Here is a 56,093-nt window from a genome sequence, read left to right on the forward strand (position 1 = left end):
TCCACAGCCACAGGCCGGCGAACTGCGGATCCTCGGTCGTCTTCGCATCGGTGTAGGCCAGCGCGGCGATGCCCTGCCAGTGCTTCGCGAATTCGCCGGCGATGTCGAACTCGATGCCGCGCGAGCGCGCCGCGCCGTTGGTGCGCCAGTCCGTGAGCTTGGTGACGTCGTTGAACTGGGAGACCAGCACGTTCCGCTTCTTGATCTCGTAGACGGCCAGCGTGCTGGTCACGCGGCCCGGCAGGTCGAGCTTCACGCCGGCCTCCCAGGACTTGCCCTCTTCCGGATTCACGTTCGAATCGATCACGACGCCGGACGACAGCGGCGCGATCGTCGATTGCGGCTTCAGCGAGGTCGAGTAGTTGCCGTACAGCGAGACCGTGTCGGTCAGGTTGTAGATGAGGCCGACCCGCGGCAGCCACTTGTCGCCGCTCGTGTCGGTGTTGGCCTTGAACGGGCGGCCGCGGCCCGCCTCCTGCGTCCAGTGCTGGTAGCGCAGGCCGCCGACGACGGTCCAGCGCTCGCCCAGGCGCAGCGAGTCCTGCAGGAACACCGACTGGTTGTGCAGCTTGTCGGTCTGGTCGCTGTCGCTGGCGGAGATGGTCTGCGACGGCAGTTCGGTGCCGTAGACGGGGTTCAGGTAGCTGAAGACCGTCTTCGTCGCCTGGCGCAGCAGGTCGCGGCGGTAGATGAGCCGGTACTCGGCGTCCGCGCCGACCTGCACCTCGTGCGTGATGCCGCCGGTCGCGAACTTGCCGTCGACATAGGCGGTGCCGTAGCTGTCGGTGCTGAGCGCGCCCTGCGTGCCGTCGTTGTTGCGCAGCAGCGTGCCGGTCTTCGTGTTGATGCCGTTCACGCGCAGCTGGTTCGCGTCGTAGGTCTCGCGGTTGTAGCTCGCGTTCACGTGCGCGGCCCAGGTGCCGCCGAGCTTGTGGTCCACCGAGAGCTGCGCCAGGTGCGTCTCGCCGTCCATCTGGTTGAAGGGCTCGTCCAGACGACGCGTCTTGGGCACGGGCAGCGGCTGCTTGGTGGCCGGGTCGAAGGCCGTGCCGCGGTCGAAGGGTGTCAGGTAGTTGCGGTACTCGTACCAGAGCACCGCTTGCGTGTCGCGCCCGTACCAGGCGACCGAGGGCGCGATCAGCGTCTCGCGGTGGGTGCCGGAGTTGCGCCAGTAGTCCTCGTTGATCTGATCGACGACCAGGCGGTAGGCCAGGCCCGTCTTGTCGGCCGGGTCGGGCGTACCGATGGGGCCGGTGGTGTCGAGCGTCTCGCCGATGCCGGTGCGGCCGCCCGCGTAGCCGGAGCCGACGATGGCCACGCTGGTGCGCGCGTTCAGCCGCGGCTTCTTGGAGACGACGTTGATCACGCCGCCCGGATCCATGATCCCGTACAGCAGCGAGGACGGGCCCTTCAGCACCTCGACGCTCTCGGCGGCGGCGTTCATGCCGCGGCCCTGCACCAGCGGCATGCCGTTGTGCATCACGGAGCCGTCGCGGTTGCCGCCGAAGCCGCGCTTCATGATCGTGTCCTGCGTGCTCGCGAGCGTGTTGCCCTGCGTGATGCCGCTGACGTTGTAGAGCGCGTCGTCGAGGTAGCGCGGGCGCTGGTCGCGGATCACCTGCGCGGAGACGACGTTGACGACCTGCGGGATGTCCAGCATCGAGTCGGTCGTGCGCAGCGTCGAGGCGTCGGGCGTGGGCTGGTAGCGGCGGTCGGCTTCCTCCGGCGCGGGCGCGGCGCGCGCAACCACGCGGACCTGCGGCAGCGTGATGTCCGCTTCAGGCGCGGCGCCCGCCGTGCCCGCGGCCGTCGCGTCGGTGGCGCTGATAGCCGTCACTTCCTTGCGCAACGTGTAGACGCCTTGCGCATTCGGCACGGCCTGCAGCCCGGTGCCGCTCAGCAGCGCGGCGAATCCGGCGCTCACCGTGTGGCGCCCCTGCAGGCCGCGCGAGGCGATGTCCTTCGTCAAGGCGGGATCGAAAGCCAGCGTCACGCCGCTGGCAGCGGCGAAGCGGCCGAGCGTCGTCGACAGCGCGCCGGGCTCGATGCGGTACTCGCGCTCGCCGGCCGCGGCGTTCGCGGCGGGCGTCGCCGTCTGCGCGCTCACGGCGAGGGGCATCGCGACGCCTGCGTACAGCAGCATGGACACCGCCAGCCCGACGGGCGTCGGACGGCGCGCATGGCGCGCGGAAGCGTTGAGCGGACGAGGAATCGAGCGGGACGTCATGGAGTCAGTCTTTCCAGGGAAGGTGCGGAGCGCTTTCGAAGGTTCTCGAAGCTCTCTTCCCTGTTGCCGGACGAGCCGGAAAAACATGAAGCGCGCCGACGCAGCCGTGTGCGCTATGCGCGCCGCGCGCCACGTGGCCGCACCGTGGCCCAGTACGCGTTCGCACGATCGACACTGACCGGCAGCGTCGCCTCCAGCGCGGCCAGCGCGCGCTCGACATCGAGGACCGGGAACGCGCCGGACACGCGCAGCTCCGACACACGAGGATCGCACCCGAGGCGACCGCGCCGGTATCGATCGAGCTCGGCGACGACGTCGGCGAGGCGCGCGTTGTCGACGATGAGGCTCCCGGTGGTCCAAGCCGACATGTCGCCCGCGATCGCCTCGGTGCGGCCGATGCTCGTGTCGTCGACGCCCACCTGCTGCCCCGCGTCGAGCCGACGCATGGCGCCGCCTGCGCTGCGGATTTCGACGGCACTCTCCGTGACGGCAACATTCAGGTGGCGGTCTTCGAGGCGCAGCAGGAAGCGCGTCCCGAGCGCGCGAACGCGGCCGAAACGGGTCTCCACGATGAGCGGACGCGGATCACGCGCGCCGGCAGTGCCTAGCGCGCTGGCTGTCTCGATGAACACTTCGCCTTCGTGCAGGCGCAGCATGCGCGACTGCGCATCGAATCGCACGTCGAGCGCGGTCGCGGTGTTCATCACGACGACGCTGCCGTCGTCGAGGGCCAGTCGATGCTGCTCGCCGGTGGCGGTGCGATGGTCGGCAAACCATGCGGCGGTGAAGGGGGCATCGCTTCCTCGCCAGAGGCCGTAGCCGAGCACGCCGGCCGTGCCGGCGATCGCCGCCGACTTCAGCAGTTGCCGACGCCGGGGCGCGGGGCGACGCAAGGTCGATGAAGCGAGGTCCGCGGGCACGCCGGACATCATCCGCTGCACGCGTTCGACGCGGTCCCACTCGGCTTGATGCGCCGGATCCGCCGCATGCCAGGCGGCCCACTCACGGCGTTCCTGCGGCGTCGCGTTCCCCGACGCGAGCAGGACGAACCACTCGACGGCGCGGGTGCGTGCGTCCGAGTCGTTCACGCGGCCAATTCGACGCAGCGGGACATCGCCGCCGCCATGTAGCTCGCGACCGTGCGCTCGCTGACGCCCAGGCCTTGCGCGATCTCGCGGTATGTCTGCCCGTCGAGTTGCGACAGCAGGAAGGCCTCGCGCACCGGCCGGGCCAGCCCGTCGAGCATGTCGTCGATCGCCTGCAGCGTCTCCAGCAGGACGCTGCGGTCCTCGGGGCTCATCGCCCAGGCTTCAGGCCGGGCGGCCATCGCCTCGACCAACGCGCGCTCCAGATCGCGGCGTCGATAGAGATCGACGACGAGGCCACGAGCGATGGTGGTGAGGAACGCGCGCGGCTCACGCCACGCGCCGAGCTCCCGGCGGGTCAGCAAACGCTCGAAGGTGTCGTGGGCCAGGTCGGCGGCGTCGACGGCGCAGCCCAGTTGCCTGCGCAACAGGGACTGCAACCAGCTGTGATGCTCGACATACAGCGAGCCCACCAGTTGCGGCGACACGGACGGCGCGGACGTAGCGGACATGGACCGGGACGGGAGGCGGAAGGTTCGATCGCGGCGGAGATCGCCGCGAAACGCGCTGGAACACGCGAAGGCCGCAATGATAAATGCGAACCATTATCAACGGCAAATGTGCGAGAACAGTTGGGGCGATTGGTGCGCAGGAGCGGTGGATGGGGTTCGTTGTTGCCGCTCGCTTGTCCCGCCCCGCCTACATCGGAGAAACCTTGCGGACTTTCCAAGCACCGGCGATGCGCAATCTTTAGACCCCTCACTTCGACATCAAAGGTGCGGAGATCCTCGAAGCGATTCCGGGTCTGAGCGCAATCTGGTTGCCGCTGCCCACGTCATGCAGCCTTGCTCGTGCACTCGGTAACCGCTGTTGCTCAAGATTTTCCCTCTCTTCTCCTACGGCCTACTCAGGCTACATTGCCCTCACAACATCATGGGAGGGCATATGGCATTTCACAAGACTCAGAGCTTGGACGACTGGGTGATTATGTTGGAGGCGATCTACGGTGGCTCTCAAAACTATGCAAAGAGTCCATACGAAATCCACTCCCATTTGACTGAGGTTTGCGGTGGCTTTGCCAAGCACCTCTTCAAAAAGAAAGATATTGAACAAGCACGAGTATTCCTTCCAAAAATTTTCGCTTGGATGACTGCTCTAATCTGCAAGATCAGACCAGATCATGGCGGCTTGGAAAAGCTCATACTGCGGAAATTCCCAACAGTTTGCCCATACTGTCTGAAGAAACCGTGCGCTTGCTGGAAGGGTGAGAAGCCGACGTTGAACGACGGTCAACTGGGTTCCGCCTTTTACAAATTTGCACCCGGGATGACCAATCATCGGCGAGTCAATGACTTTCAGATGATGTTTCGCGAAATATACGAAATATCTTGGCACAGAGACTTTGATCCCAATACGCAAGCGGAAGAGATCTGCAGACGCATCTTCATTCGGATGATCGAGGAAGTTGCGGAAGTTGGCGAAGCAATCCGCTTCCATCATCTCTATCCTGAGAACTTCACCAATGAGCTTTCAGATCTGATTGCTTGGTGGTTTGCATTGGTTTCCTGCCTTCCTACCAAATCAGACGAACAAGCCAAATTTGCGGAAGATTTTCTGTGGGACGCTTATCCGGGACATTGTCCAGACTGCCAAATGGTCCCTTGCCTTTGCAGGCCAGGGCCAGTTCGCGAATTGATGTCGCGACCCGTTCCCGGGCATGGGCATAGATTCGACAGCCTCACGTCGCTATTAAACCAGAGTGCCTATCAAGAAGACGTGAAACGCATCAAAGTCGGGGACTTCAAAATATCTTATCCGAGCGCCTGCGTGCGTCTTGACGTCGACCATTTCAAAGGTGTGAACGATAAATACGGACACGCTGCTGGCGATCAAGCGCTTCGGCATATCGCCTCCATTCTTCGAAAATCTGTTCGCGAACAAGACAAAGTCTATCGAATCAGCGGCGATGAATTCGGCGTTATTTGCGCAAATTACACGGAGGAAGAGGCAGCAGGCACAATGCGGCGCATTTGTTCAGCCTTGGAGGCGACGCCTGTTCGTTGGACTGACACAGAAGGAATTGCAACGGTATTTTCCGTCTCGGTCAGTATTGGTGTCGCAGAATTTTCGCTTGCGGAGTCGATTGAATCTGCATTCCAGCGCGCAGACGACGCGTCATATGAGGTCAAGAGGTCGGGGCGCGCAAGTGTGAAACGCGCGTCTGAACTCCCCCGGGAAGAGGAGAAAGCCAAATCGAACGGACCGCGAAAGAAGTCGCCAGCAAAGGGCGTGGACGCCAGCCGCTCGAGCGCAGCCACGGAAGTCAAGAAAGTCGCTCGTGTGGCCAAGGCCCCGACTGCCGCCTCCTCGCGTGTCGCTACACCTTCATCGCGCAGCCCGAGACGTAAGTAAATCTGGCTCATAAATCTCCTTCGATCTGATTCACGCCTCGAACCTCGATTGCTCGAGGTTCGAGGCGTCGCATCCCCTCAAAACTCGCCCAAACGCTGACGCCCCGCTCGGCTAGTTAACGTCCGAGCGACTAACGCGCTGTCATCGAGGACTATCAATTCGGTCAAATCCTCGCATTTGCTGCCGACGCCATAGGCAAGCGATTGCTACGCCGAAGTTCTGTTGCAGTCCAGAACACCAGTGCCAGCAGGCTGCCCCCCGCACCGAGCAAACACACCGCCGTCCAGGCACCCCACGCATAGACCATCGTCGACGCCATCGCCCCAGCCCCGCTGCCGACCGCATAGAACAGCATGTAGCCGGCGATGGGCCGGCCGTGTGAATCCGCTGGCCCGCGCAGGATCAGCGCCTGATTGGTGACATGCAGCGCCTGGCATCCCAGGTCGAGCACGACGACGCCCACCACCACCCACCACAGCGACGATTGCAGTCCCGCCAACGGGACCCACGCGAGCACCATCAGCAGCAATGCGGCGGCGCTCGCCTGCCGGCTCCGACCGCGGTCAACCCAGCGCCCTGCCCTGCCTGCGGCCATCGCCCCGACCGCCCCCAGCAATCCAAACGCGCCCACCGCCGAATGCGAGAGCGAATACGGCGCCGCGGTCAGCGGCAACGACAGCGCGCTCCAGAAGACATTGAACGCGGCGAAGAGCAGCAGGCCGAGGATGCCGCGTCGCAGGAGCACGCGGTCCGAACCCAGCAGCGCAAGCGTGGAGCCCACCAACGCCGGATAGCGCAGGCTCGATCGGCTTGTGGGCAACGCCGGAAACCGCCGCCAAGCCACGAAGGCAACACCTGCCACCACGACCGCGGACGCCAGATAGACGCCTCGCCATCCGAGCAGATCGGCGATGCCGCCAGCCCAGACTCGCGCCAGCAGCAACCCGATGACCACGCCGCCCTGCGTGGCGCCGACCACCCGCCCGCGTTCGTGTTCGGCCGCGGCGTTGGCTGCGTACGCGAGGATGCCTTGTGTCATCGCGGTACCGAGCGCTCCGACCAGCACCATCGCCCCCATCAGCAGCAGATAGTTGCCCGTCATCGCGACCGCCAACAGGGAGAGCACGAGGCCGATCAGTTGCAGCCGCATCAGGCGGTCTCTCGCATACCGATCGCCCAGCGGCACGACCAGCAGCAGCGCCAGCGCCGAGCCGACCTGCGTCGCCGTCACGATCGAGCCGATCGCGGCGGGCCGCACGTTGAAGTCGGCAGCCATGCTGTCGAGCAGCGGCTGAGCGAGATAGACATTGGAGACGCACACCGCGCCAGTGACTGCAAACAGCACGAGCTGACGCGTGGGCATGGCGCCCGATAACGAAGATTCCGGCATGACATCGATGGTTTTGTTTTGAAACCAGATCAGCATATCAGCTGGTTTTAAAATGCAACCTGATGGCACGAGCGCCAAGTGGAGATCGAGATGGCTGAACGCAAGCGGATGAACGACGCGACATGCCCGGTGGCCCGCGCGGTGGACATCGTGGGCGACCGGTGGTCGTTGCTGATCGTGCGGGACGCCTTCGACGGCATCACCCGCTTCGGCGACTTCCAGACCAGCCTCGGCGTGGCGAAGAACATCCTGGCGACGCGGCTGAAAACGCTGGTCGCAGAAGGCGTGCTGAAGGTTCAGCCTGCGACGGACGGCTCGGCCTACCAGCAGTACGTGCTGACGGGCAAGGGTGAGACGCTGTTCCCGGTCGTGGTGGCCCTGCGCCAGTGGGGCGAAGACAACCTGTTCGCTCGAGGCGAACGTCATTCGCGTCTGGTCGAGAATGCAACGGGACAGACCGTTGGAAGGCTCGCAGTCATCAGCAAACGCGGTGACGCGCTGGACTTCCGCGACCTCAAGGTCGTCGGCAAGACCTAGCCCCCCATCCATCCACCGCCCATGGTTCTCGATCCTTTCACCCTGCTCGTCCTCACCGCGGCCATGGCGGCAGCCTCGGCGCTGTGCCTGGCCGCGGAATGGAGCAGCGTGCGCGAACGCTCGCTGCTGCTCTGGAGCGCCGGGTTCACCATCATCGCCGTGGGCAGCGTGCTGGCCCTGCTGCGCTCCAGCGGCCATGTGCTGCTCGGCATCTGGTTCCCCAATGGCTTGCTGATAGTCGCCCACTGGTTGTTCCTGGCCGGCGTCGCAGGATTCACGCGTGCCCGGCTGCCGCGCGCCTGGTGGCTGGTGGCCGTCGTCTGGCTGGCGATGCTGTTCCTGCCCGATGGGCCGTGGTGGTCCAAGGTGATGCTGGGCACCCAGTCGCTGCTGATCGCCGTCATCACCCTGCGCGCCGGCCTGCTGCTGCGCCCGCAAGGCGGCGTGTTGAGCCTGGGGGCGGCGCAGTTGCGCTTCGTCCTGCTGGCCCACGGCCTGTTCTACCTCGCCAAGGCCGGGTCGACCCTGGCGCCCGACGCCGTCGTCAACCTGGCCGGTTTCCGCGGCGCGGTGATCCTGGTCTCACTGGTGGAAGGTGCGATGGCGATCATGCTGCTCGCCATCTCGATGACCGGCACCGAGCGTCATCGCCGCGAGGAACGCATTGCGGAGATTGCCGCACGCGACCCGCTCACCGGCCTGGACAACCGCCGCGCGCTCTACATGCGCGCACCGGCGCTGCTGGCGCAGGCCTCCCCGACCCGCCCCTGCGCCCTCCTGCTGATCGACATCGACCACTTCAAGCAGGTCAACGACCTGCACGGCCACGACGCCGGCGATCGCCTGCTGGTGACTCTGAGCGACCTCATCCGCAACGCGTTGCCTCACGGTGCGCTGGCCGCGCGTCTGGGCGGGGACGAATTCGTGATCCTGCTGCGCGGCGTCTCCGACGCCGCCGCGCAGGCGCTGGGCCAGGACTTGCGCGAGGCATTCGCGGAGCAAGCGCGCGCGATGTTCGTGACGCCGGAGCCGGTCTCCCTGAGCATCGGCGCGACCTTGTCCGATCGACCGGACGCGGAGCTGTCGCACTGGCTCAAGCAGGCCGATGAAGCCCTCTATGCATCGAAGCGCAAGGGGCGGGACCGGATGGAACTGGTCTCGCTGCTGCGTTGAGCGGTAGCGGCCTTCAGCACCGCCTCGGTTCGAATCACCGGAATCCGGTTCTGCCGCAGCGCCGCCTCAACAGTCTCCGACCGATGACGATCCAAACCTTCCGCATCTACTACCACTCTCGCAACGAGCGCCTGGAGCGTTATCTCACGGCGACCCACTGGGCTTTCGCCGAGTGGTTCCACCGCCGGCTCAAGCCGATCCGCGAGCAGTTGCGCGGTCCAGAAGCCAAGGGGGTCGCCATCGTCAATCTGATGCTCCACGACGCGCCGGAGCATGCCTGGCGGCCGAACGAATGGGCGAATCGCGTCCACAGTTTCGAGTTCAGCTTCGTCTGCGACCTGTCCCCGCTGCGTGACCATCCGCCGATCGAGAACATCGCGAAGCTGATGCGGTTCGCGGCGGCGATGACGGCGCAAGCGCCTTGGCCGCAAGTGCGGGCGCTCAGCGATGTCCTCGCTCAGCCCCTCAGCGAAGAAGATCGCCGAACCCTGGCGCCCTATCTCACATGGCCGCGCGAATCCTTCTTCCGCGCCTTGTCCTATGACGGAGAACGTCTCGCGGACGTGATGCAGAAAGCACATCGCGAGGCGCACCAGCTCTACAAGGAAGCGCGTTATCCGGGTGCCAAGCCGGGCGCCATCACCGTCGGAGACGAGCTTCTGTAGCGACCGACAGCGAAGGCCCGCAGCGTATCCCAACGCCTACCTGGTCATCTCCCCACCAGCTTGAAGTCGAAGCTGATGGACAGCCTGTTGTCCCCGGCCTTCACCGAGTCGATCTTCAGCGCCTGCACTTCGCCTTGCATGCGGCTCCCTGAGCCCTTGAGCATCTCCTCGACCGCCTTCTTCACATCGAATTCGACGGCACCGGGCAACGCTGGCGCGAGGCCCAGGTTCAGCAGGTTGCGCGTGTTGGGATCCTCCACCTCGTCCACGCGGATCTCGGTCAGGCGCACGACGTGACCCTGCGCGACCGGCGCCGCTGACACGGTGGCCCAGCTCGCCAACGCGACGCCGAGGCACTCGCGCCCCGAGGGCACTCCCAGCCGACTGCTGAGGTGGACCCGGATGATCACGCGCCCGTTCTGGAGCGACACCTTGGGATCTTCGAGATAGGCGTAGCAGGCGCCCTTCTGCAGATAGAGCCGCCCTTCTTCCTTGAACAGTCCTTCGAGCAGCAGCGACTGGACCGCGGACTGCTCCAGGACGATCTCCGCGCACCGACCGATACCGGGCACGCCGAGCAACGCGGCGGCGAAGCTTCCACAGGTGAGGAGTTTCTTCATGGTCTCCCCAGTCTGCCACGGCACACCGAAGCGGCGTCCCAACGAAAAAAGGCCGTGGCATCAGCCACGGCCTTCGTCCTGATGAACCGGCGCGCGAGGCGCCCGTTCCTTCAAGGTTTCATCACAGCGTCTTCAGCCACGCCAGCAGCGCGTCCCGATCCGCCTTGGACAGCTGCTCGAAGCGCTGACGCGACTTCTCGCCTTCGCCGCCGTGCCACAGGATGGCTTCGGTCAGGTTGCGGGCGCGGCCGTCATGCAGGTAGCCGACCGGTTGACCCTGGGCGACCTTCTCCGTGTAGCCGATGCCCCACAGAGCCGTCGTACGCCACATCGCGCCCTGCGCCTGGCCTTCCGGCAGGTTGTCCGCCAGGGCCGAACCCATGTCGTGCAGCAGCAGGTCGGTGAACGGACGGATCGTCTGGTCGCGCAGTTCCGCGAACGGATGGTTCTTGCCCGTCTTCATCTCCGCCGTGTGGCAGGCCGCGCAACGCAGCGCGTCGAACACCTTGCGGCCGTTGGCCACCTGGACCGCATCCACGCGATGCTCGTCCGTCGGCGCCACACCCCTCGGGAATCCGCTCGGGATGCTCCGTTGGGCCGGCACCGCCAGCAGCTGCATGTACTGCGTCAGCGCGGTCAGGTCGGCTTCCTGGATGCCCTTCTGCGCCGGCGCCGTGCGGCAACCCTGCGGGTCGGTCGCGCAGCTGCGGTTCGGGTACACCGGCGAAGTCACCGACATGTCGTTCAGCAGCGCGTTGGCCACCTGGTGACGGATGCTGGCCTTGGACGCCTTCCAGCCGAAGCGGCCCAGACGCGTGGCGCCGGTTTCCGGATCGAAGGTGAAGTTGGCCTTGCCCACCACGCCGTCCTGGTCCGGCGACGTGCGCGCACGGGCCAGGATGTCCGCTTCAGGCACCGCTTCCAGCAGACCGACACCCAGCAGCGGCAGGGCGGCGCGAGCCGACCACAGCTGCGGCGTGGGACCGTCGAAGGCGAACTTCGGCTTGCGCAGCTCGACCTTCGTGCCGTCTGCCAGCGTGACGCTGCTGGTATCGAAGCCCGCGACCTTCACCGCGTTGCCCCAATCCTGCGGCGCACCCGTGGCCGAGGTCGAGTTCATCTGGATCGCCGAGCCGTAGCGCGGGTCCGGACGGATCGAACCGTCAGCCGCCTTCACCGCGACGTGGAAGGCCATCTTGTCCATGCGCTGATCCACCGTGAACGGCGCAGGGCTGCGACCGTTGTTGGTGTGGCACTGCACACAGGCCGTGGCGTTGAAACGCGTCCCCGCCAGGTTCTGGATCGAGGTCATCGGATCGTTGCCCGGCTCGATGTGCTGCCCGGTCACGAAGCTGCTGTGCACCGCGCGGCGGCCTTCAACGAAGCGCTGCAGGTTCTGCATGCCGGCGTTGCTGAAAGGCTGCTGGAACATGCGCCAGCCTTCGTCCGAGTAGTTGTACGAGACGGACCCGATACCGCCCGACAGGACGGAATCCGGCAGCGGCACGCTGTTCAGGCGCGGCTGGACGCCGTACCAAGGACGCAGGCCGGTACCCATGACGTAGATGACTTCGCTGGTGTAGTAGCGGATGTCACCCTTGTCACCGATCGCGTCCATCGCGGCGCGGCTGGAGAAGAACGAGCCCGTGAACTCGATCGCCTGGCCCGCCTTGAGGGGGCTGGCCGGGATGTTGACGCCGTTGGGCACCAGCACGCCGTTCGCGTTGGCCGACAGGTCCTGGTGACCCGGCATGTTGTCCAGCACCACGGAGCAGCCGTCGTTCGCGCCGATGATGCCGTTGTAGCCCGAGTTGGGCTTGGCCAGGGCATTCTGCGGCGGCTTGGGCACGACCGGGCAGGAGGTCTTGTCGACGAATCCGTCCGTGTAGGTGGTCGGATCCAGCAGCTGACCCGGCGACATCCAGCCGTAGCCGGTGACGCCCACGTCGTCGGTGCGGCGGAAGAAGGAATGGCCGCCGCCGCGCTGCGCCTGCGGGAAGTACTGGTTGACGATCAGACGCGGCTTGGTGACGCCGGCCACGTTCGAGTTGTCGATGAACTCCACGCCCCACGTGCGATTCTTGAAGTAGTTCGCGACGAAGTTCATGTAGTTGCCCGGGCCCTTGTCCACCGGGTTGCCGTTGGCATCCACGGTTTCATTGGGACCGAAGCCGATCTCGTTCCAGTCCTCGCCGCGCTCGCGACCGTGACGGCCGACGCCGCGTTGGCCGAAGCGCGTGACCAGCGTGCCGTCCGGCAGCGTGAACTGGATCTGCTCGATCGGCGCCTGCGGGTTGAACAGCGGAGTCGCGGCCGCGCCGTTCGCCGGGAAGGAGAACGGCGTCGTGGTCGTGGTCGGGATGCTGTTGTCGCTGCCGACGGTCTTGAACTCGACCTCGAACAGCGAGTAGCCGTAGTTCGTCGCACGGGTCACGCCCTGGATGCGGACGAAACGCGTCTTCACGCCGAGGTTGAAGTACTCCTCGGTGCCGCCCTTGCCGGCCGGCTGGTTGCGCAGACGGGTCCAGGTCTTGCCGTCGTCCGAGATCTGGATCTCGTAGGCCTTGCCGTAGGCGTTCTCCCAGACGAGCTTCATGTAGCCCAGCGGTTGAGCCGTGCCGAAGTCGTACTGGATCCAGGCGCCGTCTTCGGCCTTGGAGGCCCAGCGCGTGCTCAGGTTGCCGTCGATCGAGTTCTTCGCGGACAGACCGTCGTTCTCGGTCGCCGAGGAGATCGCCAGCACCGGCTTGATCGCCACGCCCGGCTTGCTCGTGTCACCCACGGGGTCCGTCGGCTGCGTGGGCGTCGTCGGATCGGTGGGGTTGGTCGGCGTCGTCGGATCGGTCGGATTCGTCGGGTTGGTCGGCGTGGTCGGGTCCGTCGGGTTGGTCGGCGGGACCGGCGTGCCGGTGAAGGCCTGGATCTCGAAGATCGAGTAGCCGTAGCCCGTCGAGCGGGTCACGCCCTGCACGCGCAGATAGCGGCCCTGGCCGCCCAGGCCCTTCAGGTCCTCGACGCCGCCGGGGCTGTTCTCGACCGTCTTGATCGTGGTCCAGGTCTTGTTGTCCTCGGACGTCTGCAGCAGGTACTTCTTCGCGTGGGCGTTTTCCCAGTTGATGCGCACCCGCGTGATGGTGACGCTGCTGCCGTAGTCCAGCGTCAGCCATTCGTTGTCGGTGAACGCCGAGCCCCAGCGGCTGTTGTCGTCCTTGTCGATGGCCTTGGCGCCGTTCAGGTCGCCGCGCTCCATCGAGCTGCCGGTGGCGGAGACGGGCGTGAGCGCCGTCTCGGTGCCGTTGTCGCCGGCCATGCGCTTGGCGCGCGCGGCGGAATCGGCGCTGCCGCCGCTGTCATCCGAAGCGATCTGGACGCCGCCGTCCTGCTGGCCGTTGCCGCCGCCGCATGCGGCGAGCAGCGCACTGCCCAGCAAGGCAGGGACAAACGCCCTGCCCATCAAGATCCCGAGTTGCTTGAACTCCATGGTGGTTCCCTCCCGTGCCTGTGGGTGCGATCGGTGCCGCGGGGGGTGGTGTCCGCGGCCGTCTCCTGTGGACCTGGTTTGGTCCGGCGCACGTACCGCCCATCGGCACGCGTCGCTCACTGCTTGTCCCTCCTGAGAGGGGCAGGCGGCGGCAGTGTCCGCGTTTGTTTTGCCGCGCGGCAAGTTTTAATGTGTGTCGAATTGATGCCCGTCTTGATGCCGATGCAACGGTATCGATACCAACGCACCAAGACGGGCAACACGGGCGATAAGCAATTGAAATTCAAGCTCAAAAACTACCTCCGCCGAGGTAGGGGCGGCGCGTGACGAAGGCATGATGTCGGACATGAGCACTTCGGATACTTCCACTCCCCGCCGGCGCGAGCAGCAGCGCTCGGCCGACACGAAGCAGACGATCCTGAAGACGGCGCTGAAGGAATTCGCCGAGCGCGGTTTCGAGGCGGCGAGCATGCGTGCGATCGCGGAGCAGAGCGGGCTGACGCATCAGCTGATCACCTACCACTTCCAATCGAAAGAGGTACTGTGGCAGGCCGTGGCGACGCTCGTCTACGAGGAGCTCGCCCGTGCACGCGAAGGATTGATCCGGCAAGCGAAGCCGGCGACGGCGATCGGGCAGCTGCGCCAGGAGTTCATCGCGTATTTCCAGTTCACGCTGGACCAGCCGCACCTGCACCGCTTCATGATGCAGCGGCGCGAGGGCACGCACAGCGAGGACCGGCAGGAGTGGCTGGCGCAGCACTTCCTGCGGCCGCACTTCGAGCTCGCCAAGCCGCTGATCAAGGCCGCGCAGAAGGCCGGCGACCTGCCCAAGGGCGAGCCGGTGCTGCTGTACTACGCGATGGTCTCGCTGGCGAATACGCTGGCGGTGATGGGGCCGGACATCGAGGCCACCACGGGCGTGCATTCCACCGATGGGAAGACGGCCAAGGCCTACATGAAGGTGATGGACGCGGTGCTGTTCAGCCGGGCGGACGAAGCGGACTGACCCGACCGCGGCGGCCCGTGGCGCCCCGCGGCGTTGGTGCCCGCAAGACAACAGACTGATGCTCCCCGCCGCCTATCGGCGAGGGGTGCGCGTCCCTAGCATCGGCAGCGCTGATCCAGCAACTGCCCACTGCCTGAAGGACGCCCATGATTGCCCAACAACACACCGCGCTCGTCAACGGCGTGCGCTTGAACTACGCCGTGGCCGGTCAAGGCGATCCCGTGCTGCTCTGGCACGGCTTCCCGGGCACCTCCCAGTCGTGGCACAAGGTCGTGCCCCTGCTCGCGAAGACCCACACCGTGATCGTTCCCGACATGCGCGGGTTCGGTGACTCCGAGAAGCCCGCCCAGGGCTACGACGCGCACACGCTGGTCGGCGACTTCCGCGCGCTCCTGCGCCATCTCGGCATCGGCCCGCTCCACATCGTGGCCCATGACATGGGTGCCCCGGCGGCGCTGGTCTGGGCCGGCCACCATCCCGACGAGGTGCTTACGCTGGCCTATCTGGACGAGCCCATCATCACCCGCGAGAGCCTCGCGCGACTGATGCAGTTCACGCCGGAAGGCACCGCCCGGGGCGGCCTGTGGTGGTGGCCGCTGGCGTTCGCGCCCGGGCTCGCGGAGACGCTGTTCTCCGGTCACGAACGGGAAGTGCTGTCCTGGTTCTACGACAACTACTGCGCCAACCCTGGCGCGGTCAGCCAGGCCGCGTTCGACGAGACCATGCGCACCTTTGCCGCGCCCGGTGGCGTGAGTGGCGTGCTCGGCGTCTACCGCGCGATCTTCGAGACGCAGGCGCAGACGGAGCGCTTCCTGCACGAGAAGGTCCGTGTCCCGGTGCTCGCCCTGGGCGGCGACGCCAGCTTCGGCGACAAGACCCGCGAGCTGCTGACGACCGTCGCCGAGAACGTCCAGGGCGGCGTGGTCGCCCACTGCGGGCACTTCATCCCCGAAGAGCAACCCGAGGAGCTGGTGCGCCTGCTGTCGGCGTTCTGGGCCGGGGCGGAGAAGCCGTAGTTCATCGCGCAGGTGGACGTCGGCCCGACACGAAGCGGGATCGGCGCTTGCCCTCAAGGCCGGGTCTTTCCTACCTCTTTGGAGTTCCGCATGGCCACCAAGAAGAAGTCCCCGCCCAAGGCGGGTCGTGTCGACGCCGCCCACGCCGCCACGACACCGACGATCAGCAAGTCCGTCAAGAACGACTCGCAGGAGACCCAGCGCTTCGGTGAGGTCATCAAGATGCCGCACGGGCTCGCCGAGGCCGTCGTCAAGAAGAGCGTCGCTTCGCTGAACCAGGTGCTGGCCGACACCATCACGCTGCGCGACATGTACAAGAAGCATCACTGGCAGGTGGTCGGGCCGACCTTCAACCAGCTGCATCTGCTCTTCGACAAACATTTCGAAGCCCAGGTCGAGCTGGTCGACCTGCTGGCCGAGCGCATCCAGATCCTCGGCGGCGTGTCGCTGGCGATGGCCGCGGACATCGCGGAGGAGACGCGCATCCCTCGCCCGCCGCGCGGCCGCGAGCCGGCGACGGTGCAGCTCAGCCGCCTCATCGAGGCGCACACGATGATCCTCACCTACGCGCGCGAGCAGGCGGAGAAGGCCAGCGATGCGGGCGACTCGGGGACGGACGACCTGCTCGTCAGTGACGTTGTGCGGACCAACGAGCTGCAGGTGTGGTTCCTGTCCGAGCATCTGGTGGCGGCTTCGCCGATCTGACGCCGCGGGTCGGCGACGCCAAAGGCAGGCAGGGCCGCCATGCCGAAGCCGATATAGGAACCTCCTCGGCATTCGGATACGCTGCGCCCTGCCCGCCTCCGGGCGAATCGTGTGCAGGGCCATGGTCGGAATCTTCGGCCTGCGCCATTGACGCCACGACTCCACTCCGCTGTCGCTGGCGTTAAACAGCCTCTCTGACCGTCTGAGCGATCAACCGGGAACCACATGCCGAAGAACATGCGGCCGATTGGCGCCATCGCGGGAGCTCTCACTGCCGCGCTCCTCGCGGGCGCACTGAGTGGCTGTCAACTGGCGGCCACCACGACCATCGAAAAGAATCCTGGCCCCGTCATGGCGGCAGGCAATGTCCGAGGTCAATCGGCTTTTCGGTGCTGGCCCAAGGGGCCGTTTTCTTCGGTGGCCTCCAGCTTCGCCAGCAACCCCAGCCGGCAGGACTGCGAGACGTTCTTCATCTCGCCGACAGGGAAACGGTTCGTGCGAGACGATCTGGGCGCGTCCGTCGCCAACTACCTGGTCCCCATCGCCAAGTCCAGGAAGTGGATCGACGATTCGCTGCGCTTCATGATCCTTCCAGGCAGCCTGTACCTCGTCTCCGTCGACCCTGTCGTCGTCCTCTGGGCGCCGCAACGAAATGCGCGCGAGTGCCAGGATCCGACTCATTGCGTCGGCATGGGCCGCATCACGCTGAGCGGCCTGGATTTCACCGGCATGCCTCATGCCTCCCAGGAAGTGTTCTGGTTCTCGCCAGGAAAGACCCAGGATCTGGTGCCGGTCGTGCCGGTCGATGGTGTCTACAAGATCCCGCTTGAGGGGATGAATGCGACGTTGTCGCGGAATGGCAATCTGTGGGTGTTCGATCGGCGCTGAGGGGCCGGGATCTTGAGGCTCTTCGAGCCGCGCAGGCCTTCTACACCCAGCGATTCGAGCAATGGTCCGCGCACAGCGAGCTCAACGCGATTGGCGAGCAACTCTTTGCTGGTCAGGCCCATGTCGATCCCTTTGCGCGCGACCAGGCGCCATCGGCGTAGATGGCGGCTCGAGCCTGCTCTGAAGTGACCGGCTGCGATGGGCGCGCGATGCTCACCATCGTGTTGACCCAATCACAGCAGTCCACGCCACTCATCGAGACGAGGAACGCTCAAACTGGCCTCGTGCACCGCGCGGCCTCACGCATGGGGATGCGTGGCCAGAGGGACCTCTGACGCGGACCCGGTTGAGTGCTACATCGCTTCTGGAACAGCTGATGTGCCGCGATCGGGGCTACATGTGAGAACCGGTGGCCTCATGTCCGGATCCGAGCGGCGCACTGATCTGCCGTTCCTTCAACCTAGGAAAGAGTCCACCCATGAGCACGTCAAGCAACCCCGAGATCCTGGCCTTCATCGATCGCCTGGCCGAGACCGGGAGCCACTACCGGATCGAAGAGATGGAGCCGATGTACACGGACGACCTCGGCTTCCTGTTCTTCACGCCCAACGGAGAGATCCAGCGCTTCTCGAAGACCGAGATGCTGGATGAGTTCCGGAGCCGGCGCGATGCAGGCGAACCACCGCTGTCGACGGAACGCCGAGTGCTGCACGTCGAGGAGTCCGGTCAGGACGCCACGGCCATCCTCTATCGCCGCATGAGTCCCGCGGCGGCAGCGGCGCTGTATGAGCTCCGCTTGCGCAAGGTCGGTCCGGATTGGAAGGTCTGCGGCGAAACGGTCCAGCCGTGGCCTGACCTGAACCAGGCGAAGGGATTCCTGCCTCCGAGGATCAAGAGTCAAGGTTGAAACCTAGGCGAATCGCGCCATCGTCACCTCCGCCGTGGCCACGGGGCATACACTTGGTTGGCCACAGCGGGGCAGCACGATGGATGTGAGATCGCAGGAACGAAACCGATGAACTGGGTGAAGAGCATTGACGATCTCTACGACTTCATTGGCTACGTCGTGCTTCGGGCGCCCGACAGGTTCCCAGTGGAAGACTTCCTCCGTCCGGACAAGCAAATGAATCTTCAGAAGGCGTTCGCCGAACTCAACTCGGGGCTGGCCTTCGTCGAGGAAGAGGTTGTGGGAAGCGACAACAAGCTGAACCTCAAGATTCTTCTCGACGCCGCCCTTGCCGCCTATCAAGTCGGTGATGTCCGCGGAGGGGCGCATAAGCTGCAAGACTTCGAGCAACTCATCTTCAAAAAGTAGCGCTCTGGCCGCCCGGCATAGTCCGCTATCAGCCTGGAGCCGAGGCGCCATCGCAGTGGAACTGGACTTCAGCTCAGCGTCTCGAAGGGCGATTGCAGGCCAGTTGCAACCGGACGCGATGGCTGTTTTCCGGTAGCCCAAGGACGCATGACGTGCCACAACTGGGGGACGCAATAGATGGCGCAGCGCGCAACGCTATTTGAGTTCTACGAAAAGGTATTCATCTCGTCCACCGACGAGGAGCTGGCCAGCATCAATGGCCAGCTTGCAGCGGTGTTGGGTAAGTCGGTCGAAGACGACGGCACGCTCATCGGCTACGCCGTGCACATCTATTCGACGGGCGAGTGCTGGAGCGTCAAGGAGCGAGACCTCATTGCCACTGGCGAGTTCGACAGGCGCGAGACCTTCTACTCCGGTGCATCCATTCGCGTCGACGAAGGCGGGAACATCATCAGATGACTCCGTCTCGACGATCGTTTTGGGGCGCTGATTGCGGCGCCAGCGATGTCCGCAACGGGTCGAGCGCCGCCCCTCCCGGGCCTCAGCAAAAGCGAATAGCCTGAAGCGGCCGACGGCTTTGCAGCGGATGCGGTCCTTCGCTTCAAAGAACTCGACACCGGCAAGTAGTCTTTCAACGCAGATTTAGCCGGCACGGCGGGGCAAGGTGCCCTGGCTGCGCAGAGCATGATGAGCAAGGACGTAGCGCGGCCAAAGCGCCTTGCCTCGCCGTGTCCGGTTGAAAAACTTGTTAGGCTTCACTCGGGCAGCCGCCAGCCTTGCGCTTTGAGTTCGTCCTTAACGAGGCCGACGCTGCTTGCACCCTGCTTGTTCTTGCTATCGGACGCCGTCAGCTTGAGCGGATAGATGTTGTCCTTCGCCTTGTCCAAAGTGAAGCGAGCCCAGCCGGACTTGGACTCCTCGGTCTTCGTCGTGTCTTTAGGACCATAAGTAATTGTCAGCTTATACGGAGGGGAACCTCCGCTGGCGTACGCCACGATGGTCGTGTCTTGAAGTGTCGCGTCAACACCGAGCGCCCCGTCCTTGTTGTCTCCCGCGCCGAAGTAAAAGCCAATGACTGTTCCGAAGACACCGGAGAAGACGAGGAAGATCTCTCGAGCGTGACGGAACCGGTCCTCAAAGGTACCTTCGGACGAGAACAGAGATCCAAGGAGTAGCGCGCCACCAAAGATGATCGTGCTGAGAATCGCTGCCACTGTAAGTAGCGGCCTTGTGCCCTCAATCGTTGCCAACTTGGAATACCCAACGGTACTGGCGTAGGTGAAAAGGAACCAAAGCAGAACCGTAAAGACCAAGCCCAGCACAAGCATGCCAACGTAGGGCCAAGCCTTTTCGGGCTTCGATGGCGGCGAAGGCGAAGGCGAAGGCGAAGGCGAAGGCGAAGGCGGAGGCGGAGGCGGAGGCGGAGGCGGAGGCGGAGGCGGAGGCGGCGGAGGCGGAGGCGGAGGCGGAGGCGGAGGCGGCGAAGACGCTGCCGGAATCTTAGGTTCTGGAGTCGGTAGGGGTGGATCAGGGGGTGGCGGTTCCTGTGCAGTGCCAGTAGACACAGTAGAGACTTCGTCGACCATATCTCCCTCCCGTTGCAAAGCGATAGAACCTACTGAGACTTAGCTGGCCACGCATCCGCAAGGCTGTGGACGGTAATCGCGGGCTGTGAAACCTAATGTGGAAGTGAGGGGCGGCCGGAACGAAGTAGAGGGAGACCCGACTGACTTCAGAGGCAGGCGGGCGCCTGTCGTAGCCTGCGCGAGCCATTAGCCGCCGGCTGCCGCCCTGGCCGCGATGGCTTGTTGCTTGGCGCTTTCGAGCAGTTTCTCGTAGAGCAAGCGGGTCTCGGCAGGCGTGCTGCCGGTCAAGCCGTCAAGATCCTTCTGAGCGTCACGCACTGCCTTGTCAGCGTCGACGACCGCTTTCGCAGCGGCAACGTTGGCGTTCTTCTGAGCGGTCTGGGCGTTGCGGAGGCCCTGGATCCCAGAAGACAGCGCATCGATGGTCGTCGGCGTGCTATCAGTGCTCGCGACCGTCATGGACTTCATGGTGTTGTCCGAGTTCTGGGACACCTTCAAGGTGTTGCTCGCGAAGAGCATGCCGTCATAGTTGATGACGAACAGCTTGGTCGTGTCGGCTAGGCGCTGCTGGCCCTTGGCAACTAGCGTGTAGTTGTCGTCTTCGTCGTTCAGCCTGTAGACCAGGATTTCCTTGTCGGTGGTCATCCGGAAAGGAATGCCTGCGGGTGCTTTGGTCGTGAGCTCGATTTCCGCGATCACGGGCTTGGTAGAGCAGCTTGCCAGGCTGAAGACCAAGGACAGCAACATCAGCACATGGATCCGGGTGATCATGGTCAGTCCTTCTTGATGTCGGTATTGGTGCTTTTCGGCTTCTTAGACGGCACGGGCGGCGCGGTTTGCAACTGGACATCCCCCACCTTCCCAACCGGAGGCTTGTTCTGAAGAGGGGCAACGGCTGGAGCTAACGCCGGCACCAGGTCCACCGAGCCGACCGGAGCCGGTTCGAGGATGACAGGCGGCCCCTCGGCGGGTGCGGGTGCTGCCACCGGCGGTGGCGCCGCACCCGTCTCCGCTTGAGCGTTTCGCACGACGATCACGTATCGTGGCCTGACTCCCAGAAACTCACGGTTCAAGCGATCAGTGACATTCTTTGAACTGAGCGGCTTCGGATCAGGATCGGAGTGCATGTAGACGGCGTTGGACGGCTCGTCCGCGACTGCCGCCTTTGCCTTTTGCTTGGCAGGCTCGGCTGCGGCGATCGTGACGTCGAGTGCATCTCGCTCTTCGCGAATCGCCTTCAGGTCCTTGGCCGTGGTTTCTTGCTCCAACCTCCTGGTCAGCGCCTCGCGACGGTCGTACTCGGGCAGTACCCCCAGAATCGAGGACTTTTTCCTCACAGCTCTTTCGAGATCAGTACGACGCTGGGCTTGGGTCTCGAGGGGCTGATTGGATGCTTCGGCCACGCGCAGTTGTTGATGCTTCTCGGCGATGTCCTTGACGACAGGCGCCACTACGCGCTTCTGCCAGTCGGCCAGCGGCATCTCCGCCAGCTGAGCCAGAAGGACGATTTCGGGCCGTGTGCTCTTGATCGCCACGTTGACGAGCTTCACCTTGGCGACGGTCGCATTCACCTCGTCCTTAGCGCTTTCTGTCTTGCTCGACGCAAACACCATACGCTGAGTTTCCAGGGCTGCGACCTGCTCCGACTTCTTGTCCTTCAGCTTCTTGATGTCGCCGGCGCGGAAGGCCTTTTCGACGTCATCGGAAAATACGTCGCTTTTCTCGCCAGGAAAGTCCTTCTTGAACTGGTCTAGGACTCCGAAGAAATCTTTCGCAGCAGGGTTCTCGGGCATCTGGAACGCGCCATCCTTGGCGGCCACCGAGTACCTCCTCAGGTCAGCGAGGAACCCGCGTAAGAAGTCGAGCTGCACGCTGTCCTCGTAGACGTAGTCACTCTGGATCCGCGTCGCATTCTTGAGCTCCACGAACCTCATCTTGATGCTCCGCCACACTCCGACAGAATTCGTCCTGATGGCGTAGTCGTCGCCCCAATTCAGCAGGGTTGTATACGTCTGCGGCGCCTCCTTTGCGGTGTCGGCGACGGTCAGCAGCGCCACCTTCCCGATCGTGGCGAGCAATGCCCCGCTCTGGTCGGTGGACTTAGCGGATGTCTCCGTCAACGAGCCTCCCGCGTCGAAGGTCATCGTGAAGTCCACGCTCGCCAGCATGCTGGGCTTGATCTGCAGCGTGTAGCGCTGGGAGGAATCGGCCACCCAGTTAAATCCGACCTGATAGGTCTCCTTGCCCGAGTCCGCGGCGATGGTGTGCGTCACGACGGGCACGGGTTTGTTCAGCGTGAACGGAACGCCCTGCAGTGCCTTCTTGCCGTTGTTCGCATAGTCGTACGACCCGCCCACGAGACTGGTGCCGCAGCCGGAGATTGTGAGCAGCGCGCTGGAGGCTGCGGCGCAGATCAGCGCTTTGCCAATGGTGAAAGTGCGTTCCATCCGTCCCTCATTCGGTCAAGGGTTTCAAAGAATTCGGCGTCCTCAGGTCGATCGAAGGCACGCCTCAACGCCTTGGACGGGCCAGGCTTCATCCACCCCGCCTTCAACTCATCCAGCACAAGTCGTCGGCCCGCACGATGGCGAATGGCCGTCGGGACCTCGGCGCCTAGGCATTGGCGTAGAAGCCGCTTGCGCTCCTTGCCCTCGTGCAGAAGCGCCAGCTTGTACCGAGCATGGAAAGCGACGCTGGACTGTGCTTCCAGCTGGTCGAGATGCTGGAATGCGGCCCGATCCGGCAAGGTCGCAGCACCTGTTGCTGCGCCGATGAGTTGAGTCGCGACAGCGACTGGCGTCTGGGCGTCGGCTGATGCATACACTTGAAGCTGGAGCTCCGCCGCAGCCAGCTGAAAACGTGCCTCACCGTCCGAGCCGTTAAGCCTCACCTTCAGGATTTGCTCGCCTTCCTGGCCGAGAAAGTCTTGATCTACTCGCGGGATCAGCGAGAAGCTGCGGTAGACGACCGCACCGGGCAGGATGTGCTGTCTCGCGCTACTACAGCGATAGCTGTCTGGGGCAAAGAAGTGCTCTGCGTCGTCACCTGGCCTCTTGCTGGACACGACGAGATTGCCAAACTCAACACCGATGTGCGCTGGGATGGGCACAGGCTGGATCCCGTTGTTGCGGATCTCGAGCGTGAAGTCGACGCCATGGCCGGCTCTGAGCGGTTGGCCGCGAGCGACATTGCTGATGGCCAGTGACAAAGAGCGATCTCCGTCCTCGACGGCGATGTCGAAGTCCCCGCGGAATGCACTGCGCCACGGCCACCAACTCGGGTCGCCTGAAGCTGCCCTGAGGCAGGCTCGACATTGGGCGCCGAACGGATAGGTCAGCATGGGATTAGGCGCATGGAGCGGAGGCTCGTTGCCGTCGGCGGCGTCTGCGATGGCGGCTCTCCAGGCATCGGCCAGTTGGTGCTGCTGCCGCTCCGACGTCGGCATAAGCGCATCTGAATAGCCACCGGACTTGTAGGCATCGCCGTGCGTCAGGTTCATCAGGTGGCCGACCTCGTGGATGAGGACTTGGGCCACGAGATCGATGCGCTGGAACGGCGTTGGAGTTTGGAAGCTGTATGCGCCGAGAAAGATTGCGCAGACGCCGCGCTCCCGCGTCATCAACTGTCCGTTAATGCTTCGGTCATAGCCCGTGGGTGTTTCGGCGAACACCACATGCGCCGGCGACGGCGGGTTGTGCTGGACGGACTCCTGGGTCAGCGCGTCGATGACCCTGCTCCAACCCTTGTCGTCTTTCGGGTCAAAGCCCAGGACACGCCGCGGTTCCAGGATAAAGTTCACGCCGAATGGCGCGTAGGCCTGCACGAGAAGCGGCAGCACGGACTCCACCAGCGGCCCGTAGCCCTGGAGATGGGCGACTGCAAGCCGAATGTCTGCCATTAGACCCCCCTGCGGTGGTCTCGACGTGGTGAGCCTGCCGCATTCTGTTCACGAGACGGGCGCCAGCGAGACTGACATCCAAGTGAGGGGTCAGCATTTCAGCTTCGAGGTGGGATCACATCCACAGACTTGAGGACATCTGGCACCAATCGGCTCAGGTCTTTCCCGGTTGCTCACCTTCGAGAACCGGGGGGCGACAACGAAAACAGGCGCCCTGCCGGTCATTCTGATTTCGCGACCCCCATGATCTATGCCCATGTATTCAAGGTGGACGGCGGCGCCGTACGGAGCCCCTTGGGTTCCCTGCCTGGTGTCGTACCGCCGCAAAGCGGCCGATGGTGAACTTCCGCGGTCAGTCTGAAGCTACCGGCCGCTTCGCAGCTCCAACCAACCTACTCCTGCCCCCCGCCCGGCGCGAGCCTGCAAGACACCGCCTGCCTCTTCCTCCGATCCGACACCGTGCCATCGAGCCTGCCCGACTGCCCGCGCAGATGCCACCGCCGCCCCTCGATGTCCTTGAAGGTCCAGCCTTTCAGTCCATCGCCGCGGACTTCGACGACGCCAACACGTCGCCCGTGCTCCGTCATCAGCACGCCCTCGGTCATCGGCTCCATGACAAGCCGACAAGCCTCTCCATCGCAGCCCTCCGCTGAACTCACCTGACGCCAGTGCATCAGCATGACCCACCCGGGCGTCTTGCAGTGCCATCTGGACTCAGTCATCCCGGCATTCGGAGCCGCCTCGAGACCATTGGGACAGGTCGCGACCAGAAGCCCGATCACGCCCAGGGAACGAAGCAATGAGTACGCAGTCATGGGAGTTCCTTCATGTCAGTCAGGCGCCGCCCCGTCGAACCATTCGACGAGGAAATCGATGAACCGCCGCACCCGCGCCGGCGTATGCCGCCCGAACGCGTGCAAGGCATGGACTGGCACCGAGGGCATCAGCAGCGCCGGCGCCACCGGCTGCAGACGTCCCTCGCGCAGGTCGTCGCGCACCGACGACGCGAGGATCTGGGCGACACCCAGCCCGCTCAGCGCCGCCATCCGCAGGACGTCGCCCGAGTCGGTGTCGAACACCGGCGTCGGCTCCACCGTCCGGCCATCTCCGAGCACGATCGGTTGCGCGCCCCCGTTCAGCACGTAGCGCAGATGCGCGTGGCGTGAGAGCTCGTCTACCGTCATGGCGCGACCGCGCGCCGACAGGTAGTCCGGCGAGGCGACCAGCACCAGCGACATCCGCGCGAGCAGACGGGCGTTCAGCCGGTCGTCCTCGACCTCGCCCACGCGAATCGCCACATCGATGCCTTCGCGGATCAGGTCGACGGGCCGGTCGGTGACGCTGAAATCCAGGTGCAGCGCGGGATGCCTCGGGGCGAACTCGCGCAGGATCGGCAGCGCCAGGACGCGGCCCAACACCGCCGGCGCCGACACCCGCAGCGCGCCTTGCACGGTGTCGACGGCGCGCACAGCCTCGCCCGCTTCGTCGAGCGCGCGCAGCAAGGGACCGACGCGCTCGAAGAAGGCGCCGCCCTCCTGCGTGGGGATCAATGCGCGCGTCGTGCGCTGCAGCAGACGGACACCCAGTCGCTTCTCCAGGCGCCCCACGGCCTTGGATACCGCCGAGGGCGTGGCCCCGAGCGCGCGCGCCGCCGCGCTGAACGATCCCATCTGCACGCTGCGCACGAAAGCCAGCAAGCCCTGGGTCTGGTCGGGCGTCGCCATCACCATGGATTGCCCCCTTCCAGGAACAACGCTTGTGCCTCTCCACCGGCTAGTGGCCGGGCGCCCTGCTGCCTAGAGTGATCGCCATGCCGCGCGGCTTCGAAACGTCCGCGGTTGTCCTCAAGCAGCACCACACCGGAAAGGAATCCCCCGTGAAGAAACTGGAAGGCAAAGTCGCCGTCGTGACCGGCGGCAACAGCGGCATCGGCCTGGCGACCGCACAGGCGTTCGTCGATGCCGGCGCATCCGTCGTCATCGTGGGTCGCCGCGCGGACGCCGTCGACGCCGCGCTGACCCGGCTCGGCCCGCGCGCGACGGGCGTCGTCGGCGACATCGCCGACCTGGCCACGCACGACCGTCTGGTGGAGCACATCGCCCGGATCCACGGCCGCATCGACATGTACGTCGCCAACGCCGGGATGGCCGTGCTCCAGCCCTCGTCCGCCGTGACGCCGGAAGACTTCGACGCGCACTTCGCCACCAATACGCGCGGCGTGTTCTTCGGCGTCACCAAGGCCATGCCGTTGATGTCCGACGGCGGCGCCATCGTGCTGGTCAGCTCGATCGCCGGCACGAAGTACATGGAGAACCACGTCGTCTACGCCGGCAGCAAGGCCGCCATCGAAGCCTTCGCGCGCAGCTGGTCCATCGAGCTCAAGGACCGCGGCATCCGCGTGAACGTCATCAGCCCCGGTCCCGTCGACACGCCCATCCTCGAGAAGCTCGGCGTGGATCCGAAGAACAAGGCCGAGTTCGAGAAGACCGTGTCCGCGGCCATCCCGCTGGGACGGTTCGGACGTCCCGAGGAACTCGCCCGCGCGGCGCTGTTCCTCGCGAGCGAGGACAGCAGCTTCATCACCGGCGTCAACCTGCTGGTGGACGGCGGCATGAGCCTGCTCTGAGCACCAGCGCCGGCCGGCGTGAATTCGTGCGAGGCCAGGCCGGGCAACCCGATCGATTCGCTCGGGGCGTTCGGCCCGCCGGGCGGCGCGCCACCCACGTGCTGTCCGCGCGTCATGACTGTGTTGCCACGCACACACCAATGCGAGCGTCGCCGATATGGTCCCGACTTCCACAATTCCCGTCATGACAAACCCCTTGCAATTCCCACCTTCTCGCGTGGCCGCCGTTGACAGTGCCAACGGCCTCAACGCCTTCAACGCGAACTCCACCGCCGACGAGGTGCTCGGCGACCTCGACCTGCGCGGTCGCCACGTCCTGCTGACCGGCGCCTCGTCGGGCCTGGGCATAGAGACCGCCCGCGTGCTCGTCGCCCGTGGTGCCCGCGTCGTCGGCGCGGTGCGCTCGCCCGATCAGGCCGCCGCGGCCACCGCCGTCGTGCGGGAGGCCGCGCGCCACGGCGGCGGCCTCGACCTGGTCCCGCTCAACCTCGCCTCGCTGGCCAGCGTGCATGGCTGCGCGCAGGCCTTGCTGCAGCGCGCGCAGCCCTTCGACGTCGTCATCGCCAACGCCGGCGTGATGGCCACGCCGTTCGCCCGCACCGATGACGGCCTCGAGACGCAGTTGGCGACGAACCACCTCGGCCACTTCGTGCTGGTCAACCGCATCGCGTCGCTGATGGGTGCGGGCAGCCGGCTCGTCGTCGTCGCCTCGTCGTCGCACCGCGCGGCCGACGGCGACTTCGACGACCTCAACGTCGAGCGCTCGGACTACCACCCGCAGATCGCCTATGCGCGCTCCAAGCTCGCCAACGTGCTGTTCGCCGTCGAGTTCGACCGGCGCCACCGCGATCGCGGCGTGCGCGCCGCCGCCGTCCATCCCGGCACCATCCGCACCGGCCTGGGCCGCCACATCGGCCAGGACGTCATGGATCAGGCCGTGGCGAACATCAGCGCCACGCTGACGGCGCAAGGCAAGCCGCCCTTCCAGTGGAAGACCGTCGAGCAAGGCGCGGCCACGTCGGTGTGGGCGGGCTTCGTCGCGCCGGCCGACGAAGTCGGCGGCCGGTACTGCGAGAACTGCCACGTCTCCGACATCGTCGACGCGTCCGTCAGTCCTCTCGCCGAAGGCGTCAGCGCGCTCGCCCTGGATCCGGCCGTCGCCGCGTCGATGTGGGTGCGCAGCGAAGCACTCGTCGGCGAACGCTTCTGAGCTCAGGAACGCGCTGCCTGGACGATCAGCTTCGTCACCGTCTCCGGATGGCTCACCATCGGCACATGCGAGGCCGAAGGGATGGACACGGTGCCGCGCGAGTTCGCGCGCTCAGCCATCCACGACAGCGCGGCCGGCGGGATGTTCTTGTCACCCGTGCCGAAGACGAAGTAGGACGGCAGCGTCTTCCACGCCGAGCCGATCTCGCCGGTGGGCTCGTTCAAGGCCGCATCGGTGATCGGGCGTTGGCCGACCGCCATCAGCAGCGCGTCACCCTCCTGCACGTCCGCGGCGAACTGCTGCCAGAAGCGGTCCTGACGGATGTACAGGTCCGAGGCGCCGCCGTCCTGCGGCACGGCCGCGGCCAGCGCACCGCCCAGCGTGCTGCCGGGGAACTTGCCCGACAACGAGGCGCAGCTCTCGCCGACATCCGGCGCGAAGGCGGCCACGTACACCAAAGCCTTCACGTTGGGCTTGCCGACGGCCGCCGCGCTGATCACCGAACCGCCGTAGGAATGACCCACCAGCACCACGGGACCGCTGATGCCGTCGAGCACGCGGGCCGTGTAGCGCGCGTCGCTGGCCACGCCGCGCAGCGGGTTCGCGATCGCCGTCACGGTGTAGCCCTGACCGCGCAGGCGGCGCGCCACGTTGTTCCAGCTGGACGCGTCGGCGAAGGCGCCGTGCACCAGCACGATGGTCGGGCGCGGCTCTGCGGCCTTGCCGGATTGCTCCGGCTTGGCGCCCTTGGCGGTGGCGGCAGCATCGGCGCGCAACGGGACGGCCAGCATCGCGGCGAGCGCCCCCAGCACCAGCAGCGCCGGGATCGAAAAGCCCCGGAGGATTTGAGAAGAGATGTTCATGATCGCAAGGAGATGAGAAGGAGAGGCGGCGCGCGGCGCCGCCCGAAGGAGCCGCCCAGGTCCGGTGACGGCGGGCAGCGGCGGCGCAGGGACCGGCCCCGGCGTGCCACCGCCGCCTGGGCGGTCGGATCCCGATCAGGACTGGATGAAGCTCAGCAGGTCCGCGTTGAGCCGGTCCGCATGCGTCTCCGCCAGGCCGTGCGGCGCGCCTGCGTAGACGATGAACTTCGCGCCCTTGACCAGTTGCGCGGTGCGGCGGCCGCCGACGTCGATCGGCACGACCTGGTCGTCGTCGCCGTGCACCACCAGCGTGGGCTTGTCGAACTTCTTCAGGTCCTCGCGGAAGTCGGTTTCCGAGAACGCCTTGATCGAGTCGTGCACTGCCTTGTGGCTGCCCTGCATGCCCTGCAGCCACCAGTAGTCGATCATTCCCTGCGACGGCTTGGCGCCCGGACGGTTGAAGCCGTAGAACGGGCCCGACGGGACGTCCTTGAAGAACTGCGCGCGGTTCTTCAGCAGCGCGGCGCGGGACTCGTCGAAGGCCGAGATCGGCACGCCGTCCGGATTGGTGGGGCCCTTGGCCATCAGCGGCGGCACGGCCGAGATCAAGGCGATCTTGGCCACGCGCTTCGTGCCATGACGGCCGATGTAGCGCGCCACTTCGCCGCCGCCCGTGGAGAAGCCCACGTGCACCGCGTTGCGCAGGTCCAGCGCCTGCACCACCGCCGCGAGATCGTCGGCGTAGTGGTCCATGTCATGGCCGTCCCACGGCTGGCTCGAACGGCCATGGCCGCGGCGGTCGTGCGCCACGACGCGGAAGCCGCGATCGGCGAAGTACACCATCTGCGCATCCCAGCTGTCCGAGCTCAGCGGCCAGCCGTGGCTGAAGACGATGGGCTGGCCGTTCTTCGGACCCCAGTCCTTGTAGAACAGCTGCACGCCGTCCTTCGTCGTGATGTACGAGGACGGTCCGGCGGCACCGCCGGAGCCGGAGCCGCCCGAGCCCGAGCCGCCCGAGCCGGAGCCCGTGCTGCCGGCCGCGGACGCACCGTGCGTGGCCGCCATCGTCAGCGCCGCCGCGGCCAGCGCCGTCGTGCCGCTGCCGATGAGCAGGTGACGGCGGGACGCGCCGCCGGACAGGTTGATTTCGTTCGTGATCATGGGTGGATTCCTGTGGGTCGATGGAGGGATCGCACATCGCCTGTCCCCGCTCTTCATCCGATGACGAGGTAGCAGGCGTCGATGTGACGTGAGAAATGTAGGAATCCGATCCGATCGCGGCCAGCCCTCGGCGAGTCGTCTCTGTGTTGCCCGACGAACACCAATCGCGTCGCCCGCGTCCCGCATAGTGACCCGGTCCAACGACACTCTGTACACGTCCGAGACGCCATGCCCGCTCCCGCTCCTTCCGCTCCTTCCGCTTCCTCCTCCGCCTCTCCATCGGCCTCGCCGGACGCGCTCGCGTCCAGCTTCGCCACGAGCTACGCCGGCGTCGTGGCCTTCATGACCGTCGTCGCCGAGGGCAGCTTCGCCAAGGCCGGCGACCGGCTCGGCATCGGCCGTTCCGCGGTCAGCCGCGCCATCCAGAAACTCGAGACCCAGCTCGGCGCTCGGCTGTTGAGCCGCACCACGCGCAGCCTCGCGCTGACGCGCGAGGGCGAGCTCTTCCACGGGCGCTGCCAGCCCGGCGTGGCGCAGATCTCGCAGGCGCTCGAGGACCTGCGCGAGCTGCGCGACGGACCGCCCAGCGGGCGGCTGCGCATCTGCGCCGCGGTCGACTTCGGCCGGCGCATCGTTGCGCCGCTGCTGCGCGAATTCAGCGCGCGATATCCCGACGTCACGCTCGATCTGGTGCTCAGCGACGCGCCGGCGGACTTCACCTCGGACCGCGTCGACGTGGCCTTCCGCAACGGCCGCATGGAAGACAGCCAGATCATCGCGCGGCAGATCGTGCCGATGCAGCTGCTGGTCTGCGCCTCGCCGGCCTACGTCCGCGCACGCGGCATGCCGGACTCCATCGAGGCGCTGGCGCAGCACGACTGCGTGAACTTCCGCGCCGCCTCGGGCCGCGTGTTCGAGTGGGAGTTCAAGGTCCAGGGCGAGCTGCGCAAGTTCGCGCCGCAGTCCCGCATCACCTTCAACGATGCCGACCTGGTGCTGCAGGCCGTGCTGCAGGGCCAGGGGCTGGCGCAGCTCGCGGGCTACCAGGTCTGCCAGCTGCTGCGCGAGGGCCGCCTGCTCGCCTGCATGCCGGAGTACGCGCCCGACGACCGCGGCCACTACATCTGCTACCTCAGCCGGCAGCACCTGCCGTCGCGGATCCGGGTCTTCGTCGACCACATGACCGCGGCCATCCGCGCCTCGGAGCTGCAGTGCGCGGACGGATTCCTCGACCGCGCGCCGCTGCCACCGGCGACGTCCGACGCCATTGGTGCGGCGCAGTCAACAGTGTGATGGCCCCGGGGTGGCTGGCGCGGATCTTCCGCCATTCCTAGCATCCATCGCACTCCCCGAGTTCCTCGCACGCCTTGAACTCCTCGCACTCCCGCACCGAGACGACATCGTGACCGATCTTCGCCCCCCGCCAACCAGCCTGCTCGACGCCTACCGCGGCGCCGATTTCCAGGCGCTCTATGTGACCACCGTCCAGGTCGAGGGCGGCGAGGCGCGTCACGCGCGCGCCTCCGGCCGCCTCCGGTCGGACGACGGCGCGCTCGACATCGAGCTGCGCCTGCCCCATGCGATGGGCGGCAACGGCGGCGGCACCAACCCCGAACAGCTCTTCGCCGCCGGCTACGGCGCCTGCTTCCACGGCGCGCTGAACCTGCTCGCCGCGCGGCACGGCATCGCGATCGACGACTGCGCGGTGCACGTGACCGTCGCCTTCGGGCGCGACCCGGTCGACGGACGGCACACCATCACCGCGGACCTCGTCGTGAAGCTGCCCGGCCACGACCGCACCACCGCCGAGCGTCTGGTGCGCGAGACCGAGCGTCTCTGTCCCTACGCCAAGATGGCCCGCCAGGGCATCGCCAGCACCATCCGGGTCGAGACCTGACCCCCGGGTCCGATCCGCGTCCACCCCTGCCCCAGCCCGGAGGCGGCCATGAGCGAACTTCCTGCCAAGCCCGCGCTGCTGCGCTGGATCGACGAACGCGTCCCGCTGACCGCGTTCTACAACAAGCACCTCGGCGAGTACTACGCGCCGAAGAACTTCAACGTCTGGTACATCTTCGGCTCGCTGCTGCTGGTGGTGCTGGCCATCCAGCTGGTGACCGGGATCTTCCTGGTCATGCACTACAAGCCCGATGCCGAGCGGGCCTTCGCCTCCGTCGAGTACATCATGCGCGACGTGCCCTGGGGCTGGCTGATCCGCTACATGCATTCGACGGGCGCGTCGGCCTTCTTCATCTGCGCCTACCTGCACATGTTCCGCGGGCTGATCTACGGCTCCTACCGCGCGCCGCGCGAGCTGGTCTGGCTGCTGGGCTGCACCATCTTCCTGTGCCTGATGGCCGAGGCCTTCATGGGTTACCTGCTGCCCTGGGGCCAGATGAGCTACTGGGGCGCGCAGGTCATCATCAACCTCTTCGCGGCCGTGCCCTTTGTCGGTCCGGACCTGGCGCTGCTGATCCGCGGCGACTACGTCGTCGGCGACGCGACGCTGAACCGCTTCTTCGCGCTGCACGTCATCGCGATCCCGATCGCGCTGCTCGGGCTGGTGACCTTCCACATCCTGGCGCTGCACGAGGTCGGCTCCAACAACCCCGACGGCATCGACATCAAGGCCACCCTGGGGCCGGACGGCCATCCGCTGGACGGCATCCCCTTCCAGCCCTTCTACACGGTGCACGACATCTTCTGGGTCATCGTCTTCCTGACGATCTACAGCGCGGTCGTGTTCCTCGCGCCCGAAGGCGGCGGCTACTTCCTCGAGTACAACAACTTCATCCCCGCCGATCCGCTGAAGACGCCGCCGCACATCGCGCCGGTCTGGTACTTCACGCCCTTCTATTCGATGCTGCGCGCCACGACGGACCCGATGGTCGACGTGCTCTGCGTCATCGTCGCGGCGGCCGCCGTCGCGGCCATCGTCCTCAAGCGGCGCTCCGCGCGCCAGCGGCTGGCGATCGCCCTCGGCGCCATCGCCGCCGCCGCCGCGATGAAGGCGGTCGACGCCAAGTTCATGGGCGTCGTCGTGATGGGCGGCGCGGTGCTGATCCTCTATCTCCTGCCCTGGCTGGACCGCAGCCCGGTGCGCTCGATCCGCTTCCGCCCGGGCTGGCACCGCGGGCTCTACGGCGTGCTCGTCGTGTCCTTCCTCGTGCTGGGCGTGCTCGGCACGAAACCGCCGACCGTCTGGGGCGGCTATCTCTCGCAGGTGCTGACGCTCGTGTACTTCGGCTTCTTCCTGCTGATGCCGGTCTGGTCCCACCGCGGCCGGTTCAAGCCCGTCCCGGCGCGGGTGCGCTTCACGCCGCATTGAGGCGTCTCACGCGCCCGCGCCCTCCCCTTTTCGCCACATCGCTCCACGCAGTTCCGACATGAAGAAACTCACCCACGCCAACGGCGCGCCGGTCGCCGACAACCTCAACATCGCCACGGCCGGTCCGCGCGGTCCCGCGCTGCTGCAGGACCTCTGGCTGATCGAGAAGCTGGCCCACTTCGACCGCGAGGTCATCCCCGAGCGCCGCATGCACGCCAAGGGATCGGGCGCCTATGGCCACTTCACGGTCACGCACGACATCCGGCCCTTCACCAGGGCCAAGCTGTTCTCAGAGATCGGCAAGCGGACCGAGGTCTTCCTGCGTTTCTCGACGGTCGCCGGCGAGCGCGGCGCGGCCGATGCCGAGCGCGACATCCGCGGCTTCGCGATCAAGTTCTACACCGAGGAAGGCAACTGGGACCTGGTGGGCAACAACACGCCGGTCTTCTTCATGCGCGACCCCTTGCGCTTCCCCGACCTGAACCATGCGGTCAAGCGCGACCCGCGCACCAACCTGCGCAGCGCGCAGAACAACTGGGACTTCTGGACGCTGCTGCCCGAGGCCATGCACCAGGTCACCATCGTGATGAGCGACCGCGGCCTGCCCGACGGCCACCGCCACATGCACGGCTTCGGCAGCCACACCTTCAGCCTGATCAACGCGCGGGACGAACGGGTCTGGGTCAAGTTCACGCTCAAGACGCAGCAGGGCATCCGCAACCTGACCGACGCGCAGGCGGCCGAGATCATCGCCAACGACCGGGAAAGCGCGCAGCGCGATCTCTTCGACGCGATCGAGCGCGGCGACTTCCCGCGCTGGACGATGTTCATCCAGGTCATGACGGAAGAGCAGGCGGCGCGTTGCCCCTTCCACCCCTTCGACCTGACCAAGGTGTGGCCGCATGCCGACTACCCGCTGATCGAGGTCGGCGTGCTCGAGCTCAACCGCAACCCCGAGAACTATTTCGCCGAGGTCGAGCAGGCGGCGTTCTCGCCGGCCAACCTGGTGCCGGGGATCGGCGTGTCGCCGGACAAGATGCTGCAGGCGCGGCTCTTCAGCTACGGCGATGCGCAGCGCTACCGCCTGGGCGTCAACGCGCACCAGATCCCGGTCAACGCGCCGCGCTGCCCCTTCCACACCTATCACCGCGACGGCAGCATGCGCGTCGACGGCAACAAGGGCCGCATCCCAGGCTATGTGCCCAACAGCCTGGGCGAGTGGGAGGACAGCCCGCGGCAGTCCGATCCGCCGCTGGCGCTGCATGGCGAGGCCTGGCACTGGGACCACCGCGTCGACGAGGACTACTGGTCGCAGCCGCGGGCGCTGTTCCAGCTGATGTCGGCGGAGGAACGTCAGCGGCTCTTCGACAACACCGCGCGCTCGATCGCCGGTGCGAGCGAGGACGTGCGGCATCGCCACGTCGCCAACTGCACGACGGTGGATCCGGACTACGGCGCCGGCGTCGCCGACGCGCTCGCGCGGATCGGCAAATGAAAGAAGCCCCGCCTAGGCGGGGCTTCTTTCAACGTCGACTGCATTCAAGGTCGGCCGCAACTTCAGCCTCAGCTCAACCTCGGGCGATGAACCGGTCGGCGCGCGCCGCTTCGACCACGGCGGCCGGATCTCTCTCAAGCAGATCGAGCGGCCAGTGGTCGTCCAGCCAGCAATTGGGCTGCACGAACCAGTCGGCGATCTCCCGATCGTCGAAGGCGCCGTTGAGTTCTTCGAGGGCCTGGCGGACCACGGCGAGGACCTCGCCGGTGGCGCCGTCGAACTGGAACAGCGGCACCAGCAGCGCGCCGTGCCCGGCGACGACGACGATGTCGCGGCGCACGATCCAGCGCGCCAGGCGGGAGATGGGCTGGTCGCAGCGCTCGCGCAGGCACAGCGCGAGCGCGTTGGCCTCGATCAGCCCGCCCCCGCGGCGGTAGCTCCTGACGAGGTCGTCGATCCGCTGCGCCTCGATGCGGCGGAAGGCCGTCTCGACGAAGCAGCGCGCGCGCTCGTTCACTGACGCGGACGCGCCAGACGCGAGGTCCGCGGGCGGGCTGAGGAAGAAGGGCCAGGCCAGCATCGGAGGCTCCTGCGTGGGCGGAACCCGGCGATGTCCGCCGGGCCGGCGCGGTTACTTGAGCTTGGCCTTGTCCAGACCGAAGGTCTTGTCCCAGGCACCCGGAGGAATATGGAAGGCAACATTGGCGCGGTTCCAGGCGTTGATCAGCATCACGAGGTAGGTCAGGTCGACGATCTCCTGCTCGTTGAGCTGGGTACGGACGCGTTCATAGACGTCGTCGGGCACGCCGCCGTCGGGCAGGCGGGTGAGGAACTCGGTCCAGGCGAGGCAGGCGCGCTCGCGCGGCGAGAACAGCGAGGACTCGCGCCAGGTCGCGACGTGGTGCAGGCGCAGTTCACGTTCGCCGAGCAGGTGGGCCTGCTTGACGTGCATGTCGACGCAGAAGCCGCAGCCGTTGATCTGCGAGGCGCGCAGGGCGATCAGCTCGTTGATCGCCGGTTCGATCGCGCCGACGTGGGCGGCCTGCGCGAGCTCGACCAGTTTCTTGAACAGCTCGGGCGACTGCTTCATGTAGTTGATGCGTTCGGACATGGTGGGTTCCTTCGATGGAGGGGAAATTCCGGCCCCGCCACCATCGGCGAGACGCAGACGGATGCTAGGAATCACCCTCCCTGCGCGGTAGCCCGCCACGCGTCCCCACAGCGTTGCTCCACCGGAACCAATGCCACCTTGCTCCCTCTCCCGCTTGCGGGAGAGGGCGGGGGGTGAGGGCCAGCGGCCGCGGAAGTACCGAAGCCTTCCTGCACCCGTCCCGCGCGGATGTCACAACCAGATGGGCCACGTCGTCTTGTCTGTAGCGGCGATCTCCAACCCTGCGCCGCCCCACCGCCATGGATGACACATCCGCCCCCGATCCGCTGCCTGCCTCCTTCTCGACCAGCTACGCGAACCTCGTCGCCTTCATGGCCGTCGTGATCGAGGGCAGCTTCGCGAAAGCGGCGACCCGCCTCGGCGTCGACCGTTCCGCGGTCAGCCGCAGCGTGAAGCGGCTGGAGGAGCAGCTCGGCGTGCGACTGTTGCGGCGCACGACGCGCAGCGTGTCCTTGACCTCGGAGGGCGAGCTGCTCCACGACCAGTGCCGGCCCGGGATCGAGCAGATCGGCCAGGCCTTCGAGCTGCTGCGCGAGCTGCGCAACGGACCGCCGCAGGGCACCTTGCGCATCGGCGCGGAGGTCGACTTCGGTCGCCGCGTGATCGCCCCGCTGCTGCCGGCCTTCCAGGCAGCCTACCCGGACATCGGACTGGACGTGGTCCTCGACGACACGCCCGCCAACTTCATCGACGACCGGATCGACGTGCGCTTCCAGCGCGGCGCCTTGGCCGACGGCCACGTGGTGGCGCGCCGCCTGATGCCGCTGGACCTCACCGTCTGCGCCACGCCGGCCTACTTCCACTGGCACGGCGTGCCGTCGACGCCCGAGGACCTGCGGCGCCACCGCTGCGTCGGGCGCCGTCTTCCCAACGGCCGCCTGCAGGAATGGGAGTTCCGCGTCCAGGGCCGCGTGCTGCGCCAGCGCGTGACGCCCCGCCATGTCGTCAACGACGACGAACTGCTGGCGCGCGCCGTCGGCGAGGGCCTGGGCATCGGGCAGCTGCCCGGCCATCTGGTGCGCGACCGGCTGAACGACGGCTCCCTGATCCGCTGCCTGGAGGACCACGCCGCCGAGGACGCCGGCTACGAGCTCTGCTATCCGCGCCGCACGCACATGCCGGCGCGGGTGCGCGTGTTCATCGACCACATCACTGCGGCTATGTCGACACAAGCGGCACAAGCGACACAAGCGGCGCGCAGCGGCGGCTTCCCCCTCATTCGTGAATCGCAGGCAACAGTGCGTTGATGCCTGGCCGGCTACCGGCGCGGGGAGGGTCTCCCTAGCATCCGTCCCGTCGGTCACCGAACCGCGCCGTCCACCGGACCGATTGCCAGCAATCGCCAGCCTCGCCAGCGTTCGCCAGCGTTTGCCAGCAATCGTCCGGATCCACGATTCCATCGGCCCCATCGACCCCCGGTCGCCCGGCCGTCACCAGGACCCATCATGACCCAGCGCATCAACTTCATGCAGCAGTCGCCCGAGCTCTTCAAGAAGTACATCGAGTTCAACAACGCCGTGAAGGCCGGCGCGATCGACGAGACGATCCGCAACCTGGTCACCGTGCGCATCTCCCAGCTCAACGGCTGCGCCTTCTGCCTGGACATGCACGTCAAGCAGGCCCGCATCGCCGGCGAGCGCGAACTGCGCCTGCACCACCTGGCCTCGTGGCGCGAATCCACGCTGTTCGTGCCGCGCGAGCGCGCCTCGCTGGCCTGGGCCGAAGTGCTCACCCGCATTCCGGAGCAAGGCGTCTCCGACGAGATCTACGAACGCGTGCGCACGCAGCTCAACGAACAGGAGATCGTCGACCTCACCTTCCTGATCATGTCCAGCAACGCCTGGAGCCGCCTGAACATCGCCTTCAAGGCGGTGCCCGGCGCGTCCGACGCCGCGCTCGGACTGGACAAGGCCGGTCTGAACTGACTACGTTGAAACAAAGGGGTTCCCACCCCTTTTCACGCGGGCGCCGTCGCGGAAGCCGCCGCCAGCCCCGCCCTTTTCCCCACCAGCAGGAGTCTCAAATGAAAGTTGTCGTCATCGGCGGAACCGGCCTGATCGGTTCGAAGCTCGTCACGCGTCTGAAGGCCGCGGGCCATGAGGTCGTCGTCGGCTCGCCCAACACCGGCGTCAACACGATCACCGGCGAGGGCCTCGATGCCGCGCTGGCCGGGGCGAGCGTCGTGGTCGACGTCGCCAACTCGCCGTCGTTCGCGGACGACGCCGTGATGACCTTCTTCACCACCTCGGGCCGCAACCTGCTGGCCGCCGAAGCCAAGGCCGGCGTCAAGCACCACATCGCGCTGTCGGTCGTCGGCACCGAGCGCCTGCAGGCCAGCGGCTACTTCCGCGGCAAGCAGGTCCAGGAGGACCTGATCAAGGCCGCGAAGATCCCCTACACGATCGTGCACTCGACGCAGTTCTTCGAATTCGCCGGCGGCATCGCCCAGTCGTCGACCGTCGGCGACGAGGTCACGCTGCCCACCGCGAAGATCCAGCCGATCTCCTCGGACGACGTCGCCGACGCGATGTTCGACGCCGCCGTCGGCCAGCCGCTCAACGGCACGCAGGAGATCGCCGGCCCCGAGGCCTTCCGCCTGCACGAGCTCATCGCGCTGTACCTCGACACGAAGAAGGATCCGCGCCACGTCAAGGGCGACTCCGCCGCGCTGTACTTCGGCGCCGCACTCGACGACACGACGCTAGTGCCCACCGCCGGCAAGACGCCGCGCCTGGGCAAGGTGACGTTCCGCGACTGGCTCGCGACACAGTCGGCCTGAGCCCACCCATCAATGCCTCCTGCCCGTCGCGACGAAGATGACGGGTGTCAGTTCGTCGAGGCGGCTGTAACGGGCGTGCACTTTCCATCCGTTCGTGCACGGGACCAACCCACGCTGGCGCGGCGTCCCCGCAAATGCCGGTCAGCCACACGACGAATGCGCGGGCGGGAGGCACCCTCACGGAGTGCCCCATGAAGCTGTACTACTTTCCTGGCGCGTGCTCGCTCGCCGGCCACATCGTGCTCGAGTGGATCGCGCGCCCGTACGAGACCGTGCGCATGAGCCTGGCCAGCATCAAGACGCCGGACTACCTCGCCATCAACCCCGGCGGCACCGTGCCGCTGCTGACGCACGACGACTTCTCGCTGACCGAGAACGTCGCCATCCTCGGTTACCTCGGCGACCTGCATCCCGAGTCCGGCCTGCTGGGCGACGGCAGCGCGCGCGGCCGCGCCGAGGTGATGCGCTGGCTGGCCTTCCTGAACTCCGACGTGCACAAGGCCTTCAAACCCATCTTCCAGCCCGGGCGCTTCCTGGACGACCCCGACGCCGCCGGGCCGCTCGCGGAAAAGGCGCGTGGCCACATACGGCACTACCTGGAGCGCCTGGACGCGCAGCTCGACGACCGCGACTGGCTCACGGGCGAGCGCTCGGTCGCCGATTCCTACCTCTTCGTGCTGATCCGCTGGGCCCTGTCCAAGGGCGTCGACATCTCCGACCTCGGCAACCTGCGCGCTTTCCGCGCCCGCATGCACGAGGACCCGGCGGTGCAGCGCGCCCTGGCGGCCGAGGAAGGCGAGCAGTCTCTGAAGTCGGTCCTCTGACGGGAACGCCGCCATGGACACGCCTCTGCCTGCCCCGCCCGCCGCGCTGCATCCGGTCGAACGTGCCTGCAGCGCCTGGCTGGAAGTGCGCTTCGACGGCAACCGCTGCATCCATGCGCGGCAGTGCGTCACCGGCGCGCCGGCGACCTTCCTCGCCGACGTCGACGGGCCGTGGATCCGGCCGGCAATGACGCCGCTGCACGACCTGATCGCCGTCATCCGCAACTGCCCGTCCGGCGCCTTGAGCTATAGACGCCTGGACGGCGGCACGCCCGAGCAGGCACCGCCGATCAACCTGCTGTCGGTACGCGAGAACGGGCCCTATGCCGTGCGCGCGCGCATCGTCCTCGACCGGGACGAGACCTCGCCCATCGCCCCGATCGCCACGGCGGTGGGCTACCGCGCCACGCTGTGCCGCTGCGGCCATTCCCGGCGCAAGCCCTTCTGCGACAACTCGCACCGGCGCATCGGTTTCGAGGCCACCGGTGAGCCGGCCAGCGGCAACACGGCCGCACTGGCGGTGCGGGACAGTCCGCTGGAGATCTCTCCGCAGACCGACGGACCGCTGGAGATCCGAGGCGCGCTCGAGATCCTCAGCGGCACCGGCCGCACCGTCGAACGCTGCACCTCGGCCACCCTCTGCCGCTGCGGCGGCAGCCGCAACAAACCCTTCTGCGACGACAGCCACCTGCGCATCGGCTTCCGCAGCACCAACGAGGCATCGCCATGAACTCCCCACTCCCCTCTTCCGCTCCTTCATCCCCGTCGTCACCGTCGTCCCTGTCGTCCGCCTCCTCGACGTCCGCTGCCGCGGTACCGCAAGCCACCTTCGGCAGTCCGTACGCGGCGCCCGATGCGGCCGCCGAGCTGCTGCGCTCGACCGGCATCGGCGTGCGCGCGCTGCGTGCCGGCGACACGGCGCCGTACGGCGCGCTACTCGACGCCCACGGCGGGACGGTCTCGCTGACGGAGGCCTGGCGCAACGGCCCGGCGATCGTGCTCTTCATCCGGGGTGGCTGGTGCCGCGCCTGCAGCCTGCTGCTGCGCCACTGGCGCGAGCACGGCGACGAACTGCGCGCACTGAACACGACGCTGATCGCGGTCTCGCCCCAGTCGCCGGAGCTGACGGACCGCACCATCGGCGACAACGGCCTGGACTTCGCCCTGCTGAGCGATCCTGAGCTGAGCGCCGCGAATGGTTTCGGCATCTCGTTCACGTTGTCGCCCGATGCCGTGGACCTGTACGCGGCCAGTGGCATCGATGTCCCGGTGCTCAACGGCAATGGCCTGTGGGTGCTGCCTGTGCCGGCGACCTATGTGATCGGCCCGGACGGCATGATCCGTTATGCCCACATCGAAGGCGATCCCACGCCGGCGCCGAAGCCGGAGGATGTGCTCTTCGAGGTGGAAGAGCGCTTCGGCTGGCAGTGATTTCGTAGCAGTCAGCGACCGCCTGGAGGTAGTGAGCCACTGGTTGGGGACGGGGAGGCTTGGGGTTTTGGCCCTTGCGGCCAAGGCCCCATGCCTCTGCGGCCTACGCCCAAGACTTCGCAGTCGGGTATTTCTCAGCTGTCGATCGTCGGCTCACTGAAGACCGCCCCCGCCTCCAGCGTGCGATGCACCGGGCACCGCTGCGCGACTTCGAGCAATCGCGCGCGCTGTTCGTCATCGAGCTCGCCTTCGATCGTGATGCGCCGCGAAAACTCGTCCGTCGGCACGGCGTCCTTGCGCTTGCGATGGCTCACCCCGGTGCGGATGCGTCCGATCTGCCAGCCTTTGAGCTCGGCGAAATGGCGGATGGTCATCGTCGTGCAGGCCGCCAGCGCCGACGACAGCAAGTTGTACGGCGACGGCCCCGATCCCAATCCACCGACCGACTCCGGCTCATCCGCCAGCCACCGCGACCCGCCCGATTGCAGTGCCAGCTGGAACTTGCCGAGTCCGGTCTCTTCCGCCTCCGCATCGGGCGACGGCGCCGTCATCGGCTGCGGATCCGGCAGATAGCGGATCGCCCACGCGGCGACGCAGGCGCTCGCGTGCACCGCGTCGGCGTGGTCGCGCATCAGGTGGTCCGCCTTGTCCAGCGAAACGAAACTCTTCGAATGGTGCGCCGCCAGGAAGATGCGGCTGGCGTTCTCGATGTCGACAACCTGGTCCATCGGACTGTGCAGGATCATCAGCGGCACCTTCAGCTCGGCCAGACGCCGCCCGGCATCGTGCCGGCGAAGGTCATCGACGAAAGCCCTGCCGATGCGTACCGGGAAGCCGCCGAGCAACACCTCGACCGCGCCGTGTTCATCGATCGCCTGTAAGTCCCGCGCGGTGGCATGACCCAGCAGGTGTGAGGCGTCGAACGGCGCGCCTATCGTCGCCACCGCGCGCACGGGCGGCATCCGTGTCGCGGCCGTCAGCACCGCGGTGCCGCCCAGGCTGTGGCCGATCAGCAGCGCCGCGGGCATGCCCGCTCCGGCCATCGCCTCGCCGGCGGCGACCAAGTCCTCGACGTTGAGCGTGAAGCTGGTGTCGTCGAAGCGACCGTCGCTGCCGCCGACGCCCGAGAAATCGAAGCGCAGCACGCCAATGCCCTGCGCGGCCAGGCCGCGCGCCAGCGCGACCGCCGTGCGGCTGTCCTTGCCGCAACTGAAGCAATGCGCCAGCAGCGCCCAGCCGCGCACCACGCGCTCCGGCATCTCCACCTTGCCGGCCAGGCGCTGGCCGTGCGCGTTCACGAAACTGAAGCCGCGGGTCGGCATGTCGCGCGCGCCTCAGCCGAGGTAGGTATCGATCGAGACACCGCCCAGCAGCGTCAGCGTGACCGGCGTGCGTTCGGCGATCTCGGCAAGGCGCTCGCGCTGCGCCTCGTCCAGGCCCGCGATGCGCAGCGTGCGCACGACGCGGGGGCCGTCCTCCTCCTGCCGCCATTGCAGATCGACCTCGAGCGACTCCAGGGGCCAGGTCTTGCGGTCGGCGTACATGCGCAGCGTGATCGCCGTGCAGGCGCCCAGGCTGGCCAGCAGCAGGTCGTAGGGTGCGGGACCGGCGTACGCGCCGCCGAGCACTTCGGGCTCGTCCGCGACGAGCGTGTGCGCGCCGAGCTCGATGTGGGTGCGATAGCGATCCTGCCCGATGCGGGCGATTCCGTGGGCCATGGCCGTGCTCCGAAAGAGTGGAAGGGAAAGAAGGAGGAAGGAACGGGAAAGAGACAAGGAAGGGGCGAGGGAGGACAAGGAAGGGACCAGGAATGGGCGGAGCGGACCCGCACGGCAGGTCCGCCCGGGTCCGCGGACGATCAGACGCGGATCGCGCCTTCGCCGAGGTAGCGGGTGAAGAGCGCGATCGGCATCGCCGCCTGACCGCGGTACTGCTCGTCGCTCCAGGAGATCACGACGTCGGTCTCGCCGACGGCAACCTCGACCGCGCCGCGGCGGACCTCCTGCGGCATGCCCTCGCCTTCGCGGTACTGGACGACGCCGACGATCTCGGCCAGCAGCGAGCCCATGCCCGGCACAGGCAGGGTGACGTCCGCCCGCGACGGCGCGGGCGCGCCGGCCAGTCGTTCCTCGACCGCCAGCGCGGCGCGCACGCCGCGGTCGTCATGCAGCCGGCGCAGGAAGGCGGCCAGGTCGGGGAACTCCGCCAGCCCGAGCTTGGTCGTCAGCGCCCAGCGCAGCATCACGAACAAATAGGCGTCGGCGATGGAGCGCTCGCCGGTCAGCCAGGACAGGCCCGCCAGTTGCGACTCGATGCGCCCGAGCAGCAAGCGCACGCGAGCACGCGCGGCGGCGGCGATCTCGTCGACGTTCGCGTCGCCGAAGCGAAAGCGCTCCGGATAGAAGATCGGCGAGAAGGACTTGTGCACTTCCGAGTTGAGGAAGGCCAGCCACTGCAGCGTCCTCGCGCGGGCGTTCGAGCCCGTGCCGCCCCACAGGCCGGCGGCCGGGTAGACATCGGCGATGTGCCCCAGGATCGCCACGCTCTCGGTCAGGCACAGGTCCTCGTCCAGCAGCACGGGCACCGTGCCCATCGGGTTCAGCACCAGGAACTCCGGCGAGCGCAGCCGCGAGCGCGTCATGCGCACCGTCTCGTAGCCGCCGCCCGCCCATTCGAGCGCGATGTGGCTCGCCAGCGAGCCGGCGCCGGTCATGTAGTACAGCTTCATCACAGTCTCCTGCCCGGCCGGGGCCGGTCATGGCGTGCCGGGTGCGGCATCAATGCGCTGGCAGCACGGCGTCGACGCCCTGCTTCTTGACCAGGAAGACGGCGAACTTGGCGGGCTTGGTCGTGCTGGCGTTGCGACCCACGGTGTGGATGTCGGCGGGGCCTTCGTAAAAGGTCTCGCCGGGGCGCAGCGTCACTTCCTTGCCGCCCTTCACGCCCATCACGATCGAGCCTTCGAGCACGTAGATGAAGCCGTGCGCATCATGGCGATGGACCGGGTCGGCGCCGCCGGGCGGGTACTCGACCACCAGCATCAGTCCTTCCTGGCCCGGCAGGTTGCCGAGCGGCTTGTTCATCAACGCCGAGACCTTGGGCTCGGGCGGAGCGGCATGGGCATCGTTGACGATCAGTCCGGTGGACAGCGCCGCGCAGAACGCGACGGCGACGACGGACAGCAGCGAGCGCGGCAGCGCGCCGCGAAGGGAGCGGAATCGGAACATGGGCTTCTCCTTGGAATGGATGTCTCCATGCTAGGAATCGCCCCGCCACGGCGGAAGCCATGCGGCGGTTCTCACCGTGTTGCAGGCGCGGCACCAATGTCACGACAGATCCCTTCTCATCGGGGATCGCCGGGGCCTATCATCCGGCGCTCATGAGCTCATCCACCCTCGCCTACAACCCCGCGCTCGACGGCCTGCGTGCGATCTCGATCGTCGTCGTGATCGCGTTCCACTGCATCGTCCCGGGCTTCGGCGGCGGGCACATCGGCGTGGACCTGTTCTTCCTCCTGTCGGGTTACCTGATCACCGCGATGCTCGCGGCGGAGCACGCGGCCGGGGGCATCGCCGTCGGCCGCTTCTACGCCCGCCGCCTGCTGCGGCTGTATCCGGCCCTGCTGCTGCTCGTGCTGACCTACCTCCTGCTCGCGCCGCTGCTGTATCCCAAGGAGCCTCGATGGACGATGGCCGGCCTGGCTCTCACCTACCTGATGGACTACGCGCTGGCCTTCGCCAATCTGCCGGGGACGCTGGGGGTCACCTGGTCCCTGGGCATCGAGGAGAAGTTCTATCTGACGTGGCCGCTGCTGCTGCCGCTGCTGCTGCGTTCTCGACATCCGGTGCGCTGGCTGCTCGGCGCCTTCGTCGTGGTGACGGCCTGGCGCTACACCGTGGCGATCCAGTGGGGATGGCCGCAGGCCTACTTCCGTTTCGACACCCGCGTGACCGGCATCCTGCTGGGCGCCGTCGCGGCGCTGCGGCCGATCCGGATGCCCCGCCTGCTGGTCCTCGCCGCGTGGGCCGCGATGGCCCTCAATCTCGTGCTGCCTTCCCTGCCCTTCCAATGGCTGACCGCGGGCGCCACCGTGCGGGTGACGGCGGCGGAACTCTGCGCCTTCGTCCTGGTCAGCCACGCTGCGGCGAATCCACTCGGCCACTGGCTGGCGCAACCGATGCTGGCCTGGCTGGGCCGCCTGTCCTACGGCCTCTTCCTGTGGCACTTCGGCGCGCTCGACGCCTTCGGCCGCGACCATCCCGTCTGGCAGGTGTTCGCCGTGACCTTCTCGTTCGCCCTGGCCGCCGCCACGCTGAGCCATTACCTCGTGGAACGGCCGCTGATGCGCTGGGGCCGGCGCCGTTTCGCTCCGCGGGCCAGCGCGGCGTCGCCGATCCCCCTCCCTGCGGCCGCGGTCTCCGCCGGGACCGCCCCGATCACCAGCGGTAGCGCGCCGACAGGCTGACGGTCCGCGGGTAGCCGTAGAAGCACCACGCGGCGGCGTGACAGCCCGCGATGTAGGTGCGGTCCGTGGCGTTGCTCACCGTCGCCAGGAAACGCCACTGGTCCACGTCGTAATGCGCCTGCAGATCGAGCACGGTGTAGCCCGGCGTGTCCACGCGCCCGCCGTCGTCGGCCGCGTAGGCATAGGAGCCCCCCACGTAGCGCACGCCGCCGCCGAAGCCCAGGCCCGGGAGGCGGTCCTCGGGAAAGCGGTAGTCGATCCAGGCCTGCGCCTGATGCCGGGGCTGGTGGAACACCGGCCGCTGGGTCTCGAGCACCTTGGCGTCGATGTAGGTGTAGGTGCCGATCACGTCGAGCGTGCCGATCAGGCGCATCCGCGCCTCGAGCTCCAGCCCGCGGGACCGTATCCGTCCCTGCTGCACCTGCGCGAGACCGTGGGACGGATCCGGGTCCAGCGATGGCACGTCCTTCTGCCGCAGGTCGAAGAGCGCGGCGGTCCACAGCGTGCGGCTGTCGGGCGGCTGGTACTTCACGCCGACCTCGACCTGGCGCGCCGTCGTGGGCACGAACGGCTGCTTGAAGTAGTCCGAGCCGACGATGGGCTGGAAGGAGGTCGAATACGCCACGTACGGCGCCAGTCCGTTGTCAGACACGTGGTTGAGGCCGATGCGCGAGGAGCTCTTCCGGTCTTGATGCTCGCTCACCGTCTGCGCGACCCGGTCGACCGTCTTGGTCTTCACCCGGTCGTGGCGCACGGACATCGTCGCGACCCACTTTCCCCACCGGACCTGGTCCTGCAGGTACGCGCCGAGGTTGGGCTGGGTCTGCACGTAGTCGGAGCTGTCCACCGGCATGGTGACCGGACTGCCGTAGACCGGGTCCAGGATGTCGAGCGACGGTGCGGTGTCGAAATTGAAGGCGGCCCGTGACCTCAGGCGCGCGCTGCGGAAATCCACCCCGGCGAGCAGCGTGTGCCGCACGGCCCCGGTGGCGAAGGCGAACTCGGCCTGGTTGTCGACGGCGATCGTGGTGAGGTCGTCCCGCGGCGTCCAGACGTAGCGCGACAGCGTGCGCCGATCGGCCTGGAGCCCGAACGGGAACACGGTGCGGTTGTCGATGCTGAAGTCCATCCAGCGCAAGTGCTGCCGCACGGCGACGGCGTCGTTGAAGCGGTGCGACAGCTCATAGCCGATCGAGGCCCCTTCCTTGCGGTAGCGCTCGAAGCCGGGCTCGCCGTAGTAGCGCGTGGCGGGGATGGTGCCGGCGGGATTCTTGAACAGCGTGCCGTCGGCCGGCAGGTAGCCGCCCCCGGCGCCGCTGGCGGCGCGTTGATACAGGCCCAGCAGCAGCAGGGAGGTGGACGGGCTGAACTGGATCAGCAGCGAGGGCGCGATGGCATAACGATCGTCCTTGTCGAAGTCGACGTAGGCGTCGCTGTTGCGGGCCAGGGCCGCGACGCGGAACAGCATCGAGCCGTCGGCGTCGAGCTTGCCGCCCACGTCCGCCATCAACTGACGCTTGTTGAAGCTGCCCAGCTCCAGGCCGATCTCATTGGCGGGGATGGCCGAGGGGCGCTTGCTCACGCTGTTGATGAAGCCGCTGGGCGGCAAGGCGCCGTACAGGACGGACCCGGGTCCCTTGAGGATCTCGACGCGCTCGAGCAGGTAGGGCTCCGGACGGATCTGCCCGCCCCAGGTGGGTTCCGGCAGGGCCAGTCCGTCGAGGAACAGGAACGGCCTGAATCCGCGCACGAGCACCCAGTCGCTGCGCGGCTCCGCGCCGAAGGCGCCGCCCAGGACGCCGGAGGTGTAGCGCACGGCCTCGTCGATGTTGGACGCGCCCTGCAGCTCGAACTGTTCGCGGGAGATGACCGACAAGGACTGCGGCATCTCCAGGATCGGCGTGTCGGTCTTGCTGCCGGTGGCGCTGCGGCGCGCGACCATGCCGAGGACGGCGCTGGTGGCGGTCTCGCGCGGACCGATGCCGCGCACGTCGACGTCGGGCAGCCGGGCGTCGGCGGTGCGTTTCGCGGAAGACGCGGGCTGCGCCGGCGCCTCGGGCGCGGATTGCGCCCGGGCGATGCCGCAGAGCGACAGCGCGGTGACCGTCAGCGCGGTGACCGTCGGTGCTGTGACGGTCGACGCCGCGGCGCGCCGATCCACCATGACCACGCCCCGGTTGCGGGCGGAAGCTTGCAAGGTTTTCAGCATGCAGGTCCCCTTGATCGTCAGCGCGAGGCGCCCGCCAGCGGATCCGGCCGGCACGGTTGCATCAGCAGCGTGCCGCAGGCCGGACGTTCCGCGGGACCCTGCGCGCCCTCGAGCACGCCCAGCCGCAGCACCGAGTCGTAGCGCGCGTTGTGCAGCACGTGGATGCGCTGGCGCAGCGAGAACGGATCGAAGACCATGCCGCCGGACTGCGCCGGCGTGTCGATCCACAGCCGCAGGCGCGAGCCCTTGCGGAAGTAGTGGCCCATCTTCTGCACCTCGATGCGCGCCAGCACCGGCCGGTTGGGCAGCAGCGGCGCGACGTCGTCGGGCCGCTCGCCGTGCCACGGCAGCAGCCGTGTCGATCGCGCCGGATCCAGCGTCCGGTTGGACAGCCGCAGCCACCCGCGCTGCACATAGGTCTCCTGGCCGTCGGGCCGCAGTTCGGTGACGGTGACCTGCAGGTCCGCGTCGCCGCCGGTGGCCGCGACCCAGAGGTCCGCGCTGCCGGGGCCGTAGACCAGCAGGTCCTCGCCCAGCGGCGCGGAGGTGTAGGCCAGGCTGGTGGACGACCAGTCGGCCGGCAGCGGGCCCCAGAAGGCGTTGCCGCCGATGTCGTTCACCGCGACGCCGGTCCCCGGCGCGTCGAAGCCGTCGGCCGCGCCGCCGCCGGTCTTGTCCGCCAGCATGCCGCCCTCGGCGAGGTGGAAGTCGCGCACCCGCAGATCGGACTCGCGGATGGCATCGCGGTTGATCCGCCAGCCCGCCCGCGCCCACGCGCCGCTCTGCTGACCCTTGCCCTCGCCCCCGGTCGTCTCCATCCACAGGGACAGCCGCGGCGTCTCGCGCTCGAAGCCGTTGTCGACGCCCTTCACGAAGCGGTCGACGAAGCGCAGCGCCGTCGCCTGAAATGCCGGCGCATCGTAGAAATCATGCGCGCCGTTGGACTGCACATGCCACAGCAGTTTCGGGTCCAGCCGCGACTGGTAATGGCTGCCGCGCGGCGTGAGCGCCTGGTCCTGGAAGGCCTCCGTCGACAGCACTGGCACACGAATCCAGCCCATGCCGCGCGACAGGTCGAAGCCGTTCATGTATTCGTCGCGCAGCGGGTGCGCGGTGAAGAACTGCATGATCGAATGCGGCTCCTCGTTCTCGAGGTTGCGGGCCACCTGCCGGATGCAGGCGGCATCGCCCTCTTCCTGCGCGGTGCGCAGCACCACGGCCTGCCACCACGCGCGGAACACGACGCGGAAGCCGGTGATGAAGCCGGGCTGCGGCACGCCGCCGGGGTTGAGCGCCTCGCGGTAGTCGACCAGCGGCGCCCCGGGCACGATCGCGCGCAGGTGCGGCGGCTGGAACTGCGCAGCGGCCAGTTGGGAGGAGCCGCTGTACGAGAAGCCCATCATCCCCACGCGGCCGTTCGACCAGTCCTGCGCCGCCGCGAACTCGACCGCCTCCGCGCCGTGCCGGCCCAGTTGCGGACGGATGTATTCGAGCGTGCCGGTGGAGCAGCCGGTGCCGGCGGGATTCACGCCCATCACGGCGTAGCCGGCCTCGACCAGCTTGCGGTCCAGTGCCAGCCGCTGGGCCGTCTGGCCCTGCCGGTAGGTCAGGCCGCCAATAGAGCCGGCGTCGTAGCCGTTGATGAAGAGGATCACCGGCACGCGTTCGGAACTGGCGCGCCTGGGCAGCAGCACGCTGTAGCGCAGGCGCTCGCCGTCGACGGTGCTGAGGTAACCGGTGCGGCGCTCGGCCCAGAAGGGATCGACCGCGGGCGCGGGAGGGAACTCGAAGGCCGGCGCGGCGGGCAGGCCGGTGTCGGGATCGAGCGCCGGCGCAGATGCGGGTGCCTGTGCCCACAGCGCCGGTGCCGCGAGCAGTCCCGCTGCCATCACGACGGCGTTCGCCATCCTCGTCGTCAGGCGGGCCATCATGCAGCCCGTCGTGGGCTTCGTCGTGCAGTTCGTCATCAGGATCGTCCTCCCTCGGTTGATCGTCGTCATGGTGATGGGGGTGAATCGCAGGACGGGCCACGGCTTGCGGCGTCGAGCAGGTCTTGCGCCCGCGCGGCCTGGCCCTGCGACGCCCACAGCGCCGCGAGGCTCCCCGCCGCTCGGCGTTCCCATCCCCGCGTGCCCTGCTCCCGCGCCACGTCGACGGCGCGGCGGTAGTGGCGTTCGGCGTCCTCGAGCCGGCCTGCGCGCTCGTCGCGCCAGCCGGCGGCGCGCCAGATCTCCGGCGCGCACCACAGGCCCTCGCCGATGGCCAGCCGCTCGACCAGCGCATCGTCGAACCACTCCGCGCAGAAGGTCACCAGCATCTCGCGTCGCGGCGCGTCGTAACCCGGCAGCTCGGCGCGGACTGTTTCGATGTAGGCGGCGCGGTCCGGATCCTCGGCCAGCCGCAGGCCCTGGCAGAACCAGTCCGCGTAGCGCAGCCAGCCGGTGAGTCCGCGGCGGCGGGCCTCGTCGGTCATCAGGCGGATCCAGCGCGCGGCCAGCTCATGCTCGCCGGCCCACAGCGCGACCGCGCAGGCGCCGTAGAGCGCCGAGCAGATCGACACCGAATGCCCGATCGCCTGCGCCCGGTCAACCGCCTCGGTGGCCAGGGTCAGCGCGCCGGCGGTGTCGCCCTGGATCCAGGTGGTGCGGCAGAACAGCGCCTTGGTGGCGACGACCGAGTCCGGCCCGACGAGGTTGGCGCTGGTGCGTCGCGGCGTCGCCGCCGCCAGCGCGGCTTCGCTGTGGCGGCGCGACTCGCCGAAGCGGCCGCAGAAGTGATTGGCCATCGCGCAGACCCGGTGCGACAGGATCAGCGCTGCGGGGTCGGCCCAGGCCGTCGCCATCGAGGCCAGCGTCTTGGCATGACGCGAGGCCGCCGCGTACTCGCCGCGGAACATGTCGTGCGTGCAGCGTCCCCACCGCACCCGCAGTTCCAGCGCCGACGAGCCGATCGCCAGCGCGCCCGCGAGCGCGCGGTCGCAGGCGTCGTTCAATTCCTCGACGCTGCCGCCGGTGTGCAGCAGCGCGGTGATCAGCACCGTGTAGAGCGAGGTCGCCGTCTCGACGTCGGGTTCGGCCTGCTCGTCGACCAGCCGCAGCGCGGCCTGCACCCAGTGCTGGTACTCGGCCACCAGCGACAGGTGGAACCACAGCGGCGCGGACGCGATGACCAGCGCGTTGGCGGACTTCGCATCGGTCTCCTGCACCAGGCAATGCTCCAGCGCCGAGCGCACGTCGTTGAGCCGCCAGGCGTGGCGGTCGTCCCAGGCCTGCTCGCTGAGTGTCTGCAGGTCCGCGGTCGCCGTCTTCATGACTTCCACCATCACCGTCGCGTGGCGGTGCAGCAGCGCCGCCCGCTCGTCGCTCTGCGCCAGCAGCGCCGAGGCGTAGCTGCGCGTGGTGTCCAGCAGCCGGTACGGCGCGAAGGCATCCTGGCTGTCGAAGAACACCAGCGACTTGGCCGCCAGTGCGATCAGGGTCTCGAAGGCCTCTTCCGGATCGGCATCCAGCGCGACCCCCAGCGCCGAGTCGACATCGAAGCGGCCGCGGAACACCGACAGCCGCCGGAACATCGTCAGCTCGGGCTCGCTGAGCAGCGCGATGCTCCAGTCCAGCGCCGCCGCCAGCGTGCGATGGCGCGGCAGCGCGCTGCGGTTGCCGATGGAAAAGAGCCGGATGTGGTCGTCCAGCCGCAGCGCGAGCTCGCTCACCGACTGCACGGCCAGGCGCGCGGCCACGAGCTCGATCGCCAGCGGGATGCCGTCCAGCTGCCGCGCGACCCGCGCCAGCAGCGGACCTTGCGCGTCCTGGAACGGCCCCGCGCCGGCCGCGCGCGCCCGGCCCACCAGCAGCTGCACCGCGGGCGCCCGCAAGGCTTCGGCGAGCGACGGCGCGTCTTCCGCCGGCACCGCCAGCGGCGCCAGCCGCAGCACCAGTTCCCCGGACACGCGCAGCGCCTCGCGGCTGGTCGCGAGGATGCGCAAGCCGGGCAACGCGCCCAGCAGCCGCAGGACCGGCGCGGCCAGCGTCTCGATCACGTGCTCGCAGTTGTCGATGACCAGCAGCACGTCGCGGCCGGCGATGGTCTGCGTGATCGCCTGCAGGGTGTCGGGCATGTCCGGCGCCGCGCCCAGCGCCCGCGCCATCGTGCTGAGCACGTGGTCCTGCGAGATCAGCGGCGCCAGGTCGACGAAGGCCACCGGCGCGCCCTGGCGCTGCTGCAAGCATTCCGAGGCGCGGGTCGCGACGCTGGTCTTGCCGATGCCGCCGGCCCCGACCAGCGTCACGAGCCGGTGGCCGTCGAGCGAGCTCAGCACCAGGTCCACGTCGGCGTCGCGCCCGATCAGCTCGGTCAGCAGCGTCGGCGGCGCGGCGAAGGCGCGCGACGCGGCACGCAAGCGGACGGGGGTCGGGGCGGCATCAGCTTCGACCACCTCGCGCCGGACCCGCCCGTTGAAGCGGTAGCCGCGCTGCGGCACCGTGGAGATCCATTCATGGCAACCGTCGAGCTCGCCCGGCTCGCCCAGCGCCTTGCGCAGCATCGACATGTGCACGCGGACGCTGGCCTCCTCCACCACCACGCCGGACCAGACGGTGGCCAGCAGTTCCTCCTTGCCGATGTACTCGCCGGCGCGGCGCATCAGGTGCAGCAGCAGTTCGAAGGACCGGGGACCGATGCGCACGGCCTGTGCGCCATCCGCCCCGGCGCCCGCGGGGTCCGAGCGCTCGAGACGGCGTTGCATCTCCCACAGCACGAAGGCGCCGAAGAACCAGCGGTAGTCGGTGGCCGGCGCATCGATCGGCGCCGCGGGCGGTGCTTGCATGGCGGACGGGGCCTTGTTGTTGGGCGGCCGAGTATGTGCGGAACCGCGCACGCCGGTAAAGGCACCGGCCGGAATCCGGCGACAGCTTTAACGCGCTTTAACTCGCCCTCCCGCCCCCCTTCGACCAGAGTTCGTCCATGACTTCACCGGTCCCCGCCATGATCCCATCCGTCCACCCCGATCCCCTTGCGTCGAGCTTCGCCACGACCTACGCCGGCGTGATGGCATTCATCGCCGTCGTCGCCGAAGGCAGTTTCGCCCGGGCGGCGGAGCGGCTCGGCATCGGCCGCTCCGCGGTCAGCCGCAGCGTGCAGCGGCTGGAAGACCAGCTCGACGTCCGGCTGTTCACCCGCACCACGCGCAGCACCGCGCTGACGCGCGAGGGCGATCTCTTCTACGCCAACTGCCATGCCGGCGTGGACCGGATCATGCAGGCGGTCGAGGAGATGCGCGACCTGCGCGAAGGCCCCCCGCGCGGGCACCTGCGGATCGGCGCCTCGGTGGGCTTCGGCCGCCGTGTGGTGGCGCCGCTGCTGAACGCCTTCCAGGACACCTATCCGGACGTCGCCATCGAGCTACTGCTCAGCGAGCGGCCGACGGACTTCATCGCCGACGGCGTGGACGTGGCCTTCCGCCACGGCCGCATGGAAGACGCGCAGATCATCGCCAAGCAGATCGTCCCGATGCAGATGCTGGTGTGCGCGTCGCGCGCGTATGCCGACCTGCACGGCTTGCCGGCGACCGTCGACGAGCTGGACCGCCATCCCTGCATCAACGTGCGGGTGCCGTCAGGGCGCATCGTCGATTGGGAGTTCCAGGTGGACGGCCAGACCCGGCGCGTGTGCCCCAAGGCGCGGCTGACCTACAACGACGCGGACCTGGTCCGGCAAGCCGTGCTCGACGGCCAGGGCCTGGCGCAGATGCCGGACTTCATGGCCTGCGAGGCGCTGCGCGACGGCTCGCTGGTGGCCTGCCTGCCGCAGCATGCGCCGGCGGACCAGGGCCATTACATCTGCTTCCTGAGCCGGCAGCACCTGCCCTCCCGAATGCGCGCCTTCATCGACTTCATGACCGCCCGCATCCGCGAGCGGGACCTGCGCTGCCCGGACACGATCCTGGCCGTGCATTCGTGACGTCTGGACAACAAAGTGTTGACCGGATGTCGCCTAGCCGGGGAGGAGCGTGGCTTCTAGCATTCGCCCCCGTTCCCGGGTCGAGGGAGAGGACCGATCGATGATGCAGCTCTATTACCTGCCCGGCGCATGCTCGCTGGCAGATCACATCGTGCTCGAGTGGACGGAGGCGCCCTACGAGGCCGTGGCCATGACGCCGCAGACGCTGCGCACGCCGGAGTTCGTGGCGCTGAACCCGGGCGCCACCGTGCCGCTGCTGCGCGACGGCGACCTGCTGCTGACCGAGAACGTTGCGGTGTTGCACTACCTGGCCGAGTGTTTTCCCGAGGTCGGCCTGCTGGGCGCCACGCCCCGCGCGCGCGCGGAGACGATGCGCTGGCTGGCCTTCATGAACTCGGACGTCCACACGGCATTCAAGGCGGTGTTCGCGCTCAAGTCGGTCGACGACGGCGACCCGCACGGCGCGCTGCGCCTCAGCCCGGCACGGCGCCGGGTGCGCGGCTACCTGGAGCGGCTGGACCGGCAATTGGCCGGCCGCGACTGGCTGACCGGGATGCGCTCGATCGCCGACCCCTACCTGTTCGTGATGTTCCGCTGGGCGGTGGGGACCGACGTCGGCCTGGACGGCCTGCGCAACCTGACCGCCTTCGCCCGGCGCATGTACCTGGATCGCGGCGTGCGCGCCGCGCTGTTCACGGAGGAGGGCCTCGCCCTATGATTTTCCGGCCATGAGTTCGCCCAGCCTGCCTTACAACCCCGCGCTCGACGGTCTGCGGGCCCTGTCCATCCTCGTCGTCATCGCCTTCCACTGCCTGGTGCCGGGCTTCGGCGGCGGACACATCGGCGTCGACCTGTTCTTCGTCCTGTCGGGGTACCTGATCACCGCGCTGCTCGCGGCCGAGGTCCGCCACGGCGGCATCGCGGTCGGCCGCTTCTACGCGCGCCGGCTGATGCGCCTGTATCCGTCGCTGCTGGCGCTGGTGGCGGCCTACCTCGTGTTCGCGCCCCTGCTGTTCCCGAAGGAGCCGCGCTGGACGATGGCGATCCTGGCGCTGACCTACGTGATGGACTACGCCATCGCCTTCAACGTCCTGCCGCCGACGCTGGGCGTGACCTGGTCGCTGGGCATCGAGGAGAAGTTCTACCTGCTGTGGCCCCTGCTGCTGCCGATGCTGCTGCGCGCGCGGCGGCCGATGCACTGGCTGCTCGGCGCCTTCCTCGTGGTGACGGCGTGGCGCTTTGCGGTGGCGGTGCAATGGGGATGGGGACAGGCCTACTTCCGCTTCGACACGCGTGTCACGGGCATCGTGCTGGGCGCGATCGCCGCGCTGCGACCGACCACGATGCCGCGCTGGGCGGTCCTCGTGGCCTGGGCGGCGATGGTCGTCAACCTCGCGCTGCCCTCGCTGCCGTTCCAGTGGCTCACCGCCGGCGCGACGGTGCGCGTCACCGTGGCCGAGATCGCCGCCTTCGTGCTCGTCAGCCACGCTGCCACGCATCCGACCGCATCGTGGCTCGCACAGCCATGGCTGGCGTGGCTGGGTCGCCTGTCTTACGGCCTGTTCCTGTGGCACTTCGCGGCGATCAGCGCGTTCGGTCGCGGCCACGGGCCGTGGGTGCTGCTGGCCGTCACCCTGCCCTTCGCCCTGGTCATGGCGATCCTGGGCCACTACCTGATCGAGCGGCCGGTGGGTCGATGGACTCGCCGCCGTTTCCATCCGGGCAGCGCATCGACGGCAGCGACGGCGACGGCGACGGACATTCGTGTCCGTCATTCAACAGGCCGGTGATCGGGACGCGTCTACTGGGGCGCGTGCCGCGCGACTAGCATCCGAGGACACCCCCCAAGTCCTGGAGCTTTCATGCGAGTCCTTCTTCAAACCACGATCGCCGCGGATCCGGACGACTGGTCCATCGCGCGGTTCAGTCTGCTCAAGGAATTCCTGTCGTCGCGTCGTGATGACGATGGTCGCGCGCTGTTCGACGTCACCGCGCGGGACCGCGATCCTGGCCCCGAGCCCGACCCTGTGCTGCGCAGCCTGGACACCTCGTCCTTCGATCAGGTGTGGCTGTTCGCGGTGGACGTCGGCAACGGCCTCACGCCCGAGGACTGCGACGGCATCCGGCGCTTCCACGAACGCGGCGGCGGCCTGATGCTGACGCGCGACCACATGGACCTGGGCTCGTCGCTGTGCGGGCTCGAGGGCTGGCTGGGACGGGCTCACCACTTCCACTCGCGCAACGAGGAGCCGGACCAGGCGCGGCGCTGCATCGACGACACCTTCACGTCCTCGATCCTCTGGCCCAACTACCACTCCGGCGCCAATGGCGATTTCCAGGAAGTGCGGGTGGTCGAGCCCGCGCATCCGGTGCTGCGCGACCCGCAGTCCGAGACCGGGCTGCTGCGTTATCTGCCTGCACATCCGCACGAGGGGGCGGTGTGCGCCGGGGACGAACCGGGCACCCGGGCCATCCTGGAGGGAACCAGTCAGGTGTCCGGGAAGCGATTCAAGCTGGCGGTGGTGAGTGAACGCACGGCCACGGGCGGGCCGGTGCTGGCGCAATCGACCTTCCA

General features: G+C 67.5%; 52 protein-coding genes (2 of these 52 cut by a window edge). 29 read left to right on the plus strand and 23 right to left on the minus strand.

Annotated features, from left to right (window positions below; all coding sequences use genetic code 11):
- From AC07OZ_RS16530 to AC07OZ_RS16540, 3 genes are all read right to left on the minus strand, one after another.
- Window positions 1-2,227 carry the 5' portion of a TonB-dependent siderophore receptor gene (locus AC07OZ_RS16530; RefSeq protein ID WP_495468182.1) on the minus strand. The gene continues 320 nt to the left of window position 1, outside the view, so 2,227 of the gene's 2,547 nt are visible here — the first part of the coding sequence; it begins with the start codon at window positions 2,225-2,227; its stop codon lies off the left edge, out of view.
- 113 nt (window positions 2,228-2,340) lie between these two features.
- Window positions 2,341-3,315 (minus strand): FecR domain-containing protein, encoded by a 975-nt coding sequence (locus tag AC07OZ_RS16535; RefSeq protein WP_495468183.1) that lies wholly within the window; start codon window positions 3,313-3,315, stop codon window positions 2,341-2,343.
- Window positions 3,312-3,824 carry a sigma-70 family RNA polymerase sigma factor gene (locus tag AC07OZ_RS16540; RefSeq protein ID WP_495468184.1) on the minus strand — a complete coding sequence of 171 codons (513 nt, stop codon included), beginning with the start codon at window positions 3,822-3,824 and terminating at the stop codon, window positions 3,312-3,314. The genes AC07OZ_RS16535 and AC07OZ_RS16540 overlap by 4 nt, the downstream gene beginning before the upstream one ends.
- Before the next feature lie 433 nt (window positions 3,825-4,257).
- Here AC07OZ_RS16540 and AC07OZ_RS16545 point away from each other — a divergent pair, with 433 nt between their 5' ends.
- Window positions 4,258-5,724 carry a diguanylate cyclase gene (locus AC07OZ_RS16545; protein WP_495468185.1) on the plus strand — a complete coding sequence of 489 codons (1,467 nt, stop codon included), beginning with the start codon at window positions 4,258-4,260 and terminating at the stop codon, window positions 5,722-5,724.
- 163 nt (window positions 5,725-5,887) lie between these two features.
- Here the strand turns inward: AC07OZ_RS16545 and AC07OZ_RS16550 are convergent, their stop codons facing one another.
- Entirely contained in the window at window positions 5,888-7,150 is a 1,263-nt protein-coding gene (locus AC07OZ_RS16550) for an MFS transporter (protein WP_495468186.1), read from the minus strand.
- Window positions 7,151-7,204: 54 nt separating this feature from the next.
- On the opposite strand from AC07OZ_RS16550, the gene AC07OZ_RS16555 reads away from it, so the two are divergent.
- Genes AC07OZ_RS16555 through AC07OZ_RS16565 form a run of 3 tightly spaced genes read left to right on the plus strand, consistent with a single transcriptional unit; the run spans window position 7,205 to window position 9,489 of the window.
- Entirely contained in the window at window positions 7,205-7,651 is a 447-nt protein-coding gene (locus AC07OZ_RS16555; protein ID WP_495468187.1) for a winged helix-turn-helix transcriptional regulator, read from the plus strand.
- A gap of 21 nt (window positions 7,652-7,672) precedes the next feature.
- Complete coding sequence (locus AC07OZ_RS16560) at window positions 7,673-8,824, plus strand: GGDEF domain-containing protein (protein ID WP_495468188.1); 1,152 nt, start codon at window positions 7,673-7,675, stop codon at window positions 8,822-8,824.
- The gene (locus AC07OZ_RS16565) at window positions 8,821-9,489 is read left to right on the plus strand and encodes a hypothetical protein (protein WP_495468189.1); all 669 of its coding nucleotides are present in this window, start codon (window positions 8,821-8,823) and stop codon (window positions 9,487-9,489) included. The genes AC07OZ_RS16560 and AC07OZ_RS16565 overlap by 4 nt, the downstream gene beginning before the upstream one ends.
- A gap of 44 nt (window positions 9,490-9,533) precedes the next feature.
- Here the strand turns inward: AC07OZ_RS16565 and AC07OZ_RS16570 are convergent, their stop codons facing one another.
- Window positions 9,534-10,109, minus strand: a complete 576-nt coding sequence (locus AC07OZ_RS16570) for a hypothetical protein (protein WP_495468190.1) — start codon at window positions 10,107-10,109, stop codon at window positions 9,534-9,536.
- 121 nt (window positions 10,110-10,230) lie between these two features.
- Window positions 10,231-13,590, minus strand: a complete 3,360-nt coding sequence (locus tag AC07OZ_RS16575) for a di-heme oxidoredictase family protein (RefSeq protein ID WP_495468191.1) — start codon at window positions 13,588-13,590, stop codon at window positions 10,231-10,233.
- Window positions 13,591-13,936: 346 nt separating this feature from the next.
- On the opposite strand from AC07OZ_RS16575, the gene AC07OZ_RS16580 reads away from it, so the two are divergent.
- The 7 genes from AC07OZ_RS16580 to AC07OZ_RS16610 all read left to right on the plus strand — a co-directional run bounded on the left by AC07OZ_RS16580 (window position 13,937) and on the right by AC07OZ_RS16610 (window position 18,979).
- A complete protein-coding gene (locus AC07OZ_RS16580) occupies window positions 13,937-14,596 on the plus strand; it encodes a TetR/AcrR family transcriptional regulator (protein WP_495468192.1) in 660 nt (219 codons plus the stop codon).
- Between the two features lie 146 nt (window positions 14,597-14,742).
- Window positions 14,743-15,612, plus strand: coding sequence for an alpha/beta fold hydrolase (locus tag AC07OZ_RS16585; protein WP_495468193.1), 870 nt, complete (start codon window positions 14,743-14,745; stop codon window positions 15,610-15,612).
- A gap of 90 nt (window positions 15,613-15,702) precedes the next feature.
- Window positions 15,703-16,317: a Dps family protein gene (locus AC07OZ_RS16590; protein WP_495468194.1), complete on the plus strand. Its 615-nt coding sequence runs from the start codon at window positions 15,703-15,705 to the stop codon at window positions 16,315-16,317.
- 225 nt (window positions 16,318-16,542) lie between these two features.
- On the plus strand, window positions 16,543-17,205 hold the full coding sequence (locus tag AC07OZ_RS16595; protein ID WP_495468195.1) for a hypothetical protein: 663 nt from the start codon (window positions 16,543-16,545) through the stop codon (window positions 17,203-17,205).
- Between the two features lie 478 nt (window positions 17,206-17,683).
- The gene (locus tag AC07OZ_RS16600; protein ID WP_495468196.1) at window positions 17,684-18,112 is read left to right on the plus strand and encodes a hypothetical protein; all 429 of its coding nucleotides are present in this window, start codon (window positions 17,684-17,686) and stop codon (window positions 18,110-18,112) included.
- A gap of 108 nt (window positions 18,113-18,220) precedes the next feature.
- Window positions 18,221-18,520, plus strand: coding sequence for a hypothetical protein (locus AC07OZ_RS16605; RefSeq protein ID WP_495468197.1), 300 nt, complete (start codon window positions 18,221-18,223; stop codon window positions 18,518-18,520).
- A 177-nt stretch (window positions 18,521-18,697) separates the two neighbouring features.
- Window positions 18,698-18,979 (plus strand): hypothetical protein, encoded by a 282-nt coding sequence (locus tag AC07OZ_RS16610; RefSeq protein WP_495468198.1) that lies wholly within the window; start codon window positions 18,698-18,700, stop codon window positions 18,977-18,979.
- A gap of 296 nt (window positions 18,980-19,275) precedes the next feature.
- On the opposite strand, the gene AC07OZ_RS16615 is transcribed toward AC07OZ_RS16610, so the two are convergent.
- Window positions 19,276-19,848, minus strand: a complete 573-nt coding sequence (locus tag AC07OZ_RS16615) for a hypothetical protein (protein ID WP_495468199.1) — start codon at window positions 19,846-19,848, stop codon at window positions 19,276-19,278.
- A gap of 32 nt (window positions 19,849-19,880) precedes the next feature.
- Here AC07OZ_RS16615 and AC07OZ_RS16620 point away from each other — a divergent pair, with 32 nt between their 5' ends.
- Window positions 19,881-20,024: a hypothetical protein gene (locus AC07OZ_RS16620; protein WP_495468200.1), complete on the plus strand. Its 144-nt coding sequence runs from the start codon at window positions 19,881-19,883 to the stop codon at window positions 20,022-20,024.
- A 268-nt stretch (window positions 20,025-20,292) separates the two neighbouring features.
- On the opposite strand, the gene AC07OZ_RS16625 is transcribed toward AC07OZ_RS16620, so the two are convergent.
- The 5 genes from AC07OZ_RS16625 to AC07OZ_RS16645 all read right to left on the minus strand — a co-directional run bounded on the left by AC07OZ_RS16625 (window position 20,293) and on the right by AC07OZ_RS16645 (window position 25,728).
- The gene (locus tag AC07OZ_RS16625; protein ID WP_495468201.1) at window positions 20,293-20,877 is read right to left on the minus strand and encodes a hypothetical protein; all 585 of its coding nucleotides are present in this window, start codon (window positions 20,875-20,877) and stop codon (window positions 20,293-20,295) included.
- Between the two features lie 2 nt (window positions 20,878-20,879).
- On the minus strand, window positions 20,880-22,553 hold the full coding sequence (locus AC07OZ_RS16630) for a hypothetical protein (RefSeq protein WP_495468202.1): 1,674 nt from the start codon (window positions 22,551-22,553) through the stop codon (window positions 20,880-20,882).
- Window positions 22,520-24,004, minus strand: a complete 1,485-nt coding sequence (locus AC07OZ_RS16635) for a hypothetical protein (RefSeq protein ID WP_495468203.1) — start codon at window positions 24,002-24,004, stop codon at window positions 22,520-22,522. Before AC07OZ_RS16635 ends, AC07OZ_RS16630 begins: the two co-directional genes overlap by 34 nt.
- A 392-nt stretch (window positions 24,005-24,396) precedes the next feature.
- Entirely contained in the window at window positions 24,397-24,819 is a 423-nt protein-coding gene (locus AC07OZ_RS16640) for a hypothetical protein (RefSeq protein ID WP_495468204.1), read from the minus strand.
- Window positions 24,820-24,834: 15 nt separating this feature from the next.
- On the minus strand, window positions 24,835-25,728 hold the full coding sequence (locus AC07OZ_RS16645) for a LysR family transcriptional regulator (RefSeq protein WP_495468205.1): 894 nt from the start codon (window positions 25,726-25,728) through the stop codon (window positions 24,835-24,837).
- Between the two features lie 152 nt (window positions 25,729-25,880).
- Between AC07OZ_RS16645 and AC07OZ_RS16650 the strand changes: the two genes are divergently transcribed.
- Both AC07OZ_RS16650 and AC07OZ_RS16655 read left to right on the plus strand, forming a co-directional pair.
- Entirely contained in the window at window positions 25,881-26,630 is a 750-nt protein-coding gene (locus AC07OZ_RS16650; RefSeq protein ID WP_495468206.1) for an SDR family NAD(P)-dependent oxidoreductase, read from the plus strand.
- 217 nt (window positions 26,631-26,847) lie between these two features.
- A complete protein-coding gene (locus AC07OZ_RS16655) occupies window positions 26,848-27,840 on the plus strand; it encodes an SDR family NAD(P)-dependent oxidoreductase (protein WP_495468207.1) in 993 nt (330 codons plus the stop codon).
- Between the two features lie 2 nt (window positions 27,841-27,842).
- On the opposite strand, the gene AC07OZ_RS16660 is transcribed toward AC07OZ_RS16655, so the two are convergent.
- A complete protein-coding gene (locus AC07OZ_RS16660) occupies window positions 27,843-28,703 on the minus strand; it encodes an alpha/beta fold hydrolase (RefSeq protein ID WP_495468208.1) in 861 nt (286 codons plus the stop codon).
- 135 nt (window positions 28,704-28,838) lie between these two features.
- Window positions 28,839-29,864 (minus strand): alpha/beta fold hydrolase, encoded by a 1,026-nt coding sequence (locus AC07OZ_RS16665; RefSeq protein ID WP_495468209.1) that lies wholly within the window; start codon window positions 29,862-29,864, stop codon window positions 28,839-28,841.
- A gap of 228 nt (window positions 29,865-30,092) precedes the next feature.
- Here AC07OZ_RS16665 and AC07OZ_RS16670 point away from each other — a divergent pair, with 228 nt between their 5' ends.
- The 4 genes from AC07OZ_RS16670 (at window position 30,093) to AC07OZ_RS16685 (ending at window position 34,684) form a co-directional block, all read left to right on the plus strand.
- A complete protein-coding gene (locus tag AC07OZ_RS16670) occupies window positions 30,093-31,157 on the plus strand; it encodes a LysR family transcriptional regulator (RefSeq protein ID WP_495468210.1) in 1,065 nt (354 codons plus the stop codon).
- A gap of 109 nt (window positions 31,158-31,266) precedes the next feature.
- A complete protein-coding gene (locus tag AC07OZ_RS16675; RefSeq protein WP_495468211.1) occupies window positions 31,267-31,761 on the plus strand; it encodes an Ohr family peroxiredoxin in 495 nt (164 codons plus the stop codon).
- Window positions 31,762-31,809: 48 nt separating this feature from the next.
- Entirely contained in the window at window positions 31,810-33,189 is a 1,380-nt protein-coding gene (locus AC07OZ_RS16680) for a cytochrome b (RefSeq protein ID WP_495468212.1), read from the plus strand.
- A gap of 58 nt (window positions 33,190-33,247) precedes the next feature.
- Window positions 33,248-34,684 carry a catalase gene (locus AC07OZ_RS16685; protein ID WP_495468213.1) on the plus strand — a complete coding sequence of 479 codons (1,437 nt, stop codon included), beginning with the start codon at window positions 33,248-33,250 and terminating at the stop codon, window positions 34,682-34,684.
- A 73-nt stretch (window positions 34,685-34,757) separates the two neighbouring features.
- Here AC07OZ_RS16685 and AC07OZ_RS16690 read toward each other — a convergent pair whose 3' ends face one another.
- Together AC07OZ_RS16690 and AC07OZ_RS16695 are read right to left on the minus strand one after the other, a co-directional pair.
- Entirely contained in the window at window positions 34,758-35,264 is a 507-nt protein-coding gene (locus tag AC07OZ_RS16690; protein ID WP_495468214.1) for a hypothetical protein, read from the minus strand.
- Window positions 35,265-35,315: 51 nt separating this feature from the next.
- A complete protein-coding gene (locus tag AC07OZ_RS16695; protein ID WP_495468215.1) occupies window positions 35,316-35,795 on the minus strand; it encodes a carboxymuconolactone decarboxylase family protein in 480 nt (159 codons plus the stop codon).
- Between the two features lie 299 nt (window positions 35,796-36,094).
- Between AC07OZ_RS16695 and AC07OZ_RS16700 the strand changes: the two genes are divergently transcribed.
- From AC07OZ_RS16700 to AC07OZ_RS16725, 6 genes are all read left to right on the plus strand, one after another.
- Window positions 36,095-37,102 carry a LysR family transcriptional regulator gene (locus AC07OZ_RS16700; protein ID WP_495468216.1) on the plus strand — a complete coding sequence of 336 codons (1,008 nt, stop codon included), beginning with the start codon at window positions 36,095-36,097 and terminating at the stop codon, window positions 37,100-37,102.
- Between the two features lie 198 nt (window positions 37,103-37,300).
- Complete coding sequence (locus AC07OZ_RS16705) at window positions 37,301-37,780, plus strand: carboxymuconolactone decarboxylase family protein (RefSeq protein WP_495468217.1); 480 nt, start codon at window positions 37,301-37,303, stop codon at window positions 37,778-37,780.
- Between the two features lie 98 nt (window positions 37,781-37,878).
- Complete coding sequence (locus AC07OZ_RS16710; protein WP_495468218.1) at window positions 37,879-38,634, plus strand: SDR family oxidoreductase; 756 nt, start codon at window positions 37,879-37,881, stop codon at window positions 38,632-38,634.
- A 191-nt stretch (window positions 38,635-38,825) separates the two neighbouring features.
- Window positions 38,826-39,458: a glutathione S-transferase family protein gene (locus tag AC07OZ_RS16715; RefSeq protein WP_495468219.1), complete on the plus strand. Its 633-nt coding sequence runs from the start codon at window positions 38,826-38,828 to the stop codon at window positions 39,456-39,458.
- A 13-nt stretch (window positions 39,459-39,471) separates the two neighbouring features.
- Window positions 39,472-40,188, plus strand: a complete 717-nt coding sequence (locus AC07OZ_RS16720; RefSeq protein ID WP_495468220.1) for a CDGSH iron-sulfur domain-containing protein — start codon at window positions 39,472-39,474, stop codon at window positions 40,186-40,188.
- Window positions 40,185-40,889: a peroxiredoxin-like family protein gene (locus AC07OZ_RS16725; protein WP_495468221.1), complete on the plus strand. Its 705-nt coding sequence runs from the start codon at window positions 40,185-40,187 to the stop codon at window positions 40,887-40,889. The genes AC07OZ_RS16720 and AC07OZ_RS16725 overlap by 4 nt, the downstream gene beginning before the upstream one ends.
- A gap of 134 nt (window positions 40,890-41,023) precedes the next feature.
- On the opposite strand, the gene AC07OZ_RS16730 is transcribed toward AC07OZ_RS16725, so the two are convergent.
- The 4 genes from AC07OZ_RS16730 to AC07OZ_RS16745 all read right to left on the minus strand — a co-directional run bounded on the left by AC07OZ_RS16730 (window position 41,024) and on the right by AC07OZ_RS16745 (window position 44,116).
- Window positions 41,024-42,211, minus strand: coding sequence for a bifunctional alpha/beta hydrolase/OsmC family protein (locus AC07OZ_RS16730; RefSeq protein ID WP_495468222.1), 1,188 nt, complete (start codon window positions 42,209-42,211; stop codon window positions 41,024-41,026).
- A gap of 12 nt (window positions 42,212-42,223) precedes the next feature.
- Window positions 42,224-42,607: an OsmC family protein gene (locus AC07OZ_RS16735; RefSeq protein WP_377156366.1), complete on the minus strand. Its 384-nt coding sequence runs from the start codon at window positions 42,605-42,607 to the stop codon at window positions 42,224-42,226.
- 140 nt (window positions 42,608-42,747) lie between these two features.
- Window positions 42,748-43,617, minus strand: coding sequence for a glutathione S-transferase family protein (locus tag AC07OZ_RS16740; protein WP_495468223.1), 870 nt, complete (start codon window positions 43,615-43,617; stop codon window positions 42,748-42,750).
- A 49-nt stretch (window positions 43,618-43,666) separates the two neighbouring features.
- A complete protein-coding gene (locus tag AC07OZ_RS16745; RefSeq protein ID WP_495468224.1) occupies window positions 43,667-44,116 on the minus strand; it encodes a cupin domain-containing protein in 450 nt (149 codons plus the stop codon).
- 152 nt (window positions 44,117-44,268) lie between these two features.
- On the opposite strand from AC07OZ_RS16745, the gene AC07OZ_RS16750 reads away from it, so the two are divergent.
- Window positions 44,269-45,354 (plus strand): acyltransferase family protein, encoded by a 1,086-nt coding sequence (locus tag AC07OZ_RS16750; RefSeq protein WP_495468225.1) that lies wholly within the window; start codon window positions 44,269-44,271, stop codon window positions 45,352-45,354.
- On the opposite strand, the gene AC07OZ_RS16755 is transcribed toward AC07OZ_RS16750, so the two are convergent.
- From AC07OZ_RS16755 to AC07OZ_RS16765, 3 genes are read right to left on the minus strand one after another with little or no spacing between them, the layout of a single operon-like run.
- Window positions 45,326-47,563 (minus strand): TonB-dependent siderophore receptor, encoded by a 2,238-nt coding sequence (locus tag AC07OZ_RS16755; protein WP_495468226.1) that lies wholly within the window; start codon window positions 47,561-47,563, stop codon window positions 45,326-45,328. The two genes, AC07OZ_RS16750 and AC07OZ_RS16755, sit on opposite strands and share 29 nt — an antisense overlap.
- Window positions 47,564-47,580: 17 nt before the next feature.
- The gene (locus AC07OZ_RS16760) at window positions 47,581-49,530 is read right to left on the minus strand and encodes a CocE/NonD family hydrolase (RefSeq protein WP_495468227.1); all 1,950 of its coding nucleotides are present in this window, start codon (window positions 49,528-49,530) and stop codon (window positions 47,581-47,583) included.
- A gap of 29 nt (window positions 49,531-49,559) precedes the next feature.
- A complete protein-coding gene (locus tag AC07OZ_RS16765) occupies window positions 49,560-52,385 on the minus strand; it encodes an ATP-binding protein (RefSeq protein WP_495468228.1) in 2,826 nt (941 codons plus the stop codon).
- A gap of 137 nt (window positions 52,386-52,522) precedes the next feature.
- On the opposite strand from AC07OZ_RS16765, the gene AC07OZ_RS16770 reads away from it, so the two are divergent.
- From AC07OZ_RS16770 to AC07OZ_RS16785, 4 genes are all read left to right on the plus strand, one after another.
- Window positions 52,523-53,518, plus strand: a complete 996-nt coding sequence (locus AC07OZ_RS16770; protein WP_495468229.1) for a LysR family transcriptional regulator — start codon at window positions 52,523-52,525, stop codon at window positions 53,516-53,518.
- A gap of 100 nt (window positions 53,519-53,618) precedes the next feature.
- Entirely contained in the window at window positions 53,619-54,236 is a 618-nt protein-coding gene (locus tag AC07OZ_RS16775) for a glutathione S-transferase family protein (protein ID WP_495468230.1), read from the plus strand.
- 10 nt (window positions 54,237-54,246) lie between these two features.
- On the plus strand, window positions 54,247-55,308 hold the full coding sequence (locus tag AC07OZ_RS16780; RefSeq protein WP_495468231.1) for an acyltransferase family protein: 1,062 nt from the start codon (window positions 54,247-54,249) through the stop codon (window positions 55,306-55,308).
- Window positions 55,309-55,380: 72 nt separating this feature from the next.
- A protein-coding gene (locus AC07OZ_RS16785; RefSeq protein WP_495468232.1) for a hypothetical protein crosses the window boundary here: on the plus strand, window positions 55,381-56,093 show its 5' portion. The gene runs 154 nt beyond the window's last position; 713 of the gene's 867 nt are visible here — the first part of the coding sequence; the start codon lies at window positions 55,381-55,383; its stop codon lies off the right edge, out of view.

It is taken from the genome of Roseateles sp. GW821-FHT09G03, from assembly GCF_059416045.1.

Coding starts and splice junctions, on each gene's coding strand:
- AC07OZ_RS16725 (WP_495468221.1), top strand. CDS start 40,185: ATGAACTCCCCACTCCCCTCTTCCGCTCCTTCATCCCCGTCGTCACCG.
- AC07OZ_RS16600 (WP_495468196.1), top strand. CDS start 17,684: ATGAGCACGTCAAGCAACCCCGAGATCCTGGCCTTCATCGATCGCCTG.
- AC07OZ_RS16560 (WP_495468188.1), top strand. CDS start 7,673: ATGGTTCTCGATCCTTTCACCCTGCTCGTCCTCACCGCGGCCATGGCG.
- AC07OZ_RS16640 (WP_495468204.1), bottom strand. CDS start 24,819: ATGACTGCGTACTCATTGCTTCGTTCCCTGGGCGTGATCGGGCTTCTG.
- AC07OZ_RS16730 (WP_495468222.1), bottom strand. CDS start 42,211: ATGCCGACCCGCGGCTTCAGTTTCGTGAACGCGCACGGCCAGCGCCTG.
- AC07OZ_RS16615 (WP_495468199.1), bottom strand. CDS start 19,848: ATGCTTGTGCTGGGCTTGGTCTTTACGGTTCTGCTTTGGTTCCTTTTC.
- AC07OZ_RS16770 (WP_495468229.1), top strand. CDS start 52,523: ATGACTTCACCGGTCCCCGCCATGATCCCATCCGTCCACCCCGATCCC.
- AC07OZ_RS16670 (WP_495468210.1), top strand. CDS start 30,093: ATGCCCGCTCCCGCTCCTTCCGCTCCTTCCGCTTCCTCCTCCGCCTCT.
- AC07OZ_RS16555 (WP_495468187.1), top strand. CDS start 7,205: ATGGCTGAACGCAAGCGGATGAACGACGCGACATGCCCGGTGGCCCGC.
- AC07OZ_RS16570 (WP_495468190.1), bottom strand. CDS start 10,109: ATGAAGAAACTCCTCACCTGTGGAAGCTTCGCCGCCGCGTTGCTCGGC.
- AC07OZ_RS16740 (WP_495468223.1), bottom strand. CDS start 43,617: ATGAAGCTGTACTACATGACCGGCGCCGGCTCGCTGGCGAGCCACATC.
- AC07OZ_RS16590 (WP_495468194.1), top strand. CDS start 15,703: ATGGCCACCAAGAAGAAGTCCCCGCCCAAGGCGGGTCGTGTCGACGCC.
- AC07OZ_RS16720 (WP_495468220.1), top strand. CDS start 39,472: ATGGACACGCCTCTGCCTGCCCCGCCCGCCGCGCTGCATCCGGTCGAA.
- AC07OZ_RS16735 (WP_377156366.1), bottom strand. CDS start 42,607: ATGGCCCACGGAATCGCCCGCATCGGGCAGGATCGCTATCGCACCCAC.
- AC07OZ_RS16575 (WP_495468191.1), bottom strand. CDS start 13,590: ATGGAGTTCAAGCAACTCGGGATCTTGATGGGCAGGGCGTTTGTCCCT.
- AC07OZ_RS16540 (WP_495468184.1), bottom strand. CDS start 3,824: ATGTCCGCTACGTCCGCGCCGTCCGTGTCGCCGCAACTGGTGGGCTCG.
- AC07OZ_RS16680 (WP_495468212.1), top strand. CDS start 31,810: ATGAGCGAACTTCCTGCCAAGCCCGCGCTGCTGCGCTGGATCGACGAA.
- AC07OZ_RS16700 (WP_495468216.1), top strand. CDS start 36,095: ATGGATGACACATCCGCCCCCGATCCGCTGCCTGCCTCCTTCTCGACC.
- AC07OZ_RS16745 (WP_495468224.1), bottom strand. CDS start 44,116: ATGTTCCGATTCCGCTCCCTTCGCGGCGCGCTGCCGCGCTCGCTGCTG.
- AC07OZ_RS16580 (WP_495468192.1), top strand. CDS start 13,937: ATGAGCACTTCGGATACTTCCACTCCCCGCCGGCGCGAGCAGCAGCGC.
- AC07OZ_RS16550 (WP_495468186.1), bottom strand. CDS start 7,150: ATGCTGATCTGGTTTCAAAACAAAACCATCGATGTCATGCCGGAATCT.
- AC07OZ_RS16625 (WP_495468201.1), bottom strand. CDS start 20,877: ATGATCACCCGGATCCATGTGCTGATGTTGCTGTCCTTGGTCTTCAGC.
- AC07OZ_RS16585 (WP_495468193.1), top strand. CDS start 14,743: ATGATTGCCCAACAACACACCGCGCTCGTCAACGGCGTGCGCTTGAAC.
- AC07OZ_RS16715 (WP_495468219.1), top strand. CDS start 38,826: ATGAAGCTGTACTACTTTCCTGGCGCGTGCTCGCTCGCCGGCCACATC.
- AC07OZ_RS16755 (WP_495468226.1), bottom strand. CDS start 47,563: ATGCTGAAAACCTTGCAAGCTTCCGCCCGCAACCGGGGCGTGGTCATG.
- AC07OZ_RS16545 (WP_495468185.1), top strand. CDS start 4,258: ATGGCATTTCACAAGACTCAGAGCTTGGACGACTGGGTGATTATGTTG.
- AC07OZ_RS16710 (WP_495468218.1), top strand. CDS start 37,879: ATGAAAGTTGTCGTCATCGGCGGAACCGGCCTGATCGGTTCGAAGCTC.
- AC07OZ_RS16645 (WP_495468205.1), bottom strand. CDS start 25,728: ATGGCGACGCCCGACCAGACCCAGGGCTTGCTGGCTTTCGTGCGCAGC.
- AC07OZ_RS16690 (WP_495468214.1), bottom strand. CDS start 35,264: ATGCTGGCCTGGCCCTTCTTCCTCAGCCCGCCCGCGGACCTCGCGTCT.
- AC07OZ_RS16775 (WP_495468230.1), top strand. CDS start 53,619: ATGATGCAGCTCTATTACCTGCCCGGCGCATGCTCGCTGGCAGATCAC.
- AC07OZ_RS16620 (WP_495468200.1), top strand. CDS start 19,881: ATGGCGGCGAAGGCGAAGGCGAAGGCGAAGGCGAAGGCGAAGGCGGAG.
- AC07OZ_RS16765 (WP_495468228.1), bottom strand. CDS start 52,385: ATGCAAGCACCGCCCGCGGCGCCGATCGATGCGCCGGCCACCGACTAC.
- AC07OZ_RS16635 (WP_495468203.1), bottom strand. CDS start 24,004: ATGGCAGACATTCGGCTTGCAGTCGCCCATCTCCAGGGCTACGGGCCG.
- AC07OZ_RS16660 (WP_495468208.1), bottom strand. CDS start 28,703: ATGAACATCTCTTCTCAAATCCTCCGGGGCTTTTCGATCCCGGCGCTG.
- AC07OZ_RS16665 (WP_495468209.1), bottom strand. CDS start 29,864: ATGATCACGAACGAAATCAACCTGTCCGGCGGCGCGTCCCGCCGTCAC.
- AC07OZ_RS16780 (WP_495468231.1), top strand. CDS start 54,247: ATGAGTTCGCCCAGCCTGCCTTACAACCCCGCGCTCGACGGTCTGCGG.
- AC07OZ_RS16750 (WP_495468225.1), top strand. CDS start 44,269: ATGAGCTCATCCACCCTCGCCTACAACCCCGCGCTCGACGGCCTGCGT.
- AC07OZ_RS16705 (WP_495468217.1), top strand. CDS start 37,301: ATGACCCAGCGCATCAACTTCATGCAGCAGTCGCCCGAGCTCTTCAAG.
- AC07OZ_RS16695 (WP_495468215.1), bottom strand. CDS start 35,795: ATGTCCGAACGCATCAACTACATGAAGCAGTCGCCCGAGCTGTTCAAG.
- AC07OZ_RS16760 (WP_495468227.1), bottom strand. CDS start 49,530: ATGACGAACTGCACGACGAAGCCCACGACGGGCTGCATGATGGCCCGC.
- AC07OZ_RS16630 (WP_495468202.1), bottom strand. CDS start 22,553: ATGGAACGCACTTTCACCATTGGCAAAGCGCTGATCTGCGCCGCAGCC.
- AC07OZ_RS16595 (WP_495468195.1), top strand. CDS start 16,543: ATGCCGAAGAACATGCGGCCGATTGGCGCCATCGCGGGAGCTCTCACT.
- AC07OZ_RS16685 (WP_495468213.1), top strand. CDS start 33,248: ATGAAGAAACTCACCCACGCCAACGGCGCGCCGGTCGCCGACAACCTC.
- AC07OZ_RS16605 (WP_495468197.1), top strand. CDS start 18,221: ATGAACTGGGTGAAGAGCATTGACGATCTCTACGACTTCATTGGCTAC.
- AC07OZ_RS16610 (WP_495468198.1), top strand. CDS start 18,698: ATGGCGCAGCGCGCAACGCTATTTGAGTTCTACGAAAAGGTATTCATC.